53 protein-coding genes (2 of these 53 running past the window's edge) are annotated in these 55,993 nt (G+C 66.3%); 21 read left to right on the top strand and 32 right to left on the bottom strand.

The window, feature by feature from the left end:
- The 6 genes from accC to E5S69_RS28005 all read left to right on the top strand — a co-directional run.
- Positions 1–1,204: the 3' portion of an acetyl-CoA carboxylase biotin carboxylase subunit gene (gene accC / locus E5S69_RS28030; RefSeq protein WP_171517717.1), read on the top strand. The gene continues 149 nt to the left of window position 1, outside the view; the window shows 1,204 of its 1,353 coding nt (coding positions 150–1,353); its start codon lies off the left edge, out of view; its stop codon occupies positions 1,202–1,204.
- A gap of 39 nt (positions 1,205–1,243) precedes the next feature.
- Positions 1,244–2,137, top strand: coding sequence for a 50S ribosomal protein L11 methyltransferase (gene prmA, locus E5S69_RS28025; protein WP_171517716.1), 894 nt, complete (start codon positions 1,244–1,246; stop codon positions 2,135–2,137).
- 9 nt (positions 2,138–2,146) lie between these two features.
- On the top strand, positions 2,147–3,601 hold the full coding sequence (locus tag E5S69_RS28020; protein WP_171517715.1) for a DUF3426 domain-containing protein: 1,455 nt from the start codon (positions 2,147–2,149) through the stop codon (positions 3,599–3,601).
- Positions 3,602–3,698: 97 nt separating this feature from the next.
- Complete coding sequence (tpx, locus tag E5S69_RS28015; RefSeq protein ID WP_171517714.1) at positions 3,699–4,199, top strand: thiol peroxidase; 501 nt, start codon at positions 3,699–3,701, stop codon at positions 4,197–4,199.
- 126 nt (positions 4,200–4,325) lie between these two features.
- Positions 4,326–5,273, top strand: coding sequence for a carbohydrate kinase family protein (locus E5S69_RS28010; RefSeq protein ID WP_171517713.1), 948 nt, complete (start codon positions 4,326–4,328; stop codon positions 5,271–5,273).
- 36 nt (positions 5,274–5,309) lie between these two features.
- Positions 5,310–5,786, top strand: coding sequence for a hypothetical protein (locus tag E5S69_RS28005; RefSeq protein ID WP_171517712.1), 477 nt, complete (start codon positions 5,310–5,312; stop codon positions 5,784–5,786).
- Between the two features lie 244 nt (positions 5,787–6,030).
- On the opposite strand, the gene E5S69_RS28000 is transcribed toward E5S69_RS28005, so the two are convergent.
- On the bottom strand, positions 6,031–6,609 hold the full coding sequence (locus E5S69_RS28000) for a histone H1-like DNA-binding protein (protein WP_171517711.1): 579 nt from the start codon (positions 6,607–6,609) through the stop codon (positions 6,031–6,033).
- Between the two features lie 1,517 nt (positions 6,610–8,126).
- Between E5S69_RS28000 and E5S69_RS27995 the strand changes: the two genes are divergently transcribed.
- Complete coding sequence (locus E5S69_RS27995; protein ID WP_171517710.1) at positions 8,127–8,591, top strand: DUF2147 domain-containing protein; 465 nt, start codon at positions 8,127–8,129, stop codon at positions 8,589–8,591.
- 125 nt (positions 8,592–8,716) lie between these two features.
- Here E5S69_RS27995 and E5S69_RS27990 read toward each other — a convergent pair whose 3' ends face one another.
- Together E5S69_RS27990 and E5S69_RS27985 are read right to left on the bottom strand one after the other, a co-directional pair.
- Positions 8,717–10,819 (bottom strand): TonB-dependent receptor, encoded by a 2,103-nt coding sequence (locus E5S69_RS27990; protein ID WP_171517709.1) that lies wholly within the window; start codon positions 10,817–10,819, stop codon positions 8,717–8,719.
- A 180-nt stretch (positions 10,820–10,999) separates the two neighbouring features.
- On the bottom strand, positions 11,000–11,872 hold the full coding sequence (locus E5S69_RS27985; RefSeq protein WP_171517708.1) for a LysR family transcriptional regulator: 873 nt from the start codon (positions 11,870–11,872) through the stop codon (positions 11,000–11,002).
- A gap of 129 nt (positions 11,873–12,001) precedes the next feature.
- On the opposite strand from E5S69_RS27985, the gene E5S69_RS27980 reads away from it, so the two are divergent.
- The 3 genes from E5S69_RS27980 (at position 12,002) to E5S69_RS27970 (ending at position 14,921) form a co-directional block, all read left to right on the top strand.
- Entirely contained in the window at positions 12,002–12,394 is a 393-nt protein-coding gene (locus E5S69_RS27980; RefSeq protein ID WP_171517707.1) for a tautomerase family protein, read from the top strand.
- A gap of 202 nt (positions 12,395–12,596) precedes the next feature.
- The gene (locus E5S69_RS27975; RefSeq protein WP_171517706.1) at positions 12,597–13,988 is read left to right on the top strand and encodes a GntP family permease; all 1,392 of its coding nucleotides are present in this window, start codon (positions 12,597–12,599) and stop codon (positions 13,986–13,988) included.
- 99 nt (positions 13,989–14,087) lie between these two features.
- On the top strand, positions 14,088–14,921 hold the full coding sequence (locus E5S69_RS27970; RefSeq protein WP_171517705.1) for an aldo/keto reductase: 834 nt from the start codon (positions 14,088–14,090) through the stop codon (positions 14,919–14,921).
- 18 nt (positions 14,922–14,939) lie between these two features.
- On the opposite strand, the gene E5S69_RS27965 is transcribed toward E5S69_RS27970, so the two are convergent.
- Positions 14,940–15,365 (bottom strand): hypothetical protein, encoded by a 426-nt coding sequence (locus E5S69_RS27965; protein WP_171517704.1) that lies wholly within the window; start codon positions 15,363–15,365, stop codon positions 14,940–14,942.
- 212 nt (positions 15,366–15,577) lie between these two features.
- Between E5S69_RS27965 and E5S69_RS27960 the strand changes: the two genes are divergently transcribed.
- On the top strand, positions 15,578–16,156 hold the full coding sequence (locus tag E5S69_RS27960; RefSeq protein WP_171517703.1) for a BPSL1445 family SYLF domain-containing lipoprotein: 579 nt from the start codon (positions 15,578–15,580) through the stop codon (positions 16,154–16,156).
- Positions 16,157–16,266: 110 nt separating this feature from the next.
- A complete protein-coding gene (locus E5S69_RS27955) occupies positions 16,267–17,166 on the top strand; it encodes a recombination-associated protein RdgC (RefSeq protein ID WP_171517702.1) in 900 nt (299 codons plus the stop codon).
- 48 nt (positions 17,167–17,214) lie between these two features.
- Here E5S69_RS27955 and E5S69_RS27950 read toward each other — a convergent pair whose 3' ends face one another.
- Positions 17,215–17,658 carry a thioesterase family protein gene (locus E5S69_RS27950; RefSeq protein WP_171517701.1) on the bottom strand — a complete coding sequence of 148 codons (444 nt, stop codon included), beginning with the start codon at positions 17,656–17,658 and terminating at the stop codon, positions 17,215–17,217.
- Between the two features lie 267 nt (positions 17,659–17,925).
- Here E5S69_RS27950 and E5S69_RS27945 point away from each other — a divergent pair, with 267 nt between their 5' ends.
- Both E5S69_RS27945 and E5S69_RS32690 read left to right on the top strand, forming a co-directional pair.
- Positions 17,926–18,918, top strand: coding sequence for a Bug family tripartite tricarboxylate transporter substrate binding protein (locus tag E5S69_RS27945; RefSeq protein ID WP_171517700.1), 993 nt, complete (start codon positions 17,926–17,928; stop codon positions 18,916–18,918).
- An 88-nt stretch (positions 18,919–19,006) separates the two neighbouring features.
- Entirely contained in the window at positions 19,007–19,135 is a 129-nt protein-coding gene (locus E5S69_RS32690) for a hypothetical protein (protein WP_272871742.1), read from the top strand.
- Positions 19,136–19,205: 70 nt separating this feature from the next.
- Here the strand turns inward: E5S69_RS32690 and E5S69_RS27940 are convergent, their stop codons facing one another.
- Together E5S69_RS27940 and E5S69_RS27935 are read right to left on the bottom strand one after the other, a co-directional pair.
- Positions 19,206–19,727, bottom strand: coding sequence for a DNA-binding protein (locus E5S69_RS27940; protein WP_171517699.1), 522 nt, complete (start codon positions 19,725–19,727; stop codon positions 19,206–19,208).
- Between the two features lie 482 nt (positions 19,728–20,209).
- The gene (locus tag E5S69_RS27935; protein WP_171517698.1) at positions 20,210–21,754 is read right to left on the bottom strand and encodes a methyl-accepting chemotaxis protein; all 1,545 of its coding nucleotides are present in this window, start codon (positions 21,752–21,754) and stop codon (positions 20,210–20,212) included.
- Between the two features lie 325 nt (positions 21,755–22,079).
- Between E5S69_RS27935 and E5S69_RS27925 the strand changes: the two genes are divergently transcribed.
- A complete protein-coding gene (locus E5S69_RS27925) occupies positions 22,080–22,598 on the top strand; it encodes a GNAT family N-acetyltransferase (protein WP_171517696.1) in 519 nt (172 codons plus the stop codon).
- A gap of 82 nt (positions 22,599–22,680) precedes the next feature.
- Here the strand turns inward: E5S69_RS27925 and E5S69_RS27920 are convergent, their stop codons facing one another.
- The 7 genes from E5S69_RS27920 to speB form a co-directional block, all read right to left on the bottom strand.
- Positions 22,681–23,484: an enoyl-CoA hydratase/isomerase family protein gene (locus tag E5S69_RS27920; RefSeq protein ID WP_171517695.1), complete on the bottom strand. Its 804-nt coding sequence runs from the start codon at positions 23,482–23,484 to the stop codon at positions 22,681–22,683.
- A complete protein-coding gene (locus E5S69_RS27915; RefSeq protein WP_171517694.1) occupies positions 23,481–24,725 on the bottom strand; it encodes a CaiB/BaiF CoA transferase family protein in 1,245 nt (414 codons plus the stop codon). Before E5S69_RS27915 ends, E5S69_RS27920 begins: the two co-directional genes overlap by 4 nt.
- Positions 24,726–24,785: 60 nt before the next feature.
- Positions 24,786–25,751: a Bug family tripartite tricarboxylate transporter substrate binding protein gene (locus E5S69_RS27910; RefSeq protein WP_171517693.1), complete on the bottom strand. Its 966-nt coding sequence runs from the start codon at positions 25,749–25,751 to the stop codon at positions 24,786–24,788.
- Between the two features lie 67 nt (positions 25,752–25,818).
- Positions 25,819–26,751, bottom strand: coding sequence for a LysR substrate-binding domain-containing protein (locus E5S69_RS27905; RefSeq protein ID WP_171517692.1), 933 nt, complete (start codon positions 26,749–26,751; stop codon positions 25,819–25,821).
- A 295-nt stretch (positions 26,752–27,046) separates the two neighbouring features.
- Complete coding sequence (locus E5S69_RS27900) at positions 27,047–27,577, bottom strand: DUF6496 domain-containing protein (protein WP_171517737.1); 531 nt, start codon at positions 27,575–27,577, stop codon at positions 27,047–27,049.
- A 235-nt stretch (positions 27,578–27,812) separates the two neighbouring features.
- Positions 27,813–29,291 carry a purine-cytosine permease family protein gene (locus E5S69_RS27895; protein WP_236901453.1) on the bottom strand — a complete coding sequence of 493 codons (1,479 nt, stop codon included), beginning with the start codon at positions 29,289–29,291 and terminating at the stop codon, positions 27,813–27,815.
- 248 nt (positions 29,292–29,539) lie between these two features.
- Positions 29,540–30,532: an agmatinase gene (speB, locus tag E5S69_RS27890; protein WP_171517691.1), complete on the bottom strand. Its 993-nt coding sequence runs from the start codon at positions 30,530–30,532 to the stop codon at positions 29,540–29,542.
- A 269-nt stretch (positions 30,533–30,801) separates the two neighbouring features.
- Here speB and E5S69_RS27885 point away from each other — a divergent pair, with 269 nt between their 5' ends.
- The gene (locus E5S69_RS27885; protein ID WP_236901452.1) at positions 30,802–31,713 is read left to right on the top strand and encodes a LysR family transcriptional regulator; all 912 of its coding nucleotides are present in this window, start codon (positions 30,802–30,804) and stop codon (positions 31,711–31,713) included.
- 177 nt (positions 31,714–31,890) lie between these two features.
- Here E5S69_RS27885 and E5S69_RS27880 read toward each other — a convergent pair whose 3' ends face one another.
- The 7 genes from E5S69_RS27880 to E5S69_RS27850 form a co-directional block, all read right to left on the bottom strand.
- Positions 31,891–33,075, bottom strand: a complete 1,185-nt coding sequence (locus tag E5S69_RS27880) for a ribonucleotide-diphosphate reductase subunit beta (RefSeq protein ID WP_171517689.1) — start codon at positions 33,073–33,075, stop codon at positions 31,891–31,893.
- Between the two features lie 143 nt (positions 33,076–33,218).
- Entirely contained in the window at positions 33,219–36,152 is a 2,934-nt protein-coding gene (locus E5S69_RS27875; protein ID WP_171517688.1) for a ribonucleoside-diphosphate reductase subunit alpha, read from the bottom strand.
- 494 nt (positions 36,153–36,646) lie between these two features.
- A complete protein-coding gene (gene ampD / locus E5S69_RS27870) occupies positions 36,647–37,267 on the bottom strand; it encodes a 1,6-anhydro-N-acetylmuramyl-L-alanine amidase AmpD (protein WP_171517687.1) in 621 nt (206 codons plus the stop codon).
- A complete protein-coding gene (locus E5S69_RS27865) occupies positions 37,264–38,913 on the bottom strand; it encodes a sigma-54-dependent transcriptional regulator (protein ID WP_171517686.1) in 1,650 nt (549 codons plus the stop codon). Before E5S69_RS27865 ends, ampD begins: the two co-directional genes overlap by 4 nt.
- Before the next feature lie 26 nt (positions 38,914–38,939).
- The gene (locus tag E5S69_RS33020) at positions 38,940–41,081 is read right to left on the bottom strand and encodes an ATP-binding protein (protein WP_171517685.1); all 2,142 of its coding nucleotides are present in this window, start codon (positions 41,079–41,081) and stop codon (positions 38,940–38,942) included.
- Positions 41,078–41,389 carry a PP0621 family protein gene (locus tag E5S69_RS27855; RefSeq protein ID WP_171517684.1) on the bottom strand — a complete coding sequence of 104 codons (312 nt, stop codon included), beginning with the start codon at positions 41,387–41,389 and terminating at the stop codon, positions 41,078–41,080. The genes E5S69_RS33020 and E5S69_RS27855 overlap by 4 nt, the downstream gene beginning before the upstream one ends.
- 6 nt (positions 41,390–41,395) lie before the next feature.
- Complete coding sequence (locus tag E5S69_RS27850; RefSeq protein ID WP_171517683.1) at positions 41,396–42,334, bottom strand: cytochrome C assembly family protein; 939 nt, start codon at positions 42,332–42,334, stop codon at positions 41,396–41,398.
- Between the two features lie 137 nt (positions 42,335–42,471).
- Between E5S69_RS27850 and ffh the strand changes: the two genes are divergently transcribed.
- The gene (ffh, locus tag E5S69_RS27845; RefSeq protein WP_171517682.1) at positions 42,472–43,866 is read left to right on the top strand and encodes a signal recognition particle protein; all 1,395 of its coding nucleotides are present in this window, start codon (positions 42,472–42,474) and stop codon (positions 43,864–43,866) included.
- 52 nt (positions 43,867–43,918) lie between these two features.
- Positions 43,919–44,461: a hypoxanthine-guanine phosphoribosyltransferase gene (locus E5S69_RS27840; protein ID WP_171517681.1), complete on the top strand. Its 543-nt coding sequence runs from the start codon at positions 43,919–43,921 to the stop codon at positions 44,459–44,461.
- A gap of 60 nt (positions 44,462–44,521) precedes the next feature.
- On the opposite strand, the gene E5S69_RS27835 is transcribed toward E5S69_RS27840, so the two are convergent.
- The 6 genes from E5S69_RS27835 to E5S69_RS27810 all read right to left on the bottom strand — a co-directional run bounded on the left by E5S69_RS27835 (position 44,522) and on the right by E5S69_RS27810 (position 50,213).
- Positions 44,522–45,145, bottom strand: coding sequence for a LysE family translocator (locus E5S69_RS27835; RefSeq protein WP_171517680.1), 624 nt, complete (start codon positions 45,143–45,145; stop codon positions 44,522–44,524).
- A gap of 123 nt (positions 45,146–45,268) precedes the next feature.
- Complete coding sequence (locus tag E5S69_RS27830; RefSeq protein ID WP_171517679.1) at positions 45,269–45,931, bottom strand: LysE family translocator; 663 nt, start codon at positions 45,929–45,931, stop codon at positions 45,269–45,271.
- Positions 45,932–46,019: 88 nt separating this feature from the next.
- The gene (locus E5S69_RS27825; protein ID WP_336510620.1) at positions 46,020–46,847 is read right to left on the bottom strand and encodes an AraC family transcriptional regulator; all 828 of its coding nucleotides are present in this window, start codon (positions 46,845–46,847) and stop codon (positions 46,020–46,022) included.
- Positions 46,844–47,737 (bottom strand): 2OG-Fe(II) oxygenase, encoded by an 894-nt coding sequence (locus E5S69_RS27820; protein WP_171517677.1) that lies wholly within the window; start codon positions 47,735–47,737, stop codon positions 46,844–46,846. Before E5S69_RS27820 ends, E5S69_RS27825 begins: the two co-directional genes overlap by 4 nt.
- The gene (locus tag E5S69_RS27815; RefSeq protein WP_171517676.1) at positions 47,734–48,486 is read right to left on the bottom strand and encodes a lytic transglycosylase domain-containing protein; all 753 of its coding nucleotides are present in this window, start codon (positions 48,484–48,486) and stop codon (positions 47,734–47,736) included. Before E5S69_RS27815 ends, E5S69_RS27820 begins: the two co-directional genes overlap by 4 nt.
- A gap of 5 nt (positions 48,487–48,491) precedes the next feature.
- Positions 48,492–50,213: a proline--tRNA ligase gene (locus tag E5S69_RS27810; protein WP_171517675.1), complete on the bottom strand. Its 1,722-nt coding sequence runs from the start codon at positions 50,211–50,213 to the stop codon at positions 48,492–48,494.
- A 193-nt stretch (positions 50,214–50,406) separates the two neighbouring features.
- Between E5S69_RS27810 and E5S69_RS27805 the strand changes: the two genes are divergently transcribed.
- Positions 50,407–51,090, top strand: coding sequence for an RNA pyrophosphohydrolase (locus tag E5S69_RS27805; RefSeq protein ID WP_171517674.1), 684 nt, complete (start codon positions 50,407–50,409; stop codon positions 51,088–51,090).
- Entirely contained in the window at positions 51,083–51,664 is a 582-nt protein-coding gene (locus E5S69_RS27800) for a CNP1-like family protein (RefSeq protein ID WP_171517673.1), read from the top strand. Before E5S69_RS27805 ends, E5S69_RS27800 begins: the two co-directional genes overlap by 8 nt.
- A gap of 68 nt (positions 51,665–51,732) precedes the next feature.
- Here the strand turns inward: E5S69_RS27800 and proB are convergent, their stop codons facing one another.
- From proB to E5S69_RS27775, 5 genes are all read right to left on the bottom strand, one after another.
- Entirely contained in the window at positions 51,733–52,851 is a 1,119-nt protein-coding gene (gene proB / locus E5S69_RS27795; RefSeq protein WP_171517672.1) for a glutamate 5-kinase, read from the bottom strand.
- A 170-nt stretch (positions 52,852–53,021) separates the two neighbouring features.
- Positions 53,022–54,119, bottom strand: a complete 1,098-nt coding sequence (gene obgE, locus E5S69_RS27790; RefSeq protein ID WP_171517671.1) for a GTPase ObgE — start codon at positions 54,117–54,119, stop codon at positions 53,022–53,024.
- Between the two features lie 111 nt (positions 54,120–54,230).
- The gene (gene rpmA / locus E5S69_RS27785; protein WP_012353931.1) at positions 54,231–54,491 is read right to left on the bottom strand and encodes a 50S ribosomal protein L27; all 261 of its coding nucleotides are present in this window, start codon (positions 54,489–54,491) and stop codon (positions 54,231–54,233) included.
- A gap of 39 nt (positions 54,492–54,530) precedes the next feature.
- On the bottom strand, positions 54,531–54,842 hold the full coding sequence (gene rplU, locus E5S69_RS27780) for a 50S ribosomal protein L21 (RefSeq protein ID WP_006576525.1): 312 nt from the start codon (positions 54,840–54,842) through the stop codon (positions 54,531–54,533).
- A gap of 196 nt (positions 54,843–55,038) precedes the next feature.
- Entirely contained in the window at positions 55,039–55,326 is a 288-nt protein-coding gene (locus E5S69_RS27775) for a hypothetical protein (protein ID WP_171517628.1), read from the bottom strand.
- On the opposite strand from E5S69_RS27775, the gene ispB reads away from it, so the two are divergent.
- Positions 55,325–55,993: the 5' portion of an octaprenyl diphosphate synthase gene (ispB, locus tag E5S69_RS27770; protein WP_171517670.1), read on the top strand. Its footprint extends 261 nt past the window's final position; the window shows 669 of its 930 coding nt (coding positions 1–669); it begins with the start codon at positions 55,325–55,327; its stop codon lies beyond the right edge, outside the window. The two genes, E5S69_RS27775 and ispB, sit on opposite strands and share 2 nt — an antisense overlap.

Genomic DNA, 55,993 nt, shown 5'->3' with positions numbered 1-55,993 from the left:
CATCGGCCCGGCCCCGTCGCCGCTGTCGTACCTGAATATGCCCGCCATCATCTCGGCCGCCGAGGTGACCGATGCGCAAGCCATCCACCCCGGCTACGGCTTCCTGTCCGAGAACGCGGACTTTGCCGAGCGCGTGGAAAAATCCGGCTTCGTCTTCATCGGCCCGACCGCCGACAGCATCCGTCTGATGGGTGACAAGGTGTCGGCCAAGCAGTCCATGATCAAGGCCGGCGTGCCGTGCGTACCCGGCTCCGACGGCGCCCTGCCCGACGACCCCAAGGAAATCCTGGCGACCGCGCGCCGCGTCGGCTACCCGGTGATCATCAAGGCCGCCGGCGGCGGCGGTGGCCGCGGCATGCGTGTGGTGCATACCGAAGCCGCGCTGATCAACGCCGTCAACATGACGCGCGAAGAAGCCGGCCGCGCCTTCGGCAATCCCGAGGTCTACATGGAGAAGTTCCTAGAGAACCCGCGCCATGTGGAAATCCAGATTCTGGCCGACCAGCACAAGCAGGCCATCTGGCTGGGCGAGCGCGATTGCTCGATGCAGCGGCGCCACCAGAAGGTGATCGAGGAAGCGCCCGCACCCCATATCCCGCGCCGCCTGATCGAGCGCATCGGCGACCGCTGCGCCGAGGCCTGCAAGAAGATGGGCTACCGCGGTGCCGGCACCTTCGAGTTCCTGTACGAGAACAACGAGTTCTATTTCATCGAGATGAACACGCGCGTGCAGGTCGAGCACCCGGTCACCGAGATGATCACCGGCGTCGACATCGTGCAGGAGCAGATCCGCATCGCCTTTGGCGAGAAGCTGCGCTTGCGCCAGAAGGACGTGCAGTTCCGCGGCCACGCGATCGAATGCCGCGTCAACGCCGAGGATCCGTTCAAGTTCACGCCGTCGCCGGGCCGCATCACCGCCTGGCACATGCCCGGCGGCCCGGGTGTGCGGGTGGACTCGCACGCGTATGATGGCTACTTCGTCCCGCCCAACTACGATTCGATGATCGGCAAGATCATCACTTACGGCGCCACGCGCGAGCAGGCCATCGCCCGCATGCGCATCGCCCTGTCGGAAATGGTGGTGGACGGCATCCAGACCAACGTGCCGCTGCACCGTGAACTGATGATGGACGCCAACTTCGTTGAAGGCGGCACCAGCATCCATTATCTCGAGCATCGCCTGGCAGAACGCGCGAAGGCCTGAGCATCGGTCTGAGCAACCCGCAGCAACAGAAGGAAGCCCGTGGCATTTCAGGAATGTGTGATCGAAGTGGCGCAGGACCAGGCCGAGGCCTGGTCTGACGCCCTGTTCGACCTCGGCGCGCTGTCGGTCTCGGTGGAAGACGCCGATGCCGACACGCCCGATGAGCAGCCGCTGTTTGGCGAGCCCGGGCTGGAACCGAAGCAACTCGCGTGGAACCGCTCGCGCGTGGTCGCGCTGTTCGGCGACGACGCCGATCCGGCCGTGGTGGTGGCCGCCGCCGCCAACCAGCTCGGCCTCGACCCGGTGCCGGCGTTTGAGCTGCGCGCGGTCGAGGACCAGGACTGGGTGCGGCTGACGCAATCGCAGTTCGAACCGATCCGCATCGGCGAACGCATCTGGGTGGTGCCGTCATGGCACGACGCACCCGAGCCCGATGCGGTGGTGCTTGAGCTCGACCCGGGCCTGGCCTTCGGCACCGGCAGCCATCCCACCACGCGGTTGTGCATGCAGTGGCTGGAGCAGAACCTGAAGCCCGGCGAAACCGTGCTCGACTACGGCTGCGGCTCCGGCATCCTGGCGATCGTGGCGCGCAAGCTGGGCGCGGGCGACACGGTCGGCATCGACATCGACCCCAACGCGGTCGAAGCATCGCGCTACAACGCCGAGCGCAACCACGTCGAGGCGTCGTTCGCGCTGCCGGAATCCGTGTCCGAAGCCAGCTACGACCTGGTGGTTGCCAATATCCTGTCCAATCCGCTCAAGCTGATGGCCGCCATGCTCAGTGCACGCGTGCGCGCCGGCGGGCGGCTGGTGCTGTCCGGCGTGCTCGAGCGCCAGGCCGAAGAAGTCGCCGCGGCCTACGCGCCCTGGCTGCCGCTGACGGTGTGGCGCAGCGAGGAAGGCTGGGTCTGCCTGCACGGCACCCGCCCCTGAATCCACCCCATGGCCGCCGTCAAGCTAGTCACGCGCTGCCCGGCCTGCCGCACCGCCTTCCGGCTGGTCGCCGACCAGCTGCGCCTGCGCCAGGGGCTGGTGCGCTGCGGCCAGTGCGAAACGGTGTTCGACGCGCGCGAGCACCTGATTGAGATTCCCCTCCCCGCTGGCACCAGCACGGGCACCAGCGCGGGCAGCGCCACGGCAGTGGCACAGAAGCCGGCAGCGGCTCCCGCCCCCGCGGCCGCTGAAGCCGCCGCGGCGCCGGCACCGGCGCAAGCAACGCCTGCGCCGCCACCCGCCTTCACCCCGACCATCGATCCCGGCTACGACGTGCCGGCACTGGATGCGCCGACGATGCTGATGTCGTCGCCCGAGGACACGGCCGTGCCGCCGCAGGCCGGCATGGACGATGCCGAGATCGAACGCGCGTTGCGCGAAGCCAATGAAGCCGTCGCCGACCGCGATGCGCGCGAGGCGCAGCGCCAAGGTGCCGGCCCGGTGGCTGCACCGGTACCGGCAGCCCAGCCATCCGCCCCGACGGCCGCCTGGCCGGCGCTCGATCAGGCTGCGCTCGACAGCCCGGCCGAAAAGCCTGCGCCGCCCCAACCGGTACGCGCGGATAGCACCGCGTCGCCGGTTGCCGGCGCCATCCCCAGCGCCAGCGAGTTCCTGCGCGCGGCTACGGCCGATGCACGGTCCGAGCCTGCGCCGTGGCCAGATCACACGCCGCGCTCGCCTGACGCGTCGGCCCCTCCCGCCGCCGCCACGACCCCGGCCGCATTGCCCGGCGTTGGCGACGACGAAGCGAACGCCGCCGGCGCCGACACCCTTTCCAGCGTCACCGGTGGCGCTGTCGCGCGTGAGCAGGCGACCCGCCGCTGGGTCCGCGCCGAGGCACCGGCCGGGCCGGTCTTCGCTCCTGACTTCCTGCGGCAGGCGCGCGAGCGCGAGCGCGAACGCGAGCCGCGCCGGCCCATTGCGGTGGCCCCCGCGGCGTGGCGTGCGCTGGCCGTGGTGCTCGCCATCGCCGCACTGTTGCAGCTCGCATACCTGGGACGCAGCCAGCTGGCCGGGCACTTCCCGATGCTGCGCCCGGCACTCGAGGCGGCATGCGCGCCACTGGGCTGCACCGTGCCGCCGTGGCGCGACATCGATGCGCTGCGCATCGAGACCTCGCAATTGCAGCGCCAGGATGAAGGCGGCGACGCCTACCTGCTAGCCGTCACCCTGCGCAACCTCGGCCGCGCGAGCACCGCGCTCCCGGCGATCGAACTGGTGATGACCGACCTGCAGGACCAACTGCTGCTGCGCCGGGTGCTGCAGCCCGGGGAGTACCTGGAGCCGTCGCAGCAGGCCTTGGCCACGCAAGGGCTGCGCGCGGGCATGGAGCTGCCGGTTCGGGTACGATTCCGGACGCAGCAGGCGCCAGCCAACTATCGCGTGCTGATTTTTTATCCCTGAATTCCTGGCCCGCCGCCGACCGAATCCGAGTCTGGCGGCGGGCCTTGCCCCCGCTCCGGACCACAACCGGAAACCCATCAGATCTCAAGGAGTAGACATGAGCAACGTCACCCTCGGCGGCAACGCCATCGAAGTCGCAGGCAAGTTCCCGCAAGCCGGCGACAAGGCCCCCGCCTTCTCGCTGGTCGGCAAGGACCTGAAGGACGTCACGCTGGCCGACTTCGCCGGCAAGCGCAAGGTGCTGAACATCGTCCCAAGCCTGGATACCCCGGTGTGCCAGGCCTCCGCGCGCAAGTTCAACGAAGCCGCCAGCGGCCTCGCCAACACCGTGGTGCTGACCATCTCCGCCGACCTGCCGTTCGCCATGGGCCGCTTCTGCAGCGCCGAAGGGCTCGCCAACGTGGTGCCGCTGTCGACCATGCGCGGCGCTGAGTTCAAGGCCAACTATGGCGTCGACATCAAGACCGGCCCGCTTGCCGGCGTGACCGCCCGCGCCGTGGTGGTGCTCGACGAGAATGACACCGTCAAGTACAGCCAGCTGGTGCCCGAGATCAAGACCGAGCCCGACTACGACGCCGCCCTGGCCGCGCTGAAGTAACACGCGGCGCGCCTGCGATATCAGCGGCCGCCCGCGACCACGGGGCGGCCGCTTCTGTTTTCTGCATGACTGCTTGCGCCCGCAAGGGCTTCTATCCACCAAACCAACCCGACACCTGGAGAGAGCATGGCCAGCCTGATCTGCGGCTCCGTCGCCTACGACACCATCATGACGTTCGACGGACGCTTCCGCGAACACATCCTGCCGGACCAGATCCACATGCTGAACGTCTCGTTCCTGGTGCCCGGCATGCGCCGCGAGTTCGGCGGCTGCGCCGGCAACATCGCCTATACGCTGAAGATGCTGGGCGGTGATCCGGTGGTGATGGCCACGGTCGGCAGCGACGCCGAGCCCTACCTGGAATACCTGCGCAAGCTGGAGATCCCCACCGGCCACATCCGCGTGCTGCCGGAGACTTTCACGGCGCAGGCCATGATCACCACTGACCTGGACAACAACCAGATCACCGCCTTCCACCCTGGCGCAATGAGCCAGTCGCAGCTGAACCATGTCAAGGACGCGCTGGGCGGCGCCGCTGCGCCGAGCCTGGGCATCGTCGCGCCCGACAGCCGCGAAGGGATGCTGCACCACGCGCGCCAGTTCGCCGAAGCCGGCGTGCCGTTCATCTTCGACCTGGGCCAGGCCATGCCGCTGTTCAACGGCGACGACCTGCGGGAGTTCGTTGAACTCGCTAGTTACGTGACAGTCAATGACTACGAGGCGCAGGTCCTGCTGTCCCGCACCGCGTGGACCAGCGCCGAGGTTGCCGCGAAGGTCCGTGCCTTCGTCGTCACGCACGGCGAACGCGGCGCCAGCATCTTTGCCGATGGCCGCCAGTACGCGATCCCGGCCGTTGCGGCCGAGCGCATCGTCGACCCGACCGGCTGTGGCGACGCCTTCCGCGGCGGCCTGCTGTTCGGCATTGAAAACGGATTAGACTGGGAAACGACTGGCCGCCTGGCATCGCTGATGGGTTCGGTCAAGATCGCGCAGCAGGGTCCGCAGAACCACTGGTTGTCGCGCGAGGAAATCGGCAGCCGGTTCCAGTCTGCATTCGGGTACCGCTACGCCTGAGTTGCGGCCAGCGCGTGGCGATTTTCGGGAACTGACATGAACCACAAGCTACGCGGCGGCGCGATTGCCGTCCTTGGGGCCACCCTGGTTGCCATGCTGGCCGCCGGCTGCGCCACGCAATCCAATTCCAACAGCGTCTACGGCACCGGTCAGGCGCAGCGCGAGCAGACCGTGCGCTACGGCGTGGTCGAAGGCATCCGCGAGGTCACCATCCAGGGCAACCAGAGCGGCGCCGGCACGCTTGCTGGCGGCGCCATCGGCGGCATCGCGGCCGGTAGCACCATCGGCGGCGGCAACGGCGCGGTGGCGGCCGGCATCCTCGGCGCGGTGCTGGGCGGCATCGCCGGCAGCGCGGCGGAGAACAAGATCAACCAGCGCCGCGCGCTGGAGATCACCGTGCGCCTGGACAACGGCGAGATGCGCGCGATCACGCAGGAGGCCGACGAAGCCTTCCGCCCCGGCGAACGGGTGCGGCTGCTGTCCTCCGGCGGCGTGACCCGCGTCACCCACTGACGGCCAGTCACCCAAGGCGTAGCCCACGCGCCGCACCCGCAAGGGTGCGGCGCTTTTTCTTTGGCCGAGCCGGCGACCCGGCCCGCGCGCCCATGAAAAAACCCGCCGGGCGGTTGCCATCGGCGGGTTGGCAAGACCAGGTGTCTTGCGGACCGGATACGCGGTATCCGGTCATATGGGCACGACTTGCGTGCCGTGGTGGTTCCTTGCGGAACGGGTAAGTCCCACGCCGTGGCGGCGCAGCTTACGGACGGTTGCCCGTCGGGAACGGCCAGGCAGCAGCCGGGTTCAGCGCGGTCTTGGCAGCCGAAGCGGGAGCCACGGCAGGGGCCGCGGCAGGCTTGGCGGCAGCCTTCTTGGCAGCCGGCTTCTTGGCAGCAGCCTTCTTGGCGGCCGGCTTCTTCGCAGCAGCCTTCTTGGCCGGTGCAGCCTTCTTGGCAGCAGCCTTCTTGGCGGGCGCCTTCTTGGCAGCAGCCTTCTTGGCCGGTGCTGCCTTCTTGGCGGCAACCTTCTTCACCGCGGCCTTCTTGGCCGGTGCCTTCTTGGCAGCAGCCTTCTTGGCCGGTGCTGCCTTCTTGGCGGCGACCTTCTTCACTGCGGCCTTCTTGGCCGGTGCCTTCTTGGCGGCTGCCTTCTTGGCCGGTGCGGCCTTCTTGGCGGCGACCTTCTTCACCGCGGCCTTCTTGGCCGGTGCCTTCTTGGCGGCTGCCTTCTTGGCGGCCGGTGCAGCCTTCTTGGCGGCGACCTTCTTCACAGCAGCCTTCTTGGCGGCCGGCTTGGCGGCCTTCTTAGCCGCCGGCTTTTTCTTTGCAGCAGTTGCCATGGATAACTCCTTCACTAGAGAGTGAATATCGAATGACCTAAGTTGGCGACCCGACCGACCCGAGGCGCGCCACAGCAGCGCGGCCCCAGTCGAGCGAGCGATTCATCGGCGTGCGGCCCGACCACTGCTGCACGCTAATGAATTCGGTTGCAGGCGCACCGCCCATGGCGGTGACTTGGCGGCCGGCGCGAGCCCGCAAGCGGGTCTCGGGCACATGCCGCGCCCTGGAATATTCGATCAGCCCGCACCGCCCGTTGAGCCGGCGCGCGGCCAGAAATGAGGAGATATCGGACAGCTGGCCTGCGGTGCGGGCTTGGCCTCGCGCACTGCAGGCGGCATTCATTCGGTGGTAGCGGGTCCAACCCGTTAATGGACCAAGGGAGACTGCACGCGTTTTAAGAAGCCGGTCGGGCCTGGTCTGCGTCAAAGTTCTCGTGCTCCTCAGCTACTACCTTCGTCATTGCATCGAAGCGCGCATCGCGCTGGTTCGGTTCATCTTGCTTCCTGCTTCGCTGCAATGAAGTGAGACTCTTGTCAAGGCGAATCATAATTCGTTTGCACCATGATGTTAAGAAAAAAGTGCAAAAAAACTTGCCCGCATGTATCGCTCCAACTAGTTCTCACGCGCGTCGTCACGAAGACGTTGCCGACGACATCCAAACGCGTCGCGCGCGTGCGAGTGCGGCCCCCTACCGCGCATGCTCGCGCACGCTGTGCGATACCCCTTCGCTGATGGCTCGCACCGCAGCTTTTACACACCGCCGCACGTATCGATGACATGCCGCGCAGCGTGCGCGCGACAACCGTGAAACGCTCTGCCGCGCGTCATCGCGCTTTCCGAAAAGCCGCATGGACAAAGGCTTTGCGGGCGATGCACCGAAACGCGGGCGACACCACTCAAGCCGTGCCGCAGCGTGCTTCGACACGCGCGCGACGTGAACACCGGTGCGCGCTCTGCATGCTTTACACACTCGACCCGGCACGCGCACACCGCGCCGCGGCCAGTGCTCGACGACGCCGGCGTCGGTCGCTGCGCGACACCATCGCCGAACGTGCGCGAGAGTGATGCGTGCACGCAACGGTTTGCATCGACGCAACATCGCAAGGGCATCGCGGAGGCATTGAAGCGTTGCGATCGAGCCAAGCCGCGACGACAGCGAAGCATTGCGGCAACACTCCGGCAGCCGCTGCGACGAAGTCTCGTCGTGCATGCGTGGCGCACGCGCTTGCCGTTGGAATCCGGAGCGAGCGCGCTGTGCTTTGCGGATGCGTTCGCGCGCTCTCGAAGCATGCGGCAAGGTGCCGCCTGGCGCGTCGTACGTCCGCTTAGAGGATTGCTTCAGCGGCGTCGCGCAGGCGCGTTTTGCTGCGCCACAAAAACCCGCAAACGCCCTCTCCATGCGGCTTGGCGGGCAGCAGGCAGGGACCGCGGACAGGCACGCGCCGGTCGGCGGCGGATTGCGGCGCGGCGGCTGCGCCAGTAGATTGGCGTGGCTACGGACCTCAAAGGAGACATCATGCGCAGCCCTTCCCCCCTTGCTTGCACCGTGCGCGCCGCGGTGCTTGCCGCCACCCTGCTCGCCAGCGCCGCGGCGATGGCGCAGGCCACGCCCAGCGGCACGTGGAAGACCATCGACGACAACACCGGCAAGCCGCGCGGGCTGGTCGAGATCACCGAGAAGAACGGCGTCTACAGCGGACGACTGCTCAAGAGCTTCGTCGACAGCGACGGCAAGCCGCGGGTCTGCGACAAGTGCACCGACGCACGCAAGGACCAGCCGATCATCGGCATGACTATCCTGTCCGGCCTGCGCAAGACCGGCGACAACGAGTGGAGCGGCGGCGAGATCCTGGATCCGGAGAACGGCAAGGTCTACAAGAGCAAGATGTCGCTGGCCGAGGATGGCAACAAGCTCAGCGTGCGCGGCTTCATCGGCATCAGCCTGATCGGGCGCACCCAGACCTGGGAGCGCGAGCACTGAGCGCTGCCAGGACTCAGGGTTTCTCCGAGGCATGCCGTGGCATGCCGGCTTGAAGGAGAAACGGCAGGCGAAAAAAAACCGGGCGGTTCATCACCGCCCGGTTTTTTTGTCCCCGATGCTGCGCTTTACATGCGGTAGCGCAGGGTAGCCATGACGCTGCGCGGAGCGCCCGGCATGTTCAGGTTGGCGTTGGAGCCGTGCGCCGAGACGATGTAGCCCTTGTCGAACAGGTTGTACAGGTTCAGCTGGGCTTCGAAGGCGCCGCGGCGATACCAGGCCATGGCATCGGCGGTGACGTAGCCGGGCAGGGTCACGGTGTTCTGCGGGTCGGCATAGCGCGCGCCCACCAGGTTGGCGCCGAGGCCGACACCGAAGCCGTGGCCCAGGTCCTTGGTCACCCACAGGTTGCCGGAGTGGCGCGGCGTGATGGTGGCGCGCTTGCCCTGCAGCGCGACGGTGGACTTGGTGATAGTGGCGTCCAGGTAGGCGTAGCCGGCCAGCATGCGCCAGCCGCTGCCAAGCTCGGCCGCGCCGGAGAGTTCCACGCCGTCGGTGCGCTGCTCGCCAATAGGGATCAGCACGTTGTTGGGCGAGCTCACCTTGATGTTGGAGCGCTCCAGACGGAACACCGAGATCGTTGTGCTGGCCTTGCCGTTCAGCCAGTCGTACTTGGCACCCACCTCGGTATTGTTCGTGGTCTCCGGCGCCAGGTCGGCGTTGTTGGCCGCCAGGGCAAACGCCTCGCCCGACGGCTGGAACGACTTGCTCCACGACACGTAGTACGACTGCGCCTTGCTCGGCTGCCACACCAGGCCGGCGCGCGGGCTCCAGGCGGAGTCGCTGCGCGACAGGTCGCGCTGGCCGGCGATGCGGTTGCGGGTTTCCTGCTGGAAGTTGTCGTAGCGCACGCCCACCAGCGCCTTCCACTGCTCGCTGAAGGTGATCATGTCCTGGGTGTAGAACGCGAGCGTATCGAAGATGCCCAGGTTCGAGGTGGTCGGGTTGCCCGGCGCCTGGCGCGGCAGCACCGGCAGCACCGGGTTGAACAGGTCGAAGGTGCCCGGCACCAGCTTGGTGTTGTTGACCTGGTCCTTGTTCTGCTGGCCGATCTCCATGCCGTACAGGATCTCGTGCTTGGTGCCGAAAATCGTCGCCTTCTGGATCAGGTCGGTCTGGTTGAACCAGCCATGTTCCTCGCGGCGGACATTGCCGTGGTTCATGGTGAGGGTGCCCGCCGCTTCGTTGACCGCGGCGGTCAGCGTGTTGTTGCGGTCCAGCGAATAGTGGTAATAGCGCGTCGCATTGCGGATCGACCAGTTCTCATTGAAGCGATGGTTGATCGTGGCGGTGCCGGAGAACACACGCGATTGCGAGTAGTCCGCATCGCGCGCATTGGCTGCGCCGTAGTAGCGCGACGCCGGCACGTCCACCGGACGCCCGTGGTAAGCCGGAATACCGAAGTCGGTCACGCGGCGGTCTTCCAGGTAATCGGCCTGGAACAGCACGGTGGTCTCGGGCGCGATGCGCAGTTCCAGCGACGGCGCGATCGCCGAGCGGTCCAGGAATTGCTGCGAGCGGTAGCTGTTGGCCTTCTCCACCGCGCCTGTGATGCGGAACGCCGCGGCGCCGTCTGCGAACACGCGGCCCACGTCGGCTTCGGCGCGGCGGTCGGCCCACATGCCATAGCTGAGCGCGAAGTCGGTCACATCGATGCCCGGCTTCTTGGTCACGCGATTGATCAGGCCACCCGACGAGCCACGCCCGTACAGCACGGCCGCCGGTCCCTTGATGACCTCGACGCGGTCGACGTTGGACAGGTCGCGGAAGTACAGCGCGTCGTCGCGGATGCCGTCGACGAATTGGTCGGCGATGGCGGTGAAGCCGCGGATCGACACCTGGTCGCGCTGGCCGTCGCCGGTGGAGAACGACACGCCCGGCACATTCTTGAGCGCGTCCTGCATCGAGGTGGCGTGCTGGTCGCGCATGACCTCGGCGGTCACCACGTTGACGGTCTGCGGGACGTCGCGCAGCGGCGCTTCGGTCTTGGTGGCGCTGACCGCATTGGGCGGGTTATAGCCCTCGCCCAGGTCGCGGCTGGCGTCAGCCTTGACCGTGACTTCCGGCAACTGCGCCGAAGCCGCCGGCGCGGCCTGTGCCCACACTAGCATCGGTTGAAAAACGAAGCTCCCCGCCACCGCGGCACATATCGGGTGAAGTTTTATTCTCATGGCCTGTAATCGACTGTAATAACTTTCAATAATTCGAGCGCATTATCGATTACGGACTCGTCATGGTCAACGAGATTGCGAATTATTCCCATTCCCAATTCACATATGTTGCTTTCACCACAACTGCAGCGGATAACAAGCTCCGCTTTGTGATCTTTGTTCGACTCGCGCTGAAAGCGCTCAGGCCAATTGCGCGGCGAGCGCAGCGCGCGCCTCGGCAATGAATGCCGATTCCCCGCGCCGGGCCGGCAGCAGGAAGAACTCCGCCTCGGGCAGCCGCGGCAGGCCCAGCCTGGCGACGGTGGCGGCGTCGAGCGGCGCCACCCCGGGCCCGATCGCCGACGCATTCAGGCACGACATCCCCAGCCCCGCCGCCAGCGCAAGGTGAAGCCCCGCTACGCCGGACGCGGAGTGCGCGATCTCGAACGGCACGCGCTTGCGCAGCAGCCGCTGCACCACGTACTGGTGCAGCGAACAGGTATCCGGCAGCAGCACCAATGGCAGGGTCGCCGGCAGGCTGTCGGCCTCCGCCGGCGCGGCCACCCAGGCGAGCGGCTCGCGCCGCAGCACGGTGCCGCGCGCGGCCGTCCCGCGCGTACCCGGCAGCCGCATGCTGAGGCCGATATCAAAGGCGTCACGGTCCGCGGCAGCATCGATCGCCGCGCTCTTCATCACCGTCACGTGCAGGCGCAGGTAGGGATAGCGCTCGCGCAGGCGCCGCAGCATGCCGGCGATCTCGCCCGGGCGGAAATAGTCGGTCACCGCCAGGCGCAGTTCGCCTTCCAGCGCATGGCCGCGCAACTCCTGCAAGGCCAGTTCGTTCAGCGCCAGGATGCGCCGAGCGTGCGCCAGCAGCCGCTGCCCGGCGGGCGTCGGCTGCGCGCCGTGCCGGCCGCGGGTTAGAAGCGGCACGCCGGCGCGCTCCTCAAGCTTGCGCAGTTGCTCGCTGACCGATGACTGCGACAGGAACAGCCTGGGCGCCGCGGCCGACAGGCTGCCGCTGTCGGCCACCGTCACAAAGGTGCGCAACTGGTCAGTGTCGAATCCGCGCATGGCAAGCCTCCGAAAGAGCGAGTGGGGTTTCGGATTAGTCGATGGAATGTATCGGTTATTCCCGCTTTCCCGATACTACACCAGACCCTACCATGGCTTCACCGACCCGCCCAAACCCAAGGAGCCGCCATGCCCCACATCGTCCTGCACCTGTCCGGCCAACCCGATGCCGACCTCACCCGCCGCAGCGCCAGGGCGATCGCCGACCTGACCGAGCGCGTGCTCGGCAAGCAGCGCGACGTCATTGCTGTGACGGTCCAGTACATCCCGCACGACAGCTGGATCATCGCCGACGCGCCGCTGTCCGGGCAGGGCCGCAACGCCTTCCATCTGGATATCAGCGTGACCGATGAAACCAACACCAAGGCGGAGAAGGCGCAGTTCATCGCGGCCGTGTTCGAGACCATGTCGGGCCTGCTCGGCAACCTGCATCCGGTCTCCTACGTCCACGTGATCGACGCCCGTGCCGCGGCGTATGGCTACGGCGGGCGCACGCAGGAGTATCGCCATCAGCATGGGTAAAGCTGGCCTTCTCCTTCATGCCCGCGGCCACTACCGCTGGTGTCCGCGGCGAGCCCTGAGGTTTCGCCGCGAGCCAAGCTGTGGCACAGTCGCCGGCTGATCCCTTTTCCTGACGCACAGAAAGAGACAACGCGCCACAAGCGCCGGCCCCCGCGCGGCAACGGACCGCACCTCAGGAGAAGGCAACCCTGAAGGAGATCCGATGTCGTTCCTGATCGTACTGGCAGCCCTTGCCTTTCTGATGTTCGCGGCCTACCGCGGCTACAGCGTGATCCTGTTCGCGCCGATCGCCGCGCTGGCCGCGGTGCTGCTGACCGACCCATCGGCGGTGGCGCCGGTGTTCACCGGCATCTTCATGGAGAAGATGGTCGGCTTCGTGAAGCTGTATTTCCCGGTGTTCCTATTAGGCGCGGTGTTCGGCAAGGTGGTCGAGCTGTCGGGCTTTTCCGAGTCCATCGTCGCCGCGGCGATCCGCTACATCGGGCGGTCGCGCGCCAACGCGGTGATCGTCGCGGTGTGCGCGCTGCTGACCTATGGCGGCGTGTCGCTGTTCGTGGTGGTGTTCGCGGTCTACCCGTTTGCCGCCGAGCTGTATCGCCAGAGCAACATCCCCAAGCGGCTGATGCCGGGCGCCATCGCGCTGGGCGCGTTCTCGTTCACCATGGATTCGCTGCCCGGCACCCCGCAGATCCAGAACATCATCCCCACCAACTTCTTCAACACCACCTCGTGGGCCGCGCCGGCGCTGGGCGTGGCGGGGTCGCTGTTTATCCTGGTGGTGGGCCTGAGCTACCTGGAATGGCGCCGCCGTGCCGCGGCCGCGCGCGGCGAGGGCTACGGCACCAACCTGCGCAACGAGCCGGAACGCAGCCAGGCCGGCAAGCTGCCGCATCCGCTGCTGGCGCTGCTGCCGCTGGTGGTGGTGGGCGTGGCCAACTTCTGGCTGACGCAGATGATTCCGCTCTGGTATGGCGCATCCAGCAGCGTGGCGCTGCCCGGGCTGGCCAAGCCGGTGGAAACCAAGATCGCCAGCGTCACCGCGATCTGGGCAGTGGAAGGCGCGCTGCTGCTGGGCATCGCCGTGGTACTGGTGACCGCCTTCGGCGCCCTGCGCGAGCGCTTTGCCGAGGGCACCAAGGGCGCAGTCGGCGGCGCACTGCTGGCATCGATGAACACCGCGTCGGAATATGGCTTTGGCGGCGTCATCGCCGCACTGCCCGGCTTTCTGGTAGTCAGCGATGCGCTGCGCGTCATACCCAATCCGCTGGTCAATGCCGCGGTCTCGGTCAGCACGCTGGCCGGCATCACCGGCTCGGCCTCGGGCGGCATGAGCATTGCGCTGGCGGCGATGTCGCAGACCTTTATCGCGGGCGCTCAAGCCATGCAGATCCCGTTGGAGGTGCTGCACCGGGTGGTGTCGATGGCCAGCGGCGGCATGGACACCCTGCCGCACAACGGCGCCGTGATCACTCTGCTGGCCGTGACCGGGCTGACCCACCGCGAGTCCTACCGCGATATCTTCGCGGTCACGCTGATCAAGACCGCTGCGGTGTTCTTTGTCATCGCCGTGTATTTTCTGACCGGACTGGTTTGAAGCATTGCCGGCCCGCGCGGGTTGTACATTGTCGGTGTTGTTAACTAGTGTGGTTGGGTGCCGCCGGGCGCCCGACCCGGTCAACCTGGAAGCCAACCGATGAAGCAAGTCACCCTGCCCGACGGCGAGCGCGTCCCGGCGCTCGGCATGGGAACGTGGAATATGGGCGAGTCCCGCGCCGCGCGCGCCGAAGAGATCGCCACGCTGCGCCTGGGGCTGGACCTGGGCCTGCGCCTGATCGATACCGCCGAGATGTACGGCGAAGGCCAGTCCGAGGCCCTGATCGGCGAGGCCATCGCCGGCCGGCGCGACCAGGCCTTCCTGGTCAGCAAGGTCTACCCCTTCAACGCCAGCCGGCGCGGCACCGTGCAGGCGTGCGAGCGCAGCCTGAAGCGGCTGGGCACCGACCGCATCGACCTGTATCTGCTGCACTGGCGCGGCGGCGTGCCGCTGGAAGAGACCGTGCAGGCCATGGAAGCGCTGCAGCGCGACGGCAAGATCCGCCACTGGGGCGTCAGCAACCTGGACCTGTCCGATATGCAGGAGTTGTGGGACGCGCCCGGCGGCAGCCGCCTGGCCGCCAACCAGCTGTTGTACAACCTGGGCCGGCGCGGCATCGAATGGGACCTGTTGCCATGGCTGCGCCAGCGCGGCGTGCCGGTGATGGCCTATTCCCCCATCGAGCAGGCGCGGCTGCTGGGCAACCCCGGGCTAAAGCGCTTCGCTCGCGACCACGGCATGACCGCCGCACAGGCGGCGCTGGCGTGGCTGCTGGCGCAAGACGGCGTCATCGCCATCCCCAAGACCAGCCGGCGCGAGCGCCTGCAGGAGAACCTGGGCGCGCTGTCGAAGATGCTGTCGCCGGCCCAGTTGGCCGAGATCGACCGCATCTTTCCGCCGCCCGACGGCCCCGGGCCGCTGGAAATGCTCTGAGGCGCGGCCGGCCCGCCGTCAGTTCTGGCCGGCCAGGTAGCGCTCGCGCTCGACGTAGCGCACCAGGTAGCTGCGCGCCTTGTCGCGGGTGTCGGTGGTTACGCGCGCCGCCGCCTGGCGCGCGCTGCTCTTGCCGTGCGATGACGACATCTGCGCCTCCAGATAGCCGCGGAACGCATCGTGCATCGCTTCGAGTTCAGGCTGGCATGCGGATAGCGCCCGGTCGGCCACGTCCTTCGACTGGCCCTTGGCCGACAAGTTGTCGTTCGCCTGCTTCTGCGTGCAGTCCATGTATTTGGCGCGCAGCGCCTGCCAGCCACTGGCGGGATCGGCGGCCGCGGACGCGCTCGCGCTGACATCGTTGGACGGACCCGGAGGCTGGGAAGCGCAGGCGGCCAGCAGGGCCAGCGAGGTCAGTGGCAGGGCGGTGAGAAGTCTTTTCATGGCGGATCGAGGCGGTCACGGCGCAGCGGCGTCACACGGCAGCTGCAAGGCAGCCATGGGACGTACCGGGCGCAAGGCCCATTATTTTTGCCGCGAACGGCCATCCCGTACCACCTTCGTCACAAATGGAAACGACTCCTTGGCCTGAATCATTTGCCGGGGTGATTTCGGCGCCTATGCTTCAAAGACGACAACAACACCAAGGAGACGACATGAAACGTCGAACCTTCCTTTCGGCCAGCGCGGGTCTGGCCCTCGGCAGCCTGGCCATGGGCGCCTGCACCACCACCAAGCCCGGCGCGCCCAGCGACAAGGCGGCACGCCGGCGCGAGCTGGATTCGGGCGCGGATGCCACGCTGTCGCGCCTGTACAGCACGGTCAACGGCTCGCGCGAGCTGGGCAACCGCGCGCGCGGCATCCTGGTGTTCCCGAAGACCCTCTCGGCCGGCTTTATCGTCGGTGGCGAGTATGGCGACGGCGCCTTGCGCTCGGGCGGCGCCACGCGCGGCTATTACCGCCTGATCGCGGGCTCGGTGGGCTGGCAGATCGGGGCGCAGTCCAAGGCCGTCATCCTGATGTTCATGACGCCGGAAGCCTACGACAAGTTTGTGCGCAGCAGCGGCTGGACCGCGGGCGTCGATGCCACCGTGGCGCTGGCCACCGTTGGCGCAAACGGCGTGCTCGATACCAATACCGCCCAGCAGCCCATCGTCGGCTTCGTCATGACCAATGCCGGCCTGATGGCGGGCCTGAGCTTCGAGGGCAGCAAGATCAGCAAACTCGACCTGTAACGGCGGGCTTGTGGTGGTCCGCCGCGGGGCCGTCGTGCCGCGCGGCGCCCTGCATTTTTCGCGGCCGTGGTCCGCGAGCGGATAGAATTCGTCCCTTTGGCCGAATTCCCATGTGGTTCAAGAATCTGCAGGTCCATCGTTTCGCCGCCCCGTGGGCGCCTAGCGCCGACGAGGTCGAAGCCAGCCTGGCGAAGCACGCCTTCTTTCCCGGTACCAGCCTCGAAATGCAGACGCAAGGCTGGGCCTCGCCCCGTGACAACGGCCAGCTGGTCCATACCGTCGGCCGCCAGATGCTGCTGACGCTGCGCACCGAAAAAAAGCTTCTGCCGACCACCGTGGTCAACCAGGTCACGCGCGCCCGCGCCGCCGAGATCGAAGAGCAGCAAGGCTACAAGCCGGGCCGCAAGCAACTGAAGGAACTGAAGGAGCAGGTCACCGAAGAACTGCTGCCGCGCGCCTTCAGCATCCGCCGCGACACGCGCGTGTGGATCGACCCCGACCATGGCTGGCTGGCCATCGATGCCGCCGCCGCGGCCAAGGCCGATGAAGTGCGCGGCATGCTGTTCAAGGCGCTCGACCCGCTACCGCTGATCAACCTGCACGTCAACCAGTCGCCGGTGGCGGCCATGACCGAATGGCTGGCCGGCGATGCGGCCCCCGGCGGCTTCACCGTCGACCAGGAAATCGAGCTGCAATCCGGCGCCGAAAGCAAGGCCACGGTCCGCTATGTGCGCCACCCGCTCGACCCGGAAGACCTGCGCCGCCATATCGCCGCCGGCAAGCGCTGCACGCGCCTGGCGATGACCTGGAACGACCGCGTCTCGTTCGTGCTGACCGACGGGCTGGTGGTCAAGAAGCTGGCGCCGCTCGACGTGATCAAGGAACAGGCCGACGGCACCGCGCACGATGAAGACGAGCGCTTCGACTCGGACTTCACCATGATGGCGGGCGAGCTGTCCGGGCTGCTGGCCGACTTGACCGAGGCGCTCGGCGGCGAGCGCAAGGCCTGACCCCAGCCCTCTCGGAGGCGCTGCCACCGGGCAGCGCCTCGCCGGCGGCTATTCCACCCAGTTCACCTTGGGGAAGCGCCCGGCGAATCCCGCCGGCATCGCCACTACCCGCTTCGCCACGTAGTCGAAAAAGACGAAGCCCGACTTGGCCATCGCGATCAGCGCGCCATCGGCCGGCCGCGTGATGCGGAAGATGATGTCGCCGCCGTACTTGTTGAAGTCCATCACGCCCACCTCGAACAGCAGCTGGTCGCGTGCATGGGCCTCGTTGCGGTACATCGTGGCCAGGTCGGTGACGATGATGCCCACCCCTTCCTCGCGCACGTCCGCGCTGCCGAATTCAAACAGGAACCGCGCCCGCGCCTCGGAGATCATCGAGATCATCGAATCGTTGGCAAGGTGGTTGGCCGAGTTGATGTCGGTCACGCGCACGGTCAGGTGCGTGGCGTAGCAAAGCTGGTCGGCGGGCAGGTCGAGCTTGAGGCGGGCCATGATGGGTCGGGCTAGAAAAATGGATCGAACGCCGCACGAAGAACGCAAGGCGCCGGCAGCGGCGCCATCATAAGCGATGCGCCGGTTCGGCCCGTGCCCCTGCCGCACCGCCGCCTACATTCGGGTAAGTACTCCCCACCGTTTTCGTCCATCCCGCCGATGCCGCGGCGCATGCCGGCCTCGTACGCTGCGCCTTGCCGTGGCCACTGGCGCATCGACGCTCCGGAGCCGCACGCCGACACGATGTCAACGACTGGAGGAAACACCATGCAAGCCGACCGCCGCAAGGCCCTGCAATGGCTGGGAGCCGGATCCCTGGCCGCCACCGCTTCAACCCTCGGCATCGGCCGCGCCTGGGCCCAGCAAGCCTGGCCGGCGCGCCCGGTGCGGCTGGTGGTGCCCTACCCGCCCGGCGGCGCCACCGACGTGCTGGCGCGCGCGCTGGGCGACCCGCTGGGCAAGCTGTGGCAGCGCCCGGTGATCGTCGAGAACCGGCCCGGCGTCGGCGGCATGATCGGCGCCGACGTGGTCGCCAAGGCGCAGCCGGACGGCTACACGCTGCTGCTGGGCCTGCCCAGCCTGGTGCAGACACCCTATATGGTGGCCAAGCCGCCGTTCGACCCGCTGCGCGACCTGACCGCCATCGGCCAGCTGTGCACCTCCAGCCTGGTGCTGACCGCCAGCAGCGCGATGCCGCGCACGCTGCCGCAAATGGTAAGCCTGGCCCGCTCCCAGCCGGACAAGTACGCCTATGGCACCTACGGCATCGGCACCGGCGCCCATCTCTACATGCAGGTCTTCCTGAAGAATGCCGGCGCGCAGCTGGTCCACGTTCCGTACAAGGGCGAAGCGCCGATCGCCACCGACCTGATCGGCGGCCAGATCTCGCTGGGCACGCTGTCGCCGATGACGGTGCGCCAGCACGCCCGCACCGGCAAGCTGCAGCCGCTGGCAGTGACCGGCAACACCCGCGCGCCGATGCTGCCTGACGTGCCCACCTTCCAGGAACTCGGCTTCAAGGGGCTGGACGGCCCGGCCTGGCTGGGCCTGTTCACCACGGCCGGCACGCCGCAGGCCATCGTCGACAAGATCGCGGCCGACGTAGAAACCGTGATGGCCGCGCCCGACATCCGCCAGCGCCTGGGGGATCTGGGGCTGATCGTCAAGACCACGCCGCCGGCGGCCTTCGCGGCGACGACCCGGGCCGACCAGGCGTACTGGGGCAACGTGATCAAGGAAAACAATATCCGCCTGGATTGAGGCATGGCAGCGCCGGCGTCTGCTTGCAGATGCCGGCTATCCCGCACCGGCGGAACATCGTCGCGGCATCGAGGGCATGGCGGTACGCGTGGCCGAGATCCAGGCGGCATTCGACGAGAACGCCGAACTGGTGGCGGACGCGGCCGAAGCCGCGCGGGCACAGCGGGCGCAGACTGAAGGGTTGAACCGGGCGGTCGGAGTGTTCCGGCTGGACTGAGGGCCGGCCGGCGGATCAATCGTCTTTTTCGTCGCCGGTGGGGAAATGCACGCCGCCCCGGCGTGCCGCCTCAGGCAACCAGCTTGCGGACACGGCGCTCCATTGCCGGGACGATGTTTCCGGCACGCTTGGCCAGATTGACCTGCATCGCGGCCGCAGCGACGTCCGTGAGCGAGGGATCGATCTCGTACCCCTTTCCCGACATCCACAACAGCACCTCCCACAAATGCCAGAGCGCACTGGCGCCTTCGTGCACCGGCGCGGGAAAGGAAGCCGGATGGCCGAGCATCAGCTTGCGCATGTTCTGGCGCGACATGCCGACGGTGTCCGCAATGTCCGTCAGGCCAACCAGGTCCGGCGCCGCTTCGATCAGCGAGGCGGACGGCATGGCGCGACGGGCATCGGTCAGCGCGCTGACGATGGCGTCGGCCGCCGATTCCGCTTCCCGGTCGAACGCCAGCGCAATCCGGCCGACCACGCCCATACCCACGGTCGCATCGTCGCATCCGGCTTCATAGAGGCGTTCGGCGAGCGTGTCGGGATCGCTGTCATCCGCCGGCAACTGGTATCTCAAGGTGAACGCGTATTCCATGGCGGTGTTTTCTCCGTCAGCTCGATTGGCACCGCGACTTCGTACCGATGCAAGCAGTTGTCCACGATCCGACGGATTCGGGTGGCGTGGTTGGATGGGCTCCAGGGTGTGCAATAGATGCTGATGACACAGAATTCCCCACCACGGCATGCGTGGTCATTGTGCGAACAGTAGATCCGTCCCCAGGCATGGCCCTGCCTTTCGCCGCCTCGACACGCCAGCCGCGAGATTCGGCGTGGGTTAACGCACCTTCAATGTCCTTCTTGGGGTGTTGGGCACGGGCCATCGATTTCTCCAAGGCTAGAAGCATGGCCCAAGGTTGTCAAGTGACAACCAATAACGCAAGCTATCTGCGATGCAATGGGAGAATTGTCCGGCTATGCGCCGTTCGTGGCGTTAGGACGACTCTGTAAGCACAGCCTGCTGGCAGGTACGGGTATCGCCAACCAGGCGCGCCAGACGCTGTCGTCGACCACTCCGACTCACGCCACTGCCGCCGCCCCACCCAGCCGGAACACCGCCACCGCCTCGCGCAGCGCCCGCGCCTGCTCCGCCATCGACTGCGTCGCCGCCGAAGCCTGCTCGACCAGCGCGGCGTTTTGCTGCGTGACCTCGTCGAGCTGGCCGACCGCCTGGTTAACCTGCTCGATGCCATGGCGCTGCTCGCCGGACGCCGCGACGATCTCGTTCACGAAGCGCGAAACCTGCGCCATGGCCGCCGTCATCTCTTCGATCGTGCCGCCGGCGTTGCCGACCAGCGCGTGCCCGGCCGCGACGCGCTCGACCGCCACGTCGATCAACGCCTTGATTTCGCGCGACGCCACCGCGCTGCGCTGCGCGAGCGTGCGCACCTCGTTGGCGACCACGGCAAAGCCACGTCCCTGCTCGCCGGCGCGAGCCGCCTCGACGGCGGCGTTCAGCGCCAGCAGGTTGGTCTGGAACGCGATGCCTTCGATCACGCCGACAATATCGCCCACCTTGGCGGAGCGCTCGGCGATCTCCTGCATGGTGGTGACGACATGACCCATCACATCGACGCTGCGTCCCGCGATATCGCGGGCCAGCGCCGTCTGCCGGGAAACCTGTTCAATATTCTCGGCGTTGGCGCGCACGGTCAGCGTCAGCTCATCCATGCTCGCGGCGGTCTGTTCCAGCGAAGCCGCCTGCTGCTCGGTGCGTGCCGACAGGTCAAAGTTGCCGTTCGCGATCTGCGCGCTGGCCGCCGCCACGCCTTCGGCATTGCGCCGCACCAGCCCGACGACATCGGACAGGCTGTGCTGCATGTCGTGCAGCGCCTGCATCAGTGCGGCGATCTCGTCCTTGCCGCGCGTATCGATCGGCGTCGACAGGTTTCCCCTGGCCACCGTCTGCGCCACATTCAGCGCACGGGACAGCGGTCGCGTCAGCGCGCGGCTGAACACCAGCGCGCCGGCCAGCCCGCAGGCGAACGCGGCGAGCATCAGCGCATAGCTCAGCGTCGCGGCGTGGCTGGCGGTCGCGGCGGTCTGCGCGGACACAGCCGCGGCATCCGCCGCGATCAGTCGCGCGGCCTCCTGCAGCAGTCGCGCCGGCTCGCGGTCGACACCGGTCACGACGCGGTCACCGGCGGCCGGATCGAACTGCGCCGCCTTGAAGGCCTCGAAGCCGCGCCGGTAGCCCTCGCCCATCGTGGCATGGGCGCTGGTGAACCGCGCTACCAGCGCTTTCGATTTGCCATCGGGCAGGCGCCTGGCCAGCGCCGCGCCACGTGCGCGGATCGCCGACTCGCGCGCGGCAAAGGCGGCCCAGTGCATGTCCAGCCGCGCCGTGTCGCTGCCGCGCAGGATCGTGTTCTTCCACTCCTGGATCTGCTCCTTGAAATCCACGAGCATCGCCGTAACCAGCCGTTCTTCCTCGACCCGTTCGAGCACGACATGGTTGTAGTCGTCGATCGAGCGGTTCAAGGTACTCAGGCCGTACAGGGCACCGGCGAACATGACGATAAGCGCCGCCGCGAAAGCGAGCGGGAGTTTGACTGCGATCTTCATTACGGATTTCCGATGGGCATGGGGTCACCCCCAGCGCAAGCGCTGGTATGGCAGGGCTCTTATCGGCAGGGAGATCGGTAAGTTGAGGAGAGTATCGGGGCCCGGCCCTGTCAAAGTTGGGCAGCTTTCGTGACGCGCGGCGCCCCGTGAGCGGCACGTACGCGGAAACCGTCACGGTGCCGGCCGGTACGACCTTGTCCGTGGGTGCACTGAGTGCGGGGGCACGGGATCGCGTCGCCGCGCCGGATACCGCAAGTGGGAGGGATCAGCAGGCGTACACTGGTGGTAACCGGTTCGCACCCGAGGGACTGACCCAACCTGCCCCATGCCTGTGTCCGCCCTGCCGATCCACTCCGACCGCCTGACCCTGTCACCCTTCTGCGGACATGACGCAGCTGAGGCCTGGCCCTGCATCACCCCAACGCTCGCCCGCTACATGGATTGGGACCCCGCCCCGTCGCCCGAGGCGTTTCGCGAGGTATGGCAGGCGTGGCTGCCGGCCATGGAAGACGGAACTGATTTTGTCTTCACCGTCCGCCGGACCAGCGACGGTCATTTCCTTGGCCTTGCCGGGCTCCATCACGCCGACACGCCGGCGCCGGAGTTCGGCATCTGGATCCGCGAAGATGCCCATGGCCACGGCTATGGCAAGGAAGCGGTGCTGGCCGTGGCAGGGTGGGCAACGGCCGCATTGCGGCCAGCGCGCTTTGTATATCCGGCCGCTGAGCAGAACTGGAAGAGCCGCCGGATTGCGGAAGCGATGGGCGGCGTCGTGGTGGACCGGCAGCCGGCGCCCAAGTTCGTGCGGGTGGTCTATTCGGTGCCGGTGAAGTCGCTGGCTTGACCCATCGGCAACAGCGACCGAAGCACGCGAGCCAGTGAACGGACCCCACACCACCGTTCAGGGCGTCGGGCCGATCAAAAATTCACCGCCCCTTCCACACCGGCGGGCGCTTGCCAACGAACGCTTCCGCCCCCTCCCGGAAGTCGTCGCTGCCATAACACTGCCGCACCAGATCGTCGGTATCAGCCACCGCCGCCACGATCTGGCGGCGCAATGACTCCTTGATGACGGTCTGCGTGACCGGCGCAAGCGCGCTGAGCCGCTCGCACAGCGCGGCGACTTCGCCTTCCAGCGCCTCGGGCGCATGAATGCCCTCAAGAAAACCGCAGGCCAGCGCCGCATCGGCATCGAGAATCTGCGCGAGCAACAGCATGCGTCGCACCGGTTGCAGCCCCCACGCCGCGCGCAGCTTGGCGAGGTTGTGCGCGGAAAGCGTGTTGCCCAGCGTCTTTGCGATCGGCACGCCGAAGCGGGCCTTGGGCGTTGCCAGCCGGAAGTCGCACGCGGTGGCGATGGCCAGTCCACCGCCCACCGCCCAGCCTTCGACGACCGCCACGGTAGGCATCGGCAACTGCTCGACCAGCGCGATGCCTTCATCGATACGCGCTTCATACGCGACCCCGTCATCGCCGCCCGAGAACTGCCGAAACTGCGCGATGTCGGTCCCGGCGACAAAGGCCTCGCCGCCCGCGCCGCGCAGCACCACTACGCGTGCGCCGGCCGTGCCTTCCGTGGCGAGAGCGCGACAATGCTCTGCGAGCTGCCCGTACATCGCCCACGTCATCGCATTGCGCGCGGCCGGACGGTCGAAAGTCAGCGTCGCGATAGAGCCCTGCCGTGTCAACGTGACCCGGCCTTCGATGGGTGCCTGCTGCGGGGCGCTCATGCGCCGAAGGCGCCGGCCGCGGCCAGCGACTGCTGTTCGTCCTGCGACAGGCCCAACTCAGCGAGGATCTCGCCAGTGTGCTGGCCCAGCAGCGGCGGCGGGCGCCGTACCTGCTGCGGCGTGCCGCCCATCTTCACCGCGAAGCCGATATTGGGCACCTTGCCTTCGATCGGATGATCGATCTCGATGCGCATCTGGCGGTGCTTGCCGTGATCGCTGTCGAACGCCTGCGGGTAGGTCAGGATCGGCCCGGCGGGAATGCCGACCTCAAGCAATTGCTCGATCCAGTAGTCGGCACTCTGCTTGACGAAGCTCTCCTCCAGCGCGCCGATCAGCGCCTGCCGGTTGGCCAGGCGCAGCGCGACCGTGGCAAAGCGCTCATCCGCGAGCAGGTCGGGCCGGTCCAGCGTATTGCACAGCAGCTGCCACAGCTTCTGGTTGGTCGCTCCCATCACGAAGTAGCCATCCGCCGCCTTCATCGCCTGGTAGGGCGCGCTCATGCGGTTGGCGGTGCCGAGCGGCTCGGGCTCGCGCCCGGTGCCCCAGTATTCGCAGGTGTCCCACACCGAGAACGCCAGCGCGGAATCGAACAGCGACGCATCGACATACTGCCCCTTGCCGGTCTCTTTCGCGCCGATATAGGCGGACAGCATGCCGTAGGTGGCGAACAGCGCACAGCCGATATCGGCCACCGGCACGCCTGCCTTCACCGGCGCGCCGCCCGGATAGCCCGTGACGCTCATCACGCCCGACATCGCCTGCGCCATCAGGTCGAATCCCGGCCGCGTGGCCCACGGCCCGCTCTGGCCGAAGCCCGAGATGCTGCAGTAGACCAGCTTAGGGTTGATCCGGCTAAGGGTCTCGTAGTCGATGCCCAGGCGCTTCATCACACCGGGGCGGTAGTTCTCGACCAGGATGTCCGCCGTTTCCGCCAGCCGGTACAGCACGGCGCGGCCGGATTCGGTCTTCAGGTCCAGCGTGACGCTGCGCTTGTTGCGGTTCATGTTGAGGAACCCCATGCTGTCGGGCCCCTTCATCTTGAACCCCATCGAGCCGCGCGTCTGGTCACCGCCGTCCGGCGGCTCGATCTTGATCACGTCGGCGCCAAGGTCGGCCAGCAGCATGCAGGCGTAAGGGCCGGCCATGACCTGGCTGACGTCGAGCACGCGCACGCCGGCCAGCGGCAGGGGCGTGGCGTTGGCCTGGGCGGCTTGGGCGCCGGAGTCGCGGAAATCAGTCATCGGTTGCGTCCTAAGAAAATGGGTTCGGGCTGCGTGCATCGGTGCGTCGGCGCTCGGCCATCAGCTCTCCGCCTTCACGCCGGCGTCCTTGATCACCTTGGCCCATTTGGTCGATTCCGCGGCGATGTAGGCGGCGAACTGCTGGTTCGATCCGCCCGAATCCTCGGCGCCAAAGCTCTTCAGCCGCTCGGCCACGTCCGGCATCGCCAGCACGCGGTTGACGTCTTCATTCATGCGCTGTGCCAGCGCCGGCGGCATTCCCTTCGGGCCCACCAGCCCATACCACGACGCCGCGTCCAGGCCCGGGAAGCCCGACTCCGCCAGCGTGGGCACGCCCGGATGGCTGGCCGCGCGCTTCAGGCGTGTCTGCGCGATCGCGATCACCTTGCCCTGCTGGATAAACGGCGTGGCCGCGGTCATGGTGTCGAACGCATAGTCGATCTGGCCGCCTAGCAGGTCCGCCACCAGCGGGCCCGAGCCCTTGTACGGCACATGCACCACGTCGATCTTCGCCTGCATGCGGAACAGTTCCAGCGCCAGGTGCTGCGCCGAGCCGATTCCCGACGAGCCGAACGAAATCTTGCCCGGATTCTTGCGGCACAGCGCCACGATGTCCGCAACCGTTCGCACCTTCTGTTCCGGACGGCAGGTCAGCATATTCGGCGTGACCCCGACCATCGAGATCGGCGTAAAGTCCGCGCGCGGGTCGTACTTGACGTCCAGCAGCGCCGGCGCGATCGCATGGCTGTTGACATGCGCCATCAGCAGCGTGGTGCCGTCCGGCGGCTGCTTGGCCACATAGGCCGCGGCAATGGCGCCGGTCGCGCCCGGCTTGTTCTCCACCAGCACGCTGGTGTTCCACATGACGCCCAGCTTCTGCCCGATCACGCGCGCCAGCACGTCCGTGCCGCCGCCGGGGGCGAAGCCCACTACGATGCGAACCGGCCCCGCCACATTGGCCGCGCGCGCCAGGCCGGGCGCCGCCAGCCCGGCCGCAGCCGCCAGAAGAAATTGTCTGCGCCGCATTGCGTGTCTCCTCTCATCGTTATGGAGCCATCTTCCGCAATGCACCCGCCCAGGGCTATCGCTATTTTCAGGATTCAGGTTTCGCGTTTTGCGCAAGCACCTGCAGCACGCTCAACGCCGCCGACGACAGCGCGCCGTGCGGCCGATGGCACAGCACAAAATGCCGCACCGCCCACTCCCCCGCAATCGGCAGCCGCACGAAGCCGCTGCCGCCCGCCACCTCGCGCGCAATCGCCTCCGGCATCACCCCGCCCCCCAGGTTCTGCGCCACCAGCGCCGCGATGCTGTCGAACCCGCTCACCCGCATGCGCATGCGCAGCACTCGCCCCGCCTCGTCCGCCAGCCGCTCCAGCCCGACCGAGATCGCCGAACTCTCGCCCAGCACGATCAGGTCGCAATCCAGCACGTCCTCCGTCGTCACCTTCTTGCGCTTCGCTAGCGCATGCCCGCGCGCCACCACCAGCACCAGCCGGTCGCTGCGGTACGGCGCGGTCGGCAGGTCGACCACGCCCAGGCTGCCCTCGTAGATGCCAATATCCACCGTGCCGCGGCGCAGCGACTGCTGGACCTCCTGGCTGTTCATTTCCTGGAGGTCGATGCGGACACCGGGGCAGTCTGCAGCGCAGCGCTTGATGTCGAACGGCAGGAACTGGATCACGGCGGACTTGGGGGCGGCGACCCGCACTACGCCGAGGTCGCCACCGACGAACGAGGTGGCGTCGTCCTGCATGCGCTGCACGGTGTGGGTGATGCCGCGGGCGTGGGCCAGCAGCGCCCGGCCGGCTTCGGTACAAGCCATGCCGTGAGGCAGCCGCTCGAACAGCGAGACGCCGAGCTGGGATTCCAGTTCGAGGATGCGTCTTGAAGCCGCCGCTGCGGCCAGATGCAGGCGTTCGGCGCCGCGGGTGATGCTCCCTTCGTCGGCGACGGCGATGAAGAGCTGGATGGTGGTGAGGTCGAAATGGAGGCGGGGTTGGCGTGAGGGGGCGGGGGACGTCACGGCGGGCGTTATTGGGGCGAACTGGATAGGAGTTGGAGGAACCGGCACGGGGCAAATTGAGCAGCGACTGCTGCGCGTGCCGGGCCATCTTCCGCTCAACGTCGCGCCCGGGCAATTGCGGGTTTCCCGTGTGCCGATCGACGAACCTCAATGGTGTCGCATCCTAAGTTGCTTGCTCATAGCGCGGCATACCGAGGCAACAAATCCTGATCAGCTAGCCGAAAAGCAGATTCTGCAGGGCGAGCCTAAGAGCGAGGCGGGGCGGCGCCCGCCCCTCCACGCGCAAAACATCAGCCTAACGAGGCATCTTGTCTGCTCGCTTGTTCGCTGCACGGGTGCGCGCTGCCTTTTGGGCCGCTTCAGAGCGGCCCGCCGCACCCTTTGTCCGGGCAGCCTTCTCGGCGGCCGCGGAGCGATCTGCCGCGGTACGCTTGCTGGCGGCACGCTTGGCCTGGGCTGACAGTGCCTGAGGCGAGGCCCCGGCCGTGCTCTCTCGCTTGAGCGCCTTGATAGCGGCGCTGCGACGCTTGGCCGTGCTTTCGGAACTAGGCCGCCTGGGCGCCTTTTCGCTGGCACTCTTGGCGGTCGGCTTGGCCGCACTCTTGGCCGTGGCGGATTTGGAACCCGCCTTAGGGGGCAAGTCGACGCCCGCGCGGCGCGCTTCCGACAAGCCGATGGCGATGGCCTGCTTGGCCGAGCGCACGCCATGCTTGCCATGGCGGACGGCTTCGATCTCGTCACGAACAAAATGACCGGCCTGGGTGCTTGCCGATTTCCCCGCCCGCTTGTCCGCCTTTGCCTGCGCAATGCTGGATGCTTTTGGCATGATCATCTCCATGATGTTCGCCGAAGTGTTAAACCGACGCATATGCCGTGCCAAGCTGCAAAATGGCAGAGACCGTCACGCACACGGGGCATCCCGTTGCGGAAGCCTGCGAAAGCTGCACTCCGTGCGTTGAATCTACAAAGTGGCTGGCTGCTGCAACGTTTCCCCGCTGCGCTGAAACCATACCGCGCGTGCAGGCCGATGGATGACCTGGGGGTCGCGCAGACTGGCCGGACTACGATTCGGCATGGGTGGCTTTATCTGGCAGGATCAGCGCCTGGGGCACGTTCGCTTTACTCCCCGCGAAGTAGTAAATCACGGCCGGAACCACCAGACCAACGATCCAAGATATGTCGACACCGCCGAGCGCCTCCACCCATGCGCCGGTGTAGAAGCTGGTCGCAATGAAGGGCATCTGCACCGCTACGCCAACCACATAGACCGCTAAGCCTTTGACATTCCACCGACCATAGCGCCCGTTCGGGTCAAACAGCGCTGGCACGTCGTAGCGTTCCTTGGTGACAAAGTAATAGTCAACCAGGTTGATGGCACTCCAAGGGGTAAGGAACGCAAGAAGAAACAGTAGGAAAGCCGAGAATTTCTTGAGAAAGTCATGCTGCCCGGCAGCCAATGCGAGCGCCGTAGAAAGCCCTACCATGACTACGATGAAGAAGAACTTTGTACGGCCGGAAATGGTCCGTTGTCCGCCCAGTCCGGTCAGGATGGCGGCGACCGACATGACGCTCCCATAAGCATTCAACGTTGTGATCGTGAGCTTGCCCAGGATGATCATCAGGTAGAGAAATGCAGCGACTACCCCAGTTGCGCCCAGGTCGACGATGAAGCTCACCTCATGTCCGGCGAATTGGCTGCCCGCCAACGCAGCGGCAAAGACGCCGAAGACCATTGAGATTTGCGAACCCAGTACCGAACCAACGCCTACGGCGAGGAATGTCTTAATGGCCGAGGTGGAGCGAGGCAGATAGCGTGAGTAGTCGGCCACGTATGGTCCGTAGGCAATCTGCCATGAGGCGGATAGGGAAACGGCGAGCAGGAAGTGACTGACGTCGAAGCGACGGTTTTGTAGTAGAGCGCCAAGGTCCTGGCCCTGCAGTAGATTGGCGAACAAGTACAGGAAAGCCACAACTCCAATGACGCTGGAGACTCGCCCCATGAAATGAATAGTGCGATAGCCGAGTGTAGCAAGCATGATCACCAAGCCCGAGAACAGCAGAATCGCGCTGGAGTTGTCGATACCCATCAGATGGCTGAGCGCTTGGCCGGACAGCACCATGCCCCCCGCTGAGAAGCCCACATACATGATGCAGACGAGCACCAAGGGCAGAATGGCACCGTAGACGCCGAATTGGACCCGGCTGGAGATCATCTGTGGGAGCCCGAGCTGAGGCCCCTGCGCGCCATGTAGCGCCATCACTGCACCGCCAAGGATCTGTCCGATCAGGAGGCCAATAAGGGACCAAAATACATCGCCGCCAAGCACCACTGCCAGTGCTCCAGTAACCACAGCAGTAACCTGAAGGTTGGCGCCAAGCCATAGGGTGAACTGGCTACCCAGATTGCCATGCCTTTCCGATTCCGGGATGTAGTCGATCGAACGACGTTCAATCAGCCCGGAGGAAGTCGTGCTCGACGTCAGGCACGGACTTGAGGGTGAGGTTGCGGAGGGTTCCGCGCCAAATTCTGAAGTGTCCATCTTTGTCTCCTGCGTAGTGGCTGACCTGGCTGCCGACTCAGTCGACGGCTGGTAGTCTATTTCTTGCGGGGATAACTGCGCGATATAGCGTCGTCATCCCTTTTTGTTCCGGAGTGCGGCCCGCCTCAGATGAGTGCCCGCGCTATTGCGGTGCGCTGCATCTCGGGTAACGGCATAAGGCATGCACTGAAGGGGGGGTGTGCAGCACTTCCCCGGCAATCGACGCTTAATCAATATCGAAGCGACTTTTATATGCTCGGGTGATTCGCGCCATGTTGCATGCTGATGCTGTCAGCAAGGATGCACAGGATCTCGAACATCAACGTGGCAGCGACCAATGCCGTATTGCCACTTGGATCAAACGGCGGCGATACCTCAACCACATCGCCTCCGATGAGATTCAGGCCCCGTAGTCCACGAATCACGTGCTGGGCCTCGATCGTTGTCAGCCCACCGATTTCTGGCGTTCCAGTGCCGGGCGCATACACGGGGTCCAGTGCGTCAACGTCGAATGTCACATAGGTTCGACCGTTGCCGACTACCCGCCTGGCTTCCTGAATTACAGCATCGATACCCATCGACTGAAATTCATCGATGTCGATGACTCGAATGCCCTGACGTTCGCCCCAATCATTCTCACTGTCGTTGTACAACGCCCCGCGAATGCCGATTTGCACGGTCCGCTTTGGATCCAGTAATCCCTCTTCGATGGCCCGACGAAAGGGGGTGCCATGTGTGTAAAGGTTATCGCCAAAATAACGGTTCCAGGTATCTGTATGCGCGTCAAAGTGCACCATTCCGACGGGCCCGTTCTTCTTCGCCAGCGCTCGCAAGATCGGTAGCGTTACGAGGTGATCTCCGCCCACCGACAGGGGTGCAATATCAGCCTTGCATACTTCGTCGTAGAATGCGGTGATCCGATTCAGCGAATCCATCAGGTCCACCGGATTGACAGGCGTGTCCCCTAGGTCCGCACAATTGCAAATCTCGAATGGTTTGATGCCGCTGCATCGGTTGACATTGCGCACCATCGTAGAGATATCACGCACCTGACGGGGTCCATGGCGAGCGCCCGGACGATTTGTTGTGCCGCCATCCCATGGCACCCCGATCAAGCCGATATCCACATCCCGAACGCTCGGATCCATCAGTCCCATGTGCGGTAGCCGCATCAAGGTGGCCAATCCAGCATAACGTGGTGTCACCGTGCCGGTGATAGGCGCAAACCTATTTTTTTCCATTGGTAGCTCCTCGCAGTTAGTACGCCTCGGATGGGTGCTGAGATGCCTTGCTCACAGCCTCAGCCAGAGGCGTCCATTAAGTCTTGCACGCACGTGCCACCGGTTGAATCCCAAGTTCTCGAACTTTAGTTTTGCATTAGTCGAACCTTCGCTATCTGCCTTCCATGGGCGGAGGCCGTGGTAGGCTGTCTGTTCGACAGGATGCAGGCTGTTAGAGCCACTACGACCAGCTCGCGAGCCGCGGATGGAGGGTTATTAATATGATAAAGATGACCGACGTCGATCTACGATTGTTACGCATATTCAAAACGGTTACCGACTGCAGAGGACTTTCAGCAGCCGAATCTGCACTGAATATGAATCTATCGACCATAAGCTCCCATATGACGGATCTTGAAAGACGTCTGGGTCTAAGGCTGTGCGAGCGGGGGCGGCGTGGCTTCCATCTGACCGACGAGGGCCATTCCGTCTATCAGGCGGCCGATAGCTTGCTAAACACGGTGGAGCAATTCCGAGCGGACATCGGCGCCATACGCCATGAGCTTAGTGGAGAGTTGGCAATCGGCGTTGTAGATAACACCATTACCGACGTGCATGCCCATATCGCCGAGGCGATTGTCGCCGTCAAGCAGAAAGGCGGTGATCTCCACTTGAAAATGGAAATCAAATCCCCCAATGAGATCGAGGCTGCCGTACTTGAGCGGAAAATCCATGTTGGTATCGGCCCATTCCGCGCTATGCATCCTGGCTTATCGTACCTGCCACTCCACACGGAGAGTCTGTGCCTTTATTGTGGCCATAGTCACGAGCTTTTCAAGCTGGCATCGAATGATATAAGCACAGCAGATCTGAAAAAAATGGACTATGTTTCCCGCGGTTATATGCGAGAGTCCAGGGAAATGGGTGACGCCATCAGCTTTAAAGTGGCAGCAACCGTATACCACATGGAAGCCGTCGCGACCCTCATTCTGTCTGGGAAATTCATCGGCTACCTACCGGAGCATTATGCCTCGCAGTGGGTCAAGCAAGGCCTGATGCGAGCGATAAATCCCGCCGTCCTGAGCCACAGAGCCGAATTCTCCCTTGCGGTGCTAAAAGGCCGTGAACACACGATGGCAGTCCGAGTATTTGTAGGAGCATTGCAATCCGCTTTACCGCCTGATCGGCGTACGTCAATCTAGCTCTCGTGTCTGTCACCCAAGTGCGACTGTCCCTTTGCGGAGCGGAGCCGAGGGCTGAACGTCCGAGACGCTACCGGTGTGCGACGCTTCATGGCCGATAGCGGCCACCTCAAAAAAAAATGGGAGCCAACAGCTCCCATTTCTCGTCGTTAATTCTTCTTACGTAGAAGAAGAAATTCAATCCCAGCTCAACGCCCCACCGGTCTGATACTCAATGACGCGCGTCTCGAAGAAGTTCCGCTCCTTCTTCAGATCGATCATCTCGCTCATCCACGGGAACGGGTTCTCCTCGTTCGGGAACAGCTGCTCAAGACCAATCTGCTGGCATCGGCGATTGCAGATAAACCGCAGATACGACTTGAACATCGGCGCATTCAACCCCAGCACCCCACGCGGCATGGTGTCCTCAGCGTATCGGTACTCCAGATCCACCGCCTTCTTGAACAGCTCAGTGATCTCGGCCTTGAACTCCGCCGTCCAAAGATGCGGATTCTCCAGCTTTATCTGGTTGATCAGGTCGATGCCGAAATTGCAGTGCAGGGATTCATCGCGCAGGATGTACTGATACTGCTCCGCCGCCCCGGTCATCTTGTTCTGCCGCCCCATCGCCAGGATCTGCGTGAAGCCGACATAGAAGAACAACCCTTCCATGATGCAGGCGAACACGATCAGCGACTTCAGCAGCTTCTGGTCGTTTTCCGGCGTGCCGGTCTTGAATGACGGGTCGGTCAGCGTGTCGATGAACGGGATCAGGAACTCGTCCTTGTCGCGGATCGACTGCACTTCGTGGTACGCGTTGAAGATCTCGGCTTCGTTCAGGCCCAGCGACTCAACGATGTACTGGTAGGCGTGCGTGTGGATGGCCTCTTCAAAGGCCTGGCGCAGCAGGTACTGGCGGCATTCCGGCGCGGTGATCTGGCGGTAGGTGCCCAGCACGATGTTGTTGGCGGCCAGTGAGTCGGCGGTGACGAAGAAGCCGAGGTTGCGCTTGATGATGCGGCGCTCGTCCTCGGTCAGGCCGTTGGGGTCTTTCCACGTCGCGATGTCGCGCGACATGTTGATTTCCTGCGGCATCCAGTGGTTGGCGCAGCCGGCCAGGTACTTTTCCCACGCCCACTTGTACTTGAACGGGACCAGCTGGTTGACGTCGGTCGAGCCGTTGATGACGCGCTTGTCGGCGGCGTTGACGCGGCGGTTGCTTTGCGCGGCGGCGGCGTTGGGGTTGTTGCCCAGGATGCCGGCTTGCGTGGCGCTCGGCGGCAGGACGCCTTGCTGGTCTGCGGTGGCAGCGGCAGCGGGTTGCAGGGCAGGCTGCGGTGCGGCCTGCGGGGTGGCTTGAACGTCGTCGTCCCAGCTCAGCATGATGGTTCTCCGGAAATCTATTAGGGGGCGGCGGGTTGGTCGGTGATTTGACGTTTGACTTCGTTGGGGCGCCGGCCCTCTCCCCCGCCCCTCTCCCGCAAGCGGGAGAGGGGAGCTAACCGGGGGAGTTGGTTAGGTCTTTATTACTGGCAGGCTTCGCACTCTTCGAAGCCGGGGTCGCCCGGACGCATCGTGCAGACCGCGCCTTCGGCTTCCGGCATGGCCGGAGCCGATGCGGCGGCGGCGTCCAGGGACGAGGTGCTGTCGCTACCCGACGACACCGCGTTCAGCGAGCCGCGCGACACGGTGGACTTCTCCACGTGGGTGGCAGCCATGGTGCGCAGGTAGTACGTGGTCTTCAGGCCGCGCAGCCAGGCCAGCTTGTAGGTGTCGTCCAGCTTCTTGCCGGAGGCGCCGGCCATGTAGATGTTCAGGGACTGGGCCTGGTCGATCCACTTCTGGCGGCGGCTGGCGGCTTCGACCAGCCAGGTCGGCTCGACTTCGAACGCGGTGGCGTAGATATCGCGCAGGTCTTGCGGAATGCGGTCGATGCGGGCCAGCGAGCCGTCGAAGTACTTCAGGTCGGCAACCATCACTTCGTCCCACAGGCCGCGTTCCTTCAGGTCGCGCACCAGGTAGTCATTGACCACGGTGAACTCGCCCGACAGGTTGGACTTGACGTACAGGTTCTGGAAGGTCGGCTCGATGCACGCGGACACGCCGATGATGTTCGAAATGGTCGCGGTCGGGGCGATCGCGATGCAGTTCGAGTTGCGCATGCCGTGCTGCTTGATGCGGGCGCGCAGGCTGTCCCAGTCCATGGTGCTGGACAGGTCCACTTCCAGGTAGCCGCCGCGCTCTTCGGCCAGCAGCTTGAGCGAGTCCTGCGGCAGGATGCCGCGGTCCCACAGCGAGCCTTCGTAGGTGCTGTAGCGGCCGCGCTCTTCGGCCAGCTCGGTCGACGCCTGGTAGGCGTAGTAGCACACGGCTTCCATCGAGGTGTCGGCGAACTTCACCGCGGCGTCGCTGGCGTACGGGGTGCGCAGCACGTGCAGGCAGTCCTGGAAGCCCATGATGCCCATGCCGACCGGACGGTGGCGCAGGTTGGAATTGCGGGCCTTGTCGACGGCGTAGTAATTGATGTCGATGACGTTGTCGAGCATCCGCATGGCGGTGCGGATGGTCTTCTGCAGCTTGGCGTGGTCAAGCGCGTACGAGCCATCGGCCTGCTTGGCCAGGTGGGCGACCAGGTTGACCGAGCCCAGGTTGCAGACGGCGATCTCGCTGTCATTGGTGTTCAGCGTGATTTCCGTGCACAGGTTGGAGCTGTGCACCACGCCGACATGCTGCTGCGGGCTGCGGATGTTGCACGGATCCTTGAAGGTGATCCACGGGTGGCCGGTCTCGAACAGCATGCCCAGCATCTTGCGCCACAGTTGCAGCGCGGGCAGCTTCTTGAACAGCTTCAGTTCGCCGCTGGCGGCCTTGGCTTCATAGCCCAGGTAGGCCTTCTCGAATTCCTTGCCGACCTTGTCGTGCAGGTCCGGGCAGGTGGCGGGCGAGAACAGGGTCCACTCGCCACCTTCCATCACGCGCTTCATGAACAGGTCCGGAATCCAGTTGGCCGTGTTCATGTCGTGGGTGCGGCGGCGGTCGTCGCCGGTGTTCTTGCGCAGCTCCAGGAATTCTTCGATGTCCAGGTGCCACGTTTCCAGGTAGGCGCAGACCGCGCCCTTGCGCTTGCCGCCCTGGTTCACGGCGACAGCGGTGTCGTTCACCACCTTCAGGAACGGCACCACGCCTTGCGACTTGCCGTTGGTGCCCTTGATGTGCGAGCCAAGCGCGCGCACATTGGTCCAGTCATTGCCCAGGCCGCCGGCAAACTTGGACAGCAGCGCGTTTTCCTTCAGCGCTTCGTAGATGCCTTCCAGGTCGTCCGAGACGGTGGTCAGGTAGCACGACGACAACTGCGAGCGGCGGGTGCCGGAATTGAACAGCGTCGGCGTGGACGACATGAAGTCGAACGACGACAGCAGCTGGTAGAACTCGATGGCGCGCGCTTCGCGGTCCTTCTCGTTCAGCGCCAGGCCCATGGCCACGCGCATGAAGAAGGCTTGCGGCATTTCGATGCGGGTTTCATCGATATGCAGGAAGTAGCGGTCGTACAGGGTCTGCAGGCCCAGGTAGTTGAACTGGAAGTCGCGGCCGGCGTCCAGCGCAGCGCCCAGGCGGGCCAGGTCGAAGGTGGCCAGCTTTTCGTCGAGCAGCTCGGCTTCGATGCCGCGCGCGATGAACTTGGGGAAGTACTCGGCGTAGCGGGCCGACATCTCCGACTGGGTCACTTCGGTGCCCAGGATTTCCTTGCGGATGGTGTGCAGCAGGATGCGGGCGGTGACCTGGCTGTAGTCGGGATCCTTTTCGATCAGGGTACGCGCGGCCAGGATGGCGGAGTCGTACACCTGCGTCATCGGCACGCCTTCGTACAGGTTCTTCAGCGTTTCCTTCAGGATCGGCTCGGCGCTGACGGACTTGCCCAGGCCGGAGCAGGCGTTGTCGATCAGGGCGTGCAGCGCGACGATGTCGAGCGGCTTGCTCACGCCGGCATCGGTCACGTTAACGCTGATGCCGCCTTCCTGCACGCGGGCCACGGCCTCGGCGCTGGCGCTGGCGCGCTCGGCCTTGCGCTTCTCCCGGTACAGCACATAGGCGCGGGCCACTTCATGCTCGCCCGAGCGCATCAGCGACAGCTCGACCTGGTCTTGCACGTCTTCGATATGGATGGCGCCGCCGCTCGGGCGGCTGCGCACCAGTGCGCGCACCACGTTGCCGGTCAGCTGCTCGACGATCTCGCGCACGCGCGCCGAGGCCGCGCCCTGTCCGCCATTGACGGCGAGGAAGGCCTTGGTCATGGCGACGGCGATCTTGGACGGCTCGAACGCCACCACGGCGCCGTTGCGACGAATGATCTTGTGATCCGGGTAATTCGTATTGGCGGCGTTGGCGGGGGTCTGCTGCGCGGTCGGTGCGATACCGGCGGCGGCGCCACCCGTGGTGATTTCGTTCTGGGCCGTTTGCATGAGAACTCCTGTTTTTTACCCTGGAAATAAGAGACAAAAGAGTCCCTGGCGAAATGCGGCGAAAAAGAACGTCCCTCCCGGCTCGAAAGTGGGGGCGGACAGACTGCCTTTACGTGAACATTTCGCCAGGGACTCTTGTGATTCGCGGGCCTTGCAGGGAGGTTTGCAGTCGATGCGCGAACTTCGCGGCTGCTGCCTCGCCTGGGGCCGGCTCCCCGGTTTGACTACTAGATATAGTGTGTGATGCGGAAAACTGGGCTAAGTATAGTGAAAGGAATCCGAATGACCAGTCTTGACAACCGCTATTTGGGGCGCGCCGGCGACTGTGCGGCAGCGCCACATGCCCGCAAGCCTAGTACTCGCAAGGGTTTCGGCCAGACCGTTCGCAACTGCACATTTCACAAAAATTTTTTTGATTGTTGCGAGGTTGCGATAGCCCCACACCGACGTGGGGCATGTGCGCCGGAATGGAGCGCGCACGGCGCCGGATGACGTTAGGAATTCGTCACCTGCCCCGCGGCGCCGGGGCACTGGTAAGGCAACATTGCGGGGGCCACCCCTGCCTGCCTGGCAAACCGCGCCCAGTCGAAATGCGGGCCGGGATCGGTCTTGCGGCCCGGGGCGATATCGCTGTGGCCGGCAATCGCGCGCACCGGATAGGCGGCCATCAGCGCGGGCACCAGCGCAGCCACGGTGTCGTACTGGGCCAGCGTGAACGGCAGGTCGTCGCAGCCTTCGATTTCGATGCCGATGGAAAAATCATTGCAGCGCGCGCGCCCGAAGAAATCTGACTGCCCGGCATGCCAGGCACGCTGGGTGCATGGCACGAACTGCACCAGCTCGCCCGTGCGGGTCACCAGGAAGTGCGCCGACACCTGGACCTGGTGGATGGTGGAAAAGAACGGATGCTTGCCGGGATCAAGCCGGTTCTGGAAAAAGGCCTCGATGTCGCCGCTGCCGAACTGGCCGGGCGGCAGGCTGATGTTGTGCAGCACCACCAGGTCCACCGGCATGCCGTCCGGGCGCGCGTCGAAATTGGGCGACGGCACGCGGCGCGCGGCGGGGACCCAGCCGTCGGCATCGGGCAGATAGGTGGAGCGCGTGGGCGCGGTCATGCCGTTCCCTCGCCTTCCGCTGGGCCGCGGTCGGCGGTATCCATGGCTTCGCGGATGCCCAGCTGCTGGATGCGGTAGCGCAGCTGGCGCAGGTTCAGGCCCAGCAATGGCGCGGCTGCGGTGCGATTGAAATTGGTCTGCGCCAGCGCCTGCAGGATCAGCTCGCGCTCGACGGCCTCGAGCCTGGCCGGCAGGTCGATCGGGAAGACGATGCCGCGGCAGGCGCGCTCGGCGGGGTCGCCGGCGGGCTCGCGTTCGGGTGTTGCTGCGGTGGCGGCTGCCGCCGCCGGTGCCGGCTCAGCCTGAACCAGCGCGGGCGTGGCGGGTGCCGCCACAGCCGGGACGCCCGCAGTGCCCCAAGCGGCGTAAGCAGCGTAAGCGGGAGGCGGCACCGGCCGCGGCACTATCGCGGGCACCGGCGAGTGCAGCAGCCCGGCGTGTCCGGCGCCGGCGTCCAGCGGGCCCAGGTCGGCCAGCTCGATGTCTTCGCTTTCGGCAAACGCGTAGGCGCGCTCGAGCAGGTTTTCCAGTTCGCGCACATTGCCGGGAAACGGATAGGCCACCAGCCGCTGCAGCGCCGCCTGCGACAGCCGCTTCGGGTGCGCATCGCCGTAGCGCACCGCCAGGTGGTCCAGGATGGCGCGCGCCAGCACCGGGATATCTTCGCCGCGCTCGCGCAACGTGGGCATGCGCAGTGCCAGCACGTTCAGGCGGTAATACAAGTCTTGCCGGAACTGCCCCGCTGCCACCATCGCGGCCAGGTCCTTGTGGCTGGCGCACATCACGCGCACGTCGACGGCATCTTCGCGGCTGGCGCCGATCTTGCGCACGCGGCGCTCCTGCAAAGCGCGCAGCAGCTTGACCTGCATCGGCAGCGGCAGGTCGGCCACCTCGTCGAGCAGCAGCGTGCCGCCGTTGGCGGCCTGGAAGAAGCCGCCGCGCTCGGCGTCGGCGCCGGTGAAGGCGCCTTTGACGTGGCCGAAGAACTCGGACTCCATCAGGTTCTCGGGGATGGCGCCGCAGTTGACCGCGACAAACGGATGCGCGGCGCGCGCGCTGGTGGCATGAATGGCGCGCGCGGCGCGCTCCTTGCCGCTGCCGGATTCGCCGCTGATCACCACCGGCGCCATGCTGCGCGCCAGGCGCGACAGCGAGCGGCGCACCTCCTGCATCGCCGCGGAATGGCCGGGCAGCAGCGCCGCGGCGCGGTCGGCGGCCTGCTCCGCCGCCGCGGCGGCGTCGGCATCGGCGCTCTCGCGCGGCGGGCGCCCCAGCGCATTCAGCACCAGGCTGCGCAGCTGCTCGAGCGACACCGGCTTGGCGATGTAGTCGAAGGCGCCGGCCTTGAGCGCTTCCACGGCGTTGTCGGCGCTGCCGTAGGCGGTGATCACCGCCACCGGGATGCGCTCGGGCGCGGCCGACAGCTGGCGCACGATCTCGATGCCCAGCCCGTCGCCCAGGCGCATATCGGTCAGCACCAGGCTGTAGCGGCCCTGCGCCAGCTTGTCGCGCGCCTCGGCCAGCGAGCCGGCCAGCACCACGTCATGGCCCATGCGGCGGATCGAGATGTCCAGCAGCTCGCGCAGGTCGGCCTCGTCGTCGATGACCAGGATGGGGTCGGGCGCGCGGGACGTTCGGGATGGCATGGGGCAGTGGCGGGATGGAGGACGGTTCAGGCGGCGGCGGCTTCGGCGCTCTCGATGCGCAGCGTCAGCACGAAGGCCTTGGCCGGCAGTGTAGCGCGCGCGGCGGGGGCCAGCATGCCGGTGCGCTCGATCAGCGCCGGCAGCGAGATGGTGCCGTAGCGCACCTGGGCATCATTGGCGCCGCACAGCTCGCGCGCCATGAACAGGCCCAGCCCGGTGCCCTGGGCGTTGCTGGTGAAGAACGGCTCGAACAGGCTGCGCTGGTGTTCGCGCGCCACCTCGGCGCCGTCGTTCCAGACGATCAGCTCGGCATGGTGCTGGTCGAGCGCATGAGCCAGCAGCCGTATCGAGCCCGGCAGGCGGCTGCAATAGCGCCAGGCGTTGTCCAGCAGGTTGCCCAGCACCTGCTGCAGCTGCGCGGCGTCAAACACCACCGGCTGGGCCACGTCGACGGTCAGCCGGATGGCATTGGCGTTGATGTCGGTGCGGCCCGCCGGGCGGGTCTCGCCGGCGCGCGGGTGGCGCTGATGCATTTCGGCGCGCCAGCGCTCGACGATCTCCGGCAGCGCCTGCGCCAGGTGCACGGTGCTGCGGCCGGTGCGCGGGCGGCGCGACATCTGCAGCACGTCTGATACCACCTGGTCCAGCCGGCGCACGTTGTCGTGGATGATGCGCAGCAGCCGGGCGTCGATATCGACATCGGCCCCGCCCGGCTCCCGCGCGGCCGGATCATGCCGGGCGGAATCGCCCAGCAGTTCGCTGGCCTGGCTGATCGCCGCCAGCGGGTTGCGGATCTGGTGCGCGATGCTGGCCACCAGCCGGCCCATGGCGGCCAGCTTTTCCTGCTGCACCTGTTCGGCAATGCGTTCCCAGCTTTCGATATGGACCAGCACGGTATCGCGCATCTCGCTGCGCAGCAGTGCTTCATCCTGCTGCGACCACGCCATCGCCTCGTTCTGCGCAATCGCCAGTCGCAGGCGTCCGGCGGCTTCGGGCGACAGTTCATTCCACGCGGCGGTGTCCAGCGCGGCCGGCACGGTGCGGCCATGCGCCATGGTCGAACGCAGTCCGGCCAGTCCGGGCAACACGAAGCGCAGCCGCAGCCGGGTATGCTGCATGGTGCCGTCGGCCAGTGCGGCGCCGGAAGCTACCGGCAACAGCTGCAGGATGCGCGGAACGTCGTCCTTGCTGCGCAGCCAGTCGCGCAGCATTTCCATCAGCGGCTGCAGGCGCGGGATGCGGCGCAGGTCGAACAGCACGGTCTCGCCGCCCGGGCCGGACGCACCAGTTGCGCCACTGGCGCCGCCGAGCTTGCGCGAGTAGATGCGCTCATGCGGCTGCACGCCCAGCAGCACCACCGCCGCCGGATTGGCAGCCACCACGGCGCCGTTGGCGCGCACCAGCATCACGCCGTCCTGCATATCGTTGACCATCAGCCGGTTGACCAGCTGCTGCAGGCGCAGCTCCTGCTCGCGGGCCAGCGCCAGGCGCTCCTGCGCGATCTGGCGGTTGGCCAGCATATACATCAGCAGCGCGGCGATCATGAACACCAGGCCGAACAGGCCCGAGCCCAGCAGCCCGGCATCGGCCTGGCGCAGCAGGATAGTGTGCATGAATGGCCCGCTCATCACCACCAGCGCGGAGATCGCGGCGGCAAACAGCGCGAATAGCAGGCTGGTCAGCGCGCCCGCTTCCAAAGCGGGCACCAGGAAGATCATGGCCAGGCCATCGGCCTGGCCGCCCTGCCCCAGCACGCTGAAGACCAGCGCCAGCAGCGCAAGGTCGGCCAGCACCTGCACGCGCACGCGCAGATGGAAATGCCGGCGCCACAGCGTGCCGGCCAGCATCGCCAGCGCAATGCCCAGGTAAGGCACGGCGACGGCCATGGCCGCGGCATGCTCGATCCCGCCCATGGCCTCCAGGCTAAAGGGCAAGGCCGGGATCGCGGCTGTGATCGGGGAAGCCGCCGTGCTGGCGGCGCCGGTGATCGGCTCGCCGCGCCGCATTAGCGCAAAGCCGACCAGCAGCAGCCCTACGGCAACGCGGGTCCAGCAGAAATAGCGCAGCAGGCGCCAGTGGAAGTCAGGCGGCTCGGGCTGGCGCCACAGTTGCGCCAGGCCGCGCCAGGCGTTCAGCCGCTGCCAGGCCGAGGGCGCCGGCTCGGTCATGGGCGCGGGCCGCTGCTGCCGTCGCCGCTGCCGTTGCTGCCATCGGTCCGGCTTTCGTCAGGCAGGTGGCTGCGCCGGCAGTAGTGCAGGCCGCGCCAGGCAATGGCGTCGCCCTGCGGCAGGTGCACCCCGCACTGGGCGCACTGGACCATGCGCTCGGCGCTGGCGTCGGGCGTGCCGGCGGCGGCGTGCGCGCTGGCTTCGCGGGCCTGGCGGGCGCGGTGCTCGGCCAGCCGGGCCTCGGCGCGGGCGCGCAGCCACCAGAAGACGCCCAGCACCACGGCCAGCAGGATCAGGATACGTGCCATGAAAAATCAGAGCCGGTGCAGGACGACTTCAATCACGAAACGGCTGCCGACATAGGCCAGCAGCAGGATGCCGAACGAGGCGATGACCCAGCGCAGCGCCACCTTGCCGCGCCAGCCGCGGAAGATGCGCCCCGCCAGGATGCCGCCGAACATGGCCCACGAGATCAGCGCGAACACCGTCTTGTGGTCCAGCCGGAACGCGCGCCCGAACAGCTCTTCGGAGAACAGCAGGCCCGAGCCGATGGTCAGCGTCAGCAGCACGAAGCCGGCGCCGATCAGCCGGAACAGCAGCTTTTCCAGCGTCAGCAGCGGCGGCAGCAGATCCAGCCAGCGCCCCAGCCACTGGCTGGGCTGCTGTGGGGGCGTCCGTGCCGGCGCATGGCGGAAGCCGTGCAGGCGCCGCTCGGCCAGCAGCATCAAAAAGGCGTGGAACGCCGCCAGCGTGAACAGCCCGTAAGCCACGTTGGCGATGATGAAATGCAGCTTGAACAGCGGCCGCGCCGCGTAGCCCAGGATTTGCGAGCCGGGAAACGCCAGCGGCATCAGGCTGGCCACCAGCGCCACCGGGATCACGATCAGGCCCAGCCCCGCCAGCGAGAAGAAGAAACTCTCGATCCAGTAGATGCCCACGCCCAGCCACAGCATGGCCGACAGCGCAAAGGCAAAGCCGAACATCATGCGCTCGGCCGGGAAGATGGTTTCATGCAGCAGCATGCCGTGGCTGGCCAGCGCCGCCAGCATCAGCACGTGCCACCAGGCGGGGCGCCCTTCGCCGTGCGCGCCGCCCGCGGGCGGGACAGGTCCGCCGCCCGCCACCAGCACCGCGGTGGCAGACCCGCCCGCCGGGCCGGCAGCCGCCGCCACGCGCGGATGGCGCGTGGCCCAGCCGTGCCAGGCCAGGCCGCAATAGAGAAGTGCCGTCAGGGCATACAGTACAATGACCATTTACGCAGTTTACCTTAGTGCCCACGGCCGGTGGCGGCCCGCTTGAACCGGTGTTGCCGATGTTCCAGGCCTGCCCCGTGTACCGGACTGCCTCCGATTTCCCGAGCCCTGCTCCGACTTCTCCCCCGATTCCTGCCATGCTGGACAATCTCACTCAACGCCTGGCGCGTGTGGTCAAGACCATGCGCGGCGAGGCGCGCCTGACCGAGGCCAACACCGCCGAGATGCTGCGCGAAGTGCGCCTTGCCATGCTCGAAGCCGACGTGGCGCTGCCGGTCGTGCGCGAATTCGTGGCCCGCGTGAAGGAAAAGGCCATGGGCGAAGAGGTGGTCAGCAGCCTCACCCCGGGCCAGGCCCTGGTCGGCGTGGTCCAGCGCGAGCTGACCGCGGTGATCGGCGGCGCCGATGCCGCCAGCGGCAACAACAAGGAAGCCGAGCTGAACCTGGCGGTGCAGCCGCCCGCCATCATCCTGATGGCAGGCCTGCAGGGCGCCGGCAAGACCACCACCGTGGGCAAGTTGGCCAAGTGGCTCAAGGAAAACAAAAAGAAGAAGGTACTGACGGTCTCGTGCGACGTCTACCGCCCCGCCGCCATCGCCCAGCTCAAGACCGTGTCCGAGCAGGTCGGCGCCGAATTCTTCCCGTCGCAGCCGGACCAGAAGCCGGTGGACATCGCCCGCGCGGCGGTGGACTGGGCGCGCAAGCATTACCACGACGTGCTGATCGTCGACACGGCCGGCCGGCTCGGTATCGACGAGGCGATGATGCAGGAGATCGCCGCGCTGCACGCCGAACTGAAGCCGGCTGAAACCCTGTTCGTGGTTGACGCCATGCTGGGCCAGGACGCGGTCAACACTGCCAAGGCGTTCAACGACACCCTGCCGCTGACCGGCGTGGTGCTGACCAAGCTGGACGGCGATGCACGCGGCGGCGCGGCGCTGTCGGTGCGCCATATCACCGGCCGCCCGATCAAGTTTGTCGGCGTCGGCGAGAAGCTGGACGGCCTGGAGCCCTTCTACCCCGACCGCATGGCCCAGCGCATCCTGGGCATGGGCGACATCCTCGCGCTGGTCGAGGAAGCCCAGCGCGGCGTGGACATGGAAGCGGCCGAGAAGCTGGCCAAGAAGATCAAGAAGACCGGCGACTTCGACCTGGAAGACTTCAAGGCCCAGATCGGCCAGATGAAGAAGATGGGCGGCCTGGGCAGCCTGGTCGACAAGCTGCCGGCGCAGTTCGCCCAGCAGGCGCAGGGCGCCAACATGGACCAGGCCGAGAAGCAGGTGGCGCGCATGGAAGGCATCATCAACAGCATGACGCCGACCGAGCGCGCCAAGCCCGACCTGATCAAGGCCAGCCGCAAGCGCCGCATCGCCGCGGGCGCTGGGGTGCCGGTGCAGGAGGTGAACCGCCTGCTCAACCAGTTCGACCAGATGCAATCCATGATGAAGAAGCTCAAGGGCGGCGGCATGATGAAGATGATGCGCCAGATGGGCGCGATGAAGGGCGGCATGAAGGGCCTCTTCAACCGCTGAAGCTCGCTGCCGTACCCGACTGCCTCCCCCGCAAAAGAACAGGAAAGACATCATGATGAGCGCCGAACAGGCCCGCGAACTGTGGGCCAATTCCGAAGAAATCGTCTCCGCCGAAGAAGTCCAGGCTTCGCTGGACCGCATGGCCGCGGACATCACCGCCAGGATGGGCAATGCCTTCCCGCTGGTGCTGTCGGTGATGGGCGGCGCGGTGGTCTTCACCGGCATGCTGCTGCCCAAGCTGGCGTTCCCGCTGGAGTTCGACTACATCCACCTCTCGCGCTACAACAACAAGACCGTCGGCGGCGAGATGCAATGGCGTGTGGCCCCGCGCGAATCGGTCAAGGACCGCGTAGTGCTGGTGCTGGACGACATCCTCGATGAAGGCGAGACCATGGCGGCCATCCGCCAGCGCATCATGGACATGGGCGCGAAAGAATTCCACGCCGCGGTGCTGTGCGAGAAGACCCTGAGCAAACCCAAGCCGATGCATCCGGACTTCTGCGGCTTTGCCGTGCCGGACCGCTATGTGTTCGGGTGCGGGATGGATGCGAAGGGGTACTGGCGTAACCTGGATTCGATCCGGGCGCTGGTTTGAGTTATCTGAAGGACTGACAGTTTGCTCCCTTTCCCGCGCGCGGGAGAGGGAAGGAACATGTTACGCCTGGTGCGGCGCCAAAATCGGCCACAGCGACGCCAGCAGCAGCACCGCCATCCCGATATTGAATCCCCGCAGCACCCTCGGCCGCGCCAGCCAGCGCCGCAGCGCCGAGCCGCACAGTGCCCACAGCGCCACGCTGGGCAGGTTCACCACCGCGAAGATTCCTGACATCAGCAGCACGTTGAGCCACAGGTTGCCGTGCAGCACATAGGTGCTGCACGCGCCCACCGCCATCACCCACGCCTTTGGGTTGATCCACTGGAACGCCGCGGCGGCCCAGAAGCCCATCGGCCGCGCCACCTGCTGGTCCTGTACGCCGCCGGCCGTGGCCAGCTTCCAGGCCAGCCAGACCAGGTAGACCGTCGCCACCACGCGCAGCACCTGCCAGGTCCACGGGAAGGCGTGGAACAGCGATCCCAGGCCCAGCCCGACCAGTCCCACCATCAGCGCAAAGCCGAGGCTGACACCGAGCAGGTGCGGCACGGTGCGCAGGAAGCCGAAGTTCACGCCCGAGGCGAGCAGCATGGTGTTGTTCGGACCGGGGGTGATCGACGACACCAGGGCAAAGCCGGCAAAGGCGGCAAAGACGCCGGTGCCGGCGGCGAGTTGGGACACTTCCATGACTGACTCCAGCGACGTTCATGTGTTCTCGGAAAATCAGTCTACGGCCACTTAACGGTACAGTACCGGTACACTTCAAGGGAAATGCGCCGATACAGGGCGGCCCGCTTCGCCGCCCAGCGCTCACCGTAGCGCGTGCCAGGCGACGCCCAGCGCCAGCAGCCACAGGACGGCGCCCGTCAGACGTTCAACCCACCGCACCGAACGCCCGAAGCGCTTTGCCAGCGCCGGATGCCCGATGCCGTAGGCCACCAGCAGGTCCCAACCCAGCACCACGGCGAACATCCACGCGCCGTAGGCCAGTTGCGCCGCCGGCGGCGTGCGGTTGGCGGCCAGCACGGAGAACAGCGTGGCATAGAACAGGCCGTTCTTCGGGTTCAGCACGGCGGACAGGAAGCCGCTGGCAAGCTGGGGCAGCCATGCCGCGGGTGCGGGCCCCGCGGCGGCACCGGCCGCCGGGATCGACAGTTCGCCGGAGGCGTTCAGCAGGCGCCAGCCCAGCCACGCCAGGTAGGCACAACCCGCCCCCTGCAACGCCGCGAACAGTTGCGGAGCGCTACGCGTCGCGGCCACCCCAGCCAGCGCCAGGCCGATAAAGACGCCATTGCCCAGCGCAATGCCCAGGCAGACGGCGCCGGCGCGCCGCGGCCCGTGCAGCAGCGCACTGCGCACCACCAGGAAAAAATCCGGCCCGGGGCTCACCAGCGCCAGCGCATGCGCGCCGGCCACCATGGCAAATTGCTGCCACGGCAACGCCCCGGGTCCAAGATCGAAAACCATGTCCATGCCGATCCTCCGTGAAGAGTTCGCAGTGTCGTCGGCGGGAAGCGGCAGGTCTTGAAGAAAGTTGCGGTGGCGGCGCCAGCCCCCCGCCTCAGGCGGCGCGCTGGTACCCGCGCGGTGTCATGGCCACGCGCTGCTTGAAGGCCCGCTGGAAATGACTCTGGTCGGCAAAGCCCAGCGCCAGGGCGACCTCGGCCAGCCCCGCGCCCTGGCGCAGCAGGCGGCGCCCGTGCAGGATGCGCAGGTCGAGCTGGTAGGCGTGCGGCGTCATGCCGGTTTCGGCGCGGAAGGCCCGGATCAGGTGGTAGCGGCTCAGGCCGCAGGCGCGCGCCAGTTCGGCCAGCGGCAGGCGCTCGGCATGGCGTTCGTGCAGCAGCTCGCACAACTGCGCGACGCGTGCGGAAACCGAAGCCGGCGCCGGCAGGGTCCGGCTGGCTGCGCCGGCGTCGATGGCGGCATGCAGGTCACCGATGAAGGCCACCAGCGCGGCCTCTTTCTCGACGCTGTCGGCGGGCGAAAACAGCGTTCGGTTCAACTCGCAGACCAGCCGGTAGACCCTTCGGGACGCCATCACGCGTGCCGGCACGCGGGCTTGTGCCGCGCTGTCTTCGTCCAGCACGGCCGCCACCCACGCGGGGTCGAAATGCAGCATCTGGTAGCTCCAGCGGCCATCCGGCACCGGGTTGCAGGCATGGACCTGGTGCGGCGGGATCAGCACCACTGTGCCCGGCCCGAGCACAGCGCGTTCATCGCCGCAGGCAAAGCGGCTGGTGCCGCCGTCGACAGCGCCGACCGACAGCGTGGGATGGGTATGCGGCAGGTAGCTGGCGCTGCTATGGCGGGCGCGCCGGCTTTCGGCAAACGGCAGCGCGGGGTCCCACCAGCAGCCGGCGGGTGATGCGGGCACTGCGCGGCTCACGCCGCGCTGCGGTACGGGCGTTCGCGCAGCCATTTGGTGGCAATCCACTTTTCGCCGGTGGCCACCGGCAGGCCGGCGTGCAGGGTGCGGTCGTCCAGCGTACCGTCGGGGAGCAGGTAGCTGAAGTAGACCGCGTTGCCCTTGACCGGCGCCACCTCCAGGCCCACGCGCGGGAACGCGGTGGCGCCGCCCGCCTCGGGGGTGTTCAGGTAGATCACCAGGGTGGCGATGCGCTGCCCGCCGACGGACAGCTGCCGCGCTTCGCCCGGGCGTTGCGGGTTGAAGTAATCGAAGTGCGGCTGGTACTCGCCGCCGGACTTGTAGTTGAGGATCTGCAAGCCCTCGCCGTGGTCGGCCGGCACGCCGGTGACCGCGGCGATGCGGGCCTCGATGCGCGCGATCAGCGCGTGCTCGGCCACCTGGAACATCGCCCCCATGCTGGTGCGGGCATCGATCAGGTTCTCGTCGCCGGTATCGGGATTGACCACCGGCGAGCGCGCCAGCCGGCCGCGCGACAGCGCCACCAGGGCATCGCACTCGTCGTCGCTCAGCAGTTGCTGGAACAGCTGCACCTGCGGCGACGCCAGGCGGAACAGCACGGGCACGCGGCGGTCACCACCATCGGCGGCGTAGGCCAGGGGCATGCCGGTGGCGGCGGTTTCGATCTCGGGCTGGGCCGGCTGGGCCGCTGCCGCAGCAGGGTCTTGCGCAAACGCCGCGGCCACTGAGCGGCGCGCGAAAGCGTCGTCGTAGCCCGAGCGCAGCATCGACAGCACCAGCGCATCGGCAGCAAAGCCCTTGGCGATATGCCGGGCCAGCCATTGTTCGAGTTCGGGCGAGGATTCGGTGTAGCCGGCCTTGCCGCCGGCAACGGATGCTTGGCGGATCATGACGGATTGGCCGCGACGCGTTGCGACGAGAACGGGTTGCGGGCGGGCGGCTCCGCCACCGGCGCGCGTGGGCGCGACGGCGCGATCTCGGCATCGCCGGCGACGGTGACGGTGGCTTCGGAATACTGCCAGCGCTTCCACGCCGCCAGCACCGCGTTGGGATATTCCGGGCGGCCGCGGCTGCCGTTGTAGCGGCCCAGCGCCAGGTACAGGTCGCCCTGCTCGCGGTCCAGGTAGTAGCGCAGGATGGTGCAGCCGTAGCGCAGGTTGCTCTGCAGGTGGAACAGCTTGCGCGCATCGCTGTCGCCGATGGCGCGCACCCAGAACGGCATCACCTGCATCAGCCCGCGCGCGCCGGCCGAGCTGATCGCGTACTTGCGGAAGTTGCTTTCGACCTGGATCAGGCCCAGCACCAGCGCCGGCTCCAGGCCGGCGCGCTTGGCTTCGTAGTAGGCCACCTCGATCAGCTCGACCCGCACCTGCGGCTCGGGAATGCGCGCGGCCAGCCGCGCCGACATCTCGCCCAGCCACTTCAGGTAGGCCAGGCGCTCGCCGCCGGAGGCGAACACCGGCCGCAGCGGCCGGTCATCGGCAATGGCCGCGGCCAGCGCGCCGCGCACCGAATCGGCCAGGTCTTCTTCCTTCTGCGCGCCGGCGTGCGCCGCCGTGGCCGCCAGGGCCAGCAGCGATACCAGCAGCGCGCCCGCCAGGCGGCGGGCGGCGGCGGTCATGCCGCGGACGGCGCGCATGGGGTTCAATTCGCCAGCAGGCTGCGCACATGGCCGACCACCTCGGCCACGCTGACGGCGGTGGCCTGCGCGTCGCGCCGGCCCTGGTACTCGACCTTGCCTTCCTTCAGGCCACGGTCACCCACCACCACGCGGTGCGGCACGCCGATCAGCTCCCAGTCGGCAAACATCACGCCCGGGCGCTCGCCGCGGTCGTCGAGGATCACGTCCACGCCGGCGGCGAGCAGCTCGGCATGGATGCGGTCGGCCTCGGCCTTGACGGCCTCGGAGCGGTCATAGCCGACCGGGCAGATCACCACCGCGAACGGGGCGATCGCGGCCGGCCAGATAATGCCGCGCTCATCGAAGTTCTGCTCGATTGCCGCGCCCAGGATACGGGTGACGCCGATGCCGTAGCAGCCCATCTGCATCGGCTGGGTCTTGCCGTTCTCGTCCAGGAACGTGGCGTTCATCGATTCCGAGTAGCGCGTGCCCAGCATGAACACGTGGCCCACCTCGATGCCGCGGCAGATCTCCAGCGTGCCCTGGCCGTCCGGCGAGGCGTCGCCCGCCACCACGTTGCGCAGGTCGGCGACGATCGGCTCGGGCAGGTCGCGGCCCCAGTTGACGCCGGTGTAGTGGTAGTCGCGGTAGTTGGCGCCGCAGACAAAGTCGCTCATGTTGGCGACGGTGCGGTCGGCGACCACCTTGATCGGCTTCTTCATGCCGATCGGGCCCAGGTAGCCGGGCGGCGAGCCGAAGGCTTCGACGATCTCGTTCTCGGTGGCAAAGCGGAACTCGGCCAGCCCCGGCACCTTGGAGGCCTTGACCTCGTTCAGCTCATGGTCGGCGCGGATCAGCAGCAGCCAGATCTGGGTGCCGGCGTCGCCGTCCGTGGCCAGCACGATCGACTTGACGTTGGTCTCCAGCGGCAGGTTCAGGAACTCGGCCACCTGCTCGCACTTGACCTTTTCCGGGGTGAAGGTCTTGACCAGGTCTTGCGTGGGCGCGGCGCGCTCTGCCACGAGCGGCAGCGCCTCGGCGGCCTCCATGTTGGCGGCGTAGGCGGAGGTGGGGCAGTAGACGATGGCGTCTTCGCCGGTTTCGGCGATCACGTGGAACTCATGCGAGCCCGAGCCGCCGATGGCGCCGTTGTCGGCCGCCACGGCGCGGAATTCCAGCCCGAAGCGGCGGAAGATGCGCACGTAGGCGTCGTACATGTTCTCGTACGACTTGCGCAGGCCGTCGGTATCGCGGTCGAAGGAATAGGCGTCCTTCATGGTGAACTCGCGCCCGCGCATGATGCCGAAGCGCGGCCGGCGCTCGTCGCGAAACTTGGTCTGGATCTGGTAGAAATTGACCGGCAGCTGCTTGTAGCTGCGGATCTCGGAGCGGGCGATGTCGGTCACCACCTCTTCGGAGGTAGGCTGCACCGCGAAGTCGCGCTCATGGCGGTCCTTCAGGCGCAGCAGCTCGGGGCCCATCTTGTCCCAGCGGCCGGTTTCCTGCCACAGCTCGGCCGGCTGGATCACCGGCATCGACAGCTCCACCGCGCCGGCCCGGTTCATTTCCTCGCGGACGATGTTTTCCACCTTGCGGATCACGCGCAGCCCGATCGGCATGTAGTTGTAGATGCCGGCACCCAGCTTCTTGATCATGCCGGCGCGCATCATCAGCTTGTGCGAAACGATTTCCGCGTCGGCGGGCGCTTCCTTGAGGGTGGAAATGAAGAATTGCGAGGCTTTCATCCGTAATTTCTCTCTGGGCCGCCAAGGTCGGAAAAATCCGTCCCGGCACAATCCGGGGGGCCGGCGGCGCTGAATTATGCGCACGCGCCTGAAACTGCCCTTCTGCTCGGGGAAAACCACCATCCCCCGGTCCGGGCCCGGCTGCGCGCTTCCTTTATAATCAGCGTAATTCTAAAGGATTCGAGGTGCAGTCATGCTCGATCGTGAAGGCTTTCGCCCGAACGTCGGCATCATCCTCCTCAACGCAAGAAACGAGGTTTTCTGGGGCAAGCGAATCGGCGAACACTCATGGCAGTTTCCGCAAGGCGGCATCAAGTACGGCGAAACGCCGGAACAGGCCATGTACCGCGAACTGCATGAGGAAATCGGCCTGCTTCCGGAGCACGTCAGGATCGTCGGTCGCACGCGCGACTGGCTGCGTTACGAGGTGCCGGACAAGTTCATCCGCCGCGAGATCCGCGGCCATTACAAGGGCCAGAAACAAATCTGGTTCCTGCTGCGCATGGCCGGCAGGGACTGCGACATCCACCTGCGCGCCACCGAGCACCCTGAATTCGATGCCTGGCGCTGGAGCCATTACTGGGTCCCGCTCGAGGCCGTGATCGAATTCAAGCGCGATGTCTACCAGATGGCGCTGACGGAATTGTCACGCTTCCTGAACCGGCATCCGCGCGTGCCGCTCAGTCCGTATGGTACGCATGGCGCCCATGGTGGCCACGGCGTGCACGGGCGCCACGGCGGGCCGCGCGGACAGGCGCTAAGCCGCGCCCAGGCCGCGCAGCAGGCCGACGCCGATGGCAATGCCGAAGCCGCCGGCACGGCCGAGTACGTTTCGCCGGCGACGCCGGTATCCACTTCACGGAGCACTGATGACTAGTTTGACCGGCGGGGGCCGCCGCAGCGGCCTGAGCGCGGCCGGATTGCTGCTTGCCGCGGCCAGCCTGGCCCTGGCCGGCTGCAAGACCACCGGCAAGGAGATGGCGGCGGAAGAAAGCACCTGGAACAACCCGTTCGCGCCCAAGACCTTCGAGGAAGCCAAGGCCATGCTGCCGGCATTGCCGCAGGACGCCAACCTGATCCCGTTCTCGGTGGCGGGCACCGGCACGCTGTCGTTCGCGGTGGACAGCAAGTCGATCTCGGTGGGCAAGGACAACGTGGTTCGCTACACCGCCGTCACTACCAGCCAGAGCGGCGCGCGCAACGTGACCTTCGAAGGCCTGCGCTGCGACGCGTTCGAGCGCAAGCTGTACGCGACGCTGCCCAAGGGCGCCACCGAGTGGGTGCCCAACAGCAGCGACTACGGCGAGACCTGGCACCGCATGGAAACCGGGGCGCGCAACGCCTACGCCGCCACGCTGGCGGTGGATTTCTTCTGCGAGGGCCGCACCGTGGCCGGCACGCCCGCGGACATGGTGCGCGAGCTGCAATCGCGTGCACCGCGCCAGCGCTGAGCGCGCGGATCCGGCATAAAAAAAACGGCGGAACTGCCTGGCAGTTCCGCCGTTTTTGCTGCCGTCGCTCAGACCAGCACCAGGTTGTCGCGATGGATCAGTTCCGGCTCGTTCAGGTGGCCGAGCACGGTTTCGATCTCGGACGAAGGCTTGCGCGCGATCAGCCGCGCTTCGGCGCTGGAATAGTTGGTGATGCCGCGCGCCACCTCCTTGCCTAGCGCATCGACGCAGGCGATCACCTCGCCGCGGGCGAATTCGCCCTGCACTTCGACCACGCCGATCGGCAGCAGCGACTTGCCGCCGCTGGTGAGCTTTTCGACCGCGCCGTTGTCGATCACGACGCGGCCACGCAGCTGCAAGTGGTCGGCCATCCACTGCTTGCGGGCCGTCAGACGGCCGGTCGGCGCCAGCAGCTGGGTGCCGATGGCCTCGCCGGCGGCCAGGCGCTCCAGCACGTTGGCCTCGCGCCCGGAGGCGATGGTGGTATGGGCACCCGACTTGGCCGCGCGCTTGGCCGCCAGGATCTTGGTCAGCATGCCGCCGCGGCCGATCGACGTGCCGGCGCCACCAGCCATGGCCTCCAGCTCGGGCGTGCCGGCCAGGGCTTCGTCGACGAACTGCGCAGCCGGGTCCTTGCGCGGATCGGCGGTGTACAGGCCACGCTGGTCGGTCAGGATCACCAGCGCGTCGCCTTCGATCAGGTTGGTGACCAGCGCACCGAGCGTGTCGTTGTCGCCGAACTTGATCTCGTCGGTGACCACGGTGTCGTTCTCGTTGATGATCGGCACCACACCCAGCGACAGCAGCGTCAGCAGCGTGGAGCGGGCGTTCAGGTAGCGCTCGCGGTCGGCCAGGTCGGCGTGGGTCAGCAGCACCTGCGCGGTACGGATGCCATAGCGGCCGAACTGGCTCTCGTAGACCTGCGCCAGCCCCATCTGGCCGACCGCGGCGGCGGCCTGCAGTTCATGGATTTCCTTGGGGCGTCGCACCCAGCCGAGCCGCTGCATGCCTTCGGCGATGGCGCCGGAGCTGACCAGCACCACTTCCTTGCCGGCCACGCGCAGCTTGGCGATCTGGGCCGCCCAGCGGGCGATGGCGTCGTGGTCCAGCCCCTTGCCGTCGTTGGTAACCAGGCTTGAGCCCACTTTGACGACGATGCGCTTTGCCTGCGCGATGACAGATTGCATGGTGGAAATCCTGTCTGCGATTGTGTTCCCCTCTCCCCTCAGGGGAGAGGGCAGGGTGAGGGGTGGTTTGACAAGGCGCCACGCCCGATCGGGCCCCCGCCCCTCACCCCTGCCCCTCTCCCGCAAGCGGGAGAGGGGAGCCAACCAGAGGCACGCGTCAGGCGCGCCGCTTACGCCCCGCCCTGGTCCTGGTCGACGTTATGCAGCCGATCGTCCAGGCGGATGTCCGGCTCCGCCAGCGCCGCGGCCTCCTCGGCCTTGATCGCCTGCAGGTGGTCCTTGATCGCGTAGATCAGCTCGCGGCAGCCTTCGCCGGTCAGCGCCGAGATCTGGAACACCGGGCCCTTCCACTTGTAGCGCTTGAGGAAGTCCTTCACGCGGGCCGCGCGCTCGTCCTCGGGCACCACGTCGAGCTTGTTCAGCACCAGCCAGCGCGGCTTCTCGTACAGCGTTTCGTCGTATTTCTTCAGCTCGTTGACGATGGCCTTGGCCTCGGCGACCGGGTCGACCGCTTCGTCGAACGGTGCCAGGTCGACAATATGCAGCAGCAGCCCGGTGCGCTGCAGGTGGCGCAGGAACTGGTGGCCCAGGCCCGCGCCCTCGGCCGCGCCTTCGATCAGGCCCGGAATGTCGGCGACCACGAACGATTGCTCGTGGTCCACGCGCACCACGCCCAGGTTCGGGTGCAGCGTGGTGAACGGATAGTCCGCCACCTTCGGGCGCGCGTTGGAAATATGCGAGATAAAGGTCGACTTGCCGGCATTGGGCATGCCCAGCAGGCCGACGTCGGCCAGCACCTTCAGCTCGAGCTTGAGCATGCGGCGCTCGCCCGGCTTGCCGTCGACCTGCTGGCGCGGCGCGCGGTTGGTACTGGACTTGAAGTGCAGGTTGCCCCAGCCGCCCATGCCGCCTTCGGCCAGGCACACGCGTTGGCCATGCTCGGTCAGGTCGGCAATGACTTCGCCGGTGTCCATGTCGGTGATCAGCGTGCCTACCGGCATGCGCAGCGTGATATCTTCACCGGCCGCGCCGTAGCAATCCGAGCCGCGGCCATTTTCGCCGTTCCTCGCCACATGCTTCTTGGCGTAGCGGAAGTCGATCAGCGTATTGATATTGCGGTCCGCCTGTGCGAACACACTGCCGCCCCGGCCGCCGTCGCCACCATCCGGGCCGCCGAAGGGCACAAACTTCTCGCGCCGGAACGAGGCGCTGCCATTGCCGCCGTTGCCGGCAATGGCTTCGATTCGGGCTTCGTCGATGAACTTCATGATGGGTTTTCCGTGATGGATCGGCAGATCGGGGACCGGCGTAGTTTACTTCGCCAGAAAAGAAAAAGCCCCGCAAGCGTTGCGGGGCCTTTCATCCTGCAAAGGCTGTTATCAGGCCGCCGGGACGACGCTGACTTGCTGCTTCTTGGCAGGGCCCTTGACGGCGAACTGCACGTGGCCGTCAATCAGGGCGAACAGCGTGTGGTCCTTGCCCACGCCGACGTTGTCGCCGGCATGCACGCGGGTACCGCGCTGGCGCACGATGATGCCACCGGCATTGATGGCCTGGCCACCAAAAACCTTAACACCCAGACGCTTCGATTCGGAATCACGGCCGTTCCGCGTGGAACCGCCGCCTTTTTTCTGTGCCATGTCTTACTCCTGTCGCTTTACCGGATTACGCTCGATTGATCAGGCAACGATCGCTTCGATGCGCAGTTCGGTGTAATTCTGACGATGGCCCTGACGCTTCTGGTAGTGCTTGCGACGGCGCATCTTGAAGATCTTCACCTTGTCGTGACGACCCTGGGAGATAACGGTAGCCTTGACGGAAGCCCCGCTCACCAGCGGCGTACCAAACTTGATTTGGTCGCCGGCGCCCACTGCGAGCACCTGGTCGAGCGTGATTTCTGCGCCAATGTCTGCCGGTATCTGTTCTACTTTCAGTTTTTCGCCAGCAGCAACCTTGTATTGCTTGCCGCCGGTTTTTACGACCGCGTACATTGTCGAACCTCTCGGATGTGAATAAAACGCCGAAACCGCGCGATGCGGCCCCGGTTATCCCCCACCGGCAAGGACCCGCAAGGCGAGCGACTACCGGAGGAAACCGGGAATTGTAAACGAGATCTGGGAAAACCGCAAAGAAAACAGGCACATAGCCTGTGAGCGGCGCGGCCGGCACACTTGGTAGCGGCCTCGCTCAGGTCAGATCGGCGAGAAGAAATCCCGCCAGTGCGGCAAACGCCACCCACCAGGCAGTGCGGCGCAATGGGCGGCGAGGTACGGGCTTGTCCATGCCCAGATTATAGTAGCGCCGCTCACCGACGCCGCTGCACACATACCCGGAGCCGCCGCCGGCAAGAACGCGGCGCATGCATGCGTAGAACGCCGCGTGCATCGCATATAATCGACCGGTTTTGCGTAACGGTGATCTCATCTTGCCCCAGCCTTCCGCCACTGCCTTGCTTGCCCCGGTCGCTGCAGACATGCGCGCGGTCGATGCTGTTATCCGCCAGCGGCTGTCTTCCGAAGTCCCGCTGATCGAACAGATTGGCGAATACATCATCGGTGCCGGCGGCAAGCGCCTGCGCCCGGTGATCCTGCTGCTGACGGCGCGCGCGCTGGGCTACGACGGCAACCGCCACCATGAGCTGGCCGCCGTCGTGGAATTCATCCATACCGCCACCCTGCTGCACGACGATGTCGTCGACGAGTCCGAGCTGCGGCGCGGCCGCGACACCGCCAACGCCGTCTTCGGCAATGCCGCCAGCGTGCTGGTGGGCGACTTCCTCTATTCGCGCGCGTTCCAGATGATGGTCGATGCCGGCAGCATGCGCATCATGGAGATCCTGTCCAACGCGACCAACGTGATCGCCGAGGGCGAGGTCCTGCAGTTGCTGAACATGCACGACCCCGACGTCACCGTCGAGCGCTACCTGCAGGTCATCCGCTACAAGACCGCCAAGCTGTTCGAGGCCGCCGCGCAACTGGGCGCCGTGCTCGCCGGTGCGGATGCCCGGATGGAAGAAGCCGCGGCCGAATACGGCCGCCGCATCGGCACCGCCTTCCAGCTGATCGACGACATGCTGGACTACACCGCCAGCGCCGAGCAGATGGGCAAGAACGCCGGCGACGACCTGCGCGAAGGCAAACCC

Source organism: Cupriavidus necator (genome assembly GCF_013141915.1).
GTDB lineage: Bacteria > Pseudomonadota > Gammaproteobacteria > Burkholderiales > Burkholderiaceae > Cupriavidus > Cupriavidus necator_B.
This window is presented reverse-complemented; position numbering and strand designations above follow the sequence as displayed.

Bases quoted from the DNA above. Each gene is read 5' to 3' on its own strand.
- E5S69_RS27885 (WP_236901452.1), top strand. From the start codon at position 30,802: ATGACCGACGTCGATCTACGATTGTTACGCATATTCAAAACGGTTACC.
- E5S69_RS27835 (WP_171517680.1), bottom strand. From the start codon at position 45,145: ATGGAAGTGTCCCAACTCGCCGCCGGCACCGGCGTCTTTGCCGCCTTT.
- E5S69_RS27775 (WP_171517628.1), bottom strand. From the start codon at position 55,326: ATGTCTGCAGCGACCGGGGCAAGCAAGGCAGTGGCGGAAGGCTGGGGC.
- E5S69_RS27865 (WP_171517686.1), bottom strand. From the start codon at position 38,913: ATGCCATCCCGAACGTCCCGCGCGCCCGACCCCATCCTGGTCATCGAC.
- E5S69_RS27975 (WP_171517706.1), top strand. From the start codon at position 12,597: ATGTCGTTCCTGATCGTACTGGCAGCCCTTGCCTTTCTGATGTTCGCG.
- E5S69_RS27840 (WP_171517681.1), top strand. From the start codon at position 43,919: ATGATGAGCGCCGAACAGGCCCGCGAACTGTGGGCCAATTCCGAAGAA.
- E5S69_RS27935 (WP_171517698.1), bottom strand. From the start codon at position 21,754: ATGAAGATCGCAGTCAAACTCCCGCTCGCTTTCGCGGCGGCGCTTATC.
- E5S69_RS27990 (WP_171517709.1), bottom strand. From the start codon at position 10,819: ATGAGAATAAAACTTCACCCGATATGTGCCGCGGTGGCGGGGAGCTTC.
- E5S69_RS27805 (WP_171517674.1), top strand. From the start codon at position 50,407: ATGCTCGATCGTGAAGGCTTTCGCCCGAACGTCGGCATCATCCTCCTC.
- E5S69_RS28005 (WP_171517712.1), top strand. From the start codon at position 5,310: ATGAACCACAAGCTACGCGGCGGCGCGATTGCCGTCCTTGGGGCCACC.
- E5S69_RS27850 (WP_171517683.1), bottom strand. From the start codon at position 42,334: ATGGTCATTGTACTGTATGCCCTGACGGCACTTCTCTATTGCGGCCTG.
- E5S69_RS27980 (WP_171517707.1), top strand. From the start codon at position 12,002: ATGCCCCACATCGTCCTGCACCTGTCCGGCCAACCCGATGCCGACCTC.
- E5S69_RS27940 (WP_171517699.1), bottom strand. From the start codon at position 19,727: ATGGAATACGCGTTCACCTTGAGATACCAGTTGCCGGCGGATGACAGC.
- ffh (WP_171517682.1), top strand. From the start codon at position 42,472: ATGCTGGACAATCTCACTCAACGCCTGGCGCGTGTGGTCAAGACCATG.
- E5S69_RS27915 (WP_171517694.1), bottom strand. From the start codon at position 24,725: ATGACTGATTTCCGCGACTCCGGCGCCCAAGCCGCCCAGGCCAACGCC.
- E5S69_RS27950 (WP_171517701.1), bottom strand. From the start codon at position 17,658: ATGGCCCGCCTCAAGCTCGACCTGCCCGCCGACCAGCTTTGCTACGCC.
- E5S69_RS28010 (WP_171517713.1), top strand. From the start codon at position 4,326: ATGGCCAGCCTGATCTGCGGCTCCGTCGCCTACGACACCATCATGACG.
- E5S69_RS27810 (WP_171517675.1), bottom strand. From the start codon at position 50,213: ATGAAAGCCTCGCAATTCTTCATTTCCACCCTCAAGGAAGCGCCCGCC.
- E5S69_RS33020 (WP_171517685.1), bottom strand. From the start codon at position 41,081: ATGACCGAGCCGGCGCCCTCGGCCTGGCAGCGGCTGAACGCCTGGCGC.
- E5S69_RS27960 (WP_171517703.1), top strand. From the start codon at position 15,578: ATGAAACGTCGAACCTTCCTTTCGGCCAGCGCGGGTCTGGCCCTCGGC.
- E5S69_RS27985 (WP_171517708.1), bottom strand. From the start codon at position 11,872: ATGCGCGGATTCGACACTGACCAGTTGCGCACCTTTGTGACGGTGGCC.
- E5S69_RS27875 (WP_171517688.1), bottom strand. From the start codon at position 36,152: ATGCAAACGGCCCAGAACGAAATCACCACGGGTGGCGCCGCCGCCGGT.
- rpmA (WP_012353931.1), bottom strand. From the start codon at position 54,491: ATGGCACAGAAAAAAGGCGGCGGTTCCACGCGGAACGGCCGTGATTCC.
- E5S69_RS27955 (WP_171517702.1), top strand. From the start codon at position 16,267: ATGTGGTTCAAGAATCTGCAGGTCCATCGTTTCGCCGCCCCGTGGGCG.
- E5S69_RS27945 (WP_171517700.1), top strand. From the start codon at position 17,926: ATGCAAGCCGACCGCCGCAAGGCCCTGCAATGGCTGGGAGCCGGATCC.
- proB (WP_171517672.1), bottom strand. From the start codon at position 52,851: ATGCAATCTGTCATCGCGCAGGCAAAGCGCATCGTCGTCAAAGTGGGC.
- E5S69_RS27815 (WP_171517676.1), bottom strand. From the start codon at position 48,486: ATGCGCGCCGTCCGCGGCATGACCGCCGCCGCCCGCCGCCTGGCGGGC.
- speB (WP_171517691.1), bottom strand. From the start codon at position 30,532: ATGGAAAAAAATAGGTTTGCGCCTATCACCGGCACGGTGACACCACGT.
- E5S69_RS28000 (WP_171517711.1), bottom strand. From the start codon at position 6,609: ATGGCAACTGCTGCAAAGAAAAAGCCGGCGGCTAAGAAGGCCGCCAAG.
- ampD (WP_171517687.1), bottom strand. From the start codon at position 37,267: ATGACCGCGCCCACGCGCTCCACCTATCTGCCCGATGCCGACGGCTGG.
- E5S69_RS27895 (WP_236901453.1), bottom strand. From the start codon at position 29,291: ATGGACACTTCAGAATTTGGCGCGGAACCCTCCGCAACCTCACCCTCA.
- E5S69_RS27925 (WP_171517696.1), top strand. From the start codon at position 22,080: ATGCCTGTGTCCGCCCTGCCGATCCACTCCGACCGCCTGACCCTGTCA.
- E5S69_RS27995 (WP_171517710.1), top strand. From the start codon at position 8,127: ATGCGCAGCCCTTCCCCCCTTGCTTGCACCGTGCGCGCCGCGGTGCTT.
- E5S69_RS27880 (WP_171517689.1), bottom strand. From the start codon at position 33,075: ATGCTGAGCTGGGACGACGACGTTCAAGCCACCCCGCAGGCCGCACCG.
- rplU (WP_006576525.1), bottom strand. From the start codon at position 54,842: ATGTACGCGGTCGTAAAAACCGGCGGCAAGCAATACAAGGTTGCTGCT.
- E5S69_RS27900 (WP_171517737.1), bottom strand. From the start codon at position 27,577: ATGCCAAAAGCATCCAGCATTGCGCAGGCAAAGGCGGACAAGCGGGCG.
- E5S69_RS27830 (WP_171517679.1), bottom strand. From the start codon at position 45,931: ATGGACATGGTTTTCGATCTTGGACCCGGGGCGTTGCCGTGGCAGCAA.
- E5S69_RS27855 (WP_171517684.1), bottom strand. From the start codon at position 41,389: ATGGCACGTATCCTGATCCTGCTGGCCGTGGTGCTGGGCGTCTTCTGG.
- tpx (WP_171517714.1), top strand. From the start codon at position 3,699: ATGAGCAACGTCACCCTCGGCGGCAACGCCATCGAAGTCGCAGGCAAG.
- obgE (WP_171517671.1), bottom strand. From the start codon at position 54,119: ATGAAGTTCATCGACGAAGCCCGAATCGAAGCCATTGCCGGCAACGGC.
- E5S69_RS27965 (WP_171517704.1), bottom strand. From the start codon at position 15,365: ATGAAAAGACTTCTCACCGCCCTGCCACTGACCTCGCTGGCCCTGCTG.
- E5S69_RS27820 (WP_171517677.1), bottom strand. From the start codon at position 47,737: ATGATCCGCCAAGCATCCGTTGCCGGCGGCAAGGCCGGCTACACCGAA.
- E5S69_RS28020 (WP_171517715.1), top strand. From the start codon at position 2,147: ATGGCCGCCGTCAAGCTAGTCACGCGCTGCCCGGCCTGCCGCACCGCC.
- E5S69_RS27920 (WP_171517695.1), bottom strand. From the start codon at position 23,484: ATGAGCGCCCCGCAGCAGGCACCCATCGAAGGCCGGGTCACGTTGACA.
- E5S69_RS27910 (WP_171517693.1), bottom strand. From the start codon at position 25,751: ATGCGGCGCAGACAATTTCTTCTGGCGGCTGCGGCCGGGCTGGCGGCG.
- E5S69_RS27970 (WP_171517705.1), top strand. From the start codon at position 14,088: ATGAAGCAAGTCACCCTGCCCGACGGCGAGCGCGTCCCGGCGCTCGGC.
- E5S69_RS27800 (WP_171517673.1), top strand. From the start codon at position 51,083: ATGACTAGTTTGACCGGCGGGGGCCGCCGCAGCGGCCTGAGCGCGGCC.